General features: G+C 38.9%; 49 protein-coding genes and 7 tRNA genes. 29 read left to right on the top strand and 27 right to left on the bottom strand.

Annotated elements, in window-relative coordinates:
• Positions 1–107: 107 nt before the first annotated feature.
• Positions 108–1,583 carry a ribonuclease G gene (rng, locus tag BKK54_RS00280; protein ID WP_077494329.1) on the bottom strand — a complete coding sequence of 492 codons (1,476 nt, stop codon included), beginning with the start codon at positions 1,581–1,583 and terminating at the stop codon, positions 108–110.
• Between the two features lie 160 nt (positions 1,584–1,743).
• Between rng and cmoB the strand changes: the two genes are divergently transcribed.
• Complete coding sequence (gene cmoB, locus BKK54_RS00275; RefSeq protein ID WP_077540399.1) at positions 1,744–2,709, top strand: tRNA 5-methoxyuridine(34)/uridine 5-oxyacetic acid(34) synthase CmoB; 966 nt, start codon at positions 1,744–1,746, stop codon at positions 2,707–2,709.
• Between the two features lie 58 nt (positions 2,710–2,767).
• Here cmoB and BKK54_RS00270 read toward each other — a convergent pair whose 3' ends face one another.
• From BKK54_RS00270 to BKK54_RS00255, 4 genes are read right to left on the bottom strand one after another with little or no spacing between them, the layout of a single operon-like run.
• The gene (locus tag BKK54_RS00270; protein WP_077540397.1) at positions 2,768–3,421 is read right to left on the bottom strand and encodes an ABC transporter ATP-binding protein; all 654 of its coding nucleotides are present in this window, start codon (positions 3,419–3,421) and stop codon (positions 2,768–2,770) included.
• The gene (locus BKK54_RS00265) at positions 3,418–4,215 is read right to left on the bottom strand and encodes an ABC transporter permease (RefSeq protein ID WP_077540395.1); all 798 of its coding nucleotides are present in this window, start codon (positions 4,213–4,215) and stop codon (positions 3,418–3,420) included. The genes BKK54_RS00270 and BKK54_RS00265 overlap by 4 nt, the downstream gene beginning before the upstream one ends.
• Positions 4,215–5,345 carry a capsule biosynthesis protein gene (locus tag BKK54_RS00260; RefSeq protein WP_077540393.1) on the bottom strand — a complete coding sequence of 377 codons (1,131 nt, stop codon included), beginning with the start codon at positions 5,343–5,345 and terminating at the stop codon, positions 4,215–4,217. The genes BKK54_RS00265 and BKK54_RS00260 overlap by 1 nt, the downstream gene beginning before the upstream one ends.
• A gap of 11 nt (positions 5,346–5,356) precedes the next feature.
• Positions 5,357–6,547, bottom strand: coding sequence for a polysaccharide biosynthesis/export family protein (locus BKK54_RS00255; protein WP_077540391.1), 1,191 nt, complete (start codon positions 6,545–6,547; stop codon positions 5,357–5,359).
• Between the two features lie 413 nt (positions 6,548–6,960).
• On the opposite strand from BKK54_RS00255, the gene BKK54_RS00250 reads away from it, so the two are divergent.
• The 4 genes from BKK54_RS00250 to BKK54_RS00235 all read left to right on the top strand — a co-directional run bounded on the left by BKK54_RS00250 (position 6,961) and on the right by BKK54_RS00235 (position 14,019).
• Positions 6,961–8,073: a stealth conserved region 3 domain-containing protein gene (locus BKK54_RS00250; protein WP_077540390.1), complete on the top strand. Its 1,113-nt coding sequence runs from the start codon at positions 6,961–6,963 to the stop codon at positions 8,071–8,073.
• Positions 8,070–10,643, top strand: a complete 2,574-nt coding sequence (locus tag BKK54_RS00245) for a CDP-glycerol glycerophosphotransferase family protein (RefSeq protein WP_077540389.1) — start codon at positions 8,070–8,072, stop codon at positions 10,641–10,643. Before BKK54_RS00250 ends, BKK54_RS00245 begins: the two co-directional genes overlap by 4 nt.
• Positions 10,644–10,658: 15 nt before the next feature.
• Positions 10,659–12,725 carry a capsular polysaccharide biosynthesis protein gene (locus BKK54_RS00240; RefSeq protein ID WP_077540388.1) on the top strand — a complete coding sequence of 689 codons (2,067 nt, stop codon included), beginning with the start codon at positions 10,659–10,661 and terminating at the stop codon, positions 12,723–12,725.
• Positions 12,726–12,798: 73 nt separating this feature from the next.
• Positions 12,799–14,019, top strand: a complete 1,221-nt coding sequence (locus BKK54_RS00235) for a capsule biosynthesis protein (RefSeq protein WP_077540387.1) — start codon at positions 12,799–12,801, stop codon at positions 14,017–14,019.
• Positions 14,020–14,086: 67 nt separating this feature from the next.
• Here BKK54_RS00235 and BKK54_RS00230 read toward each other — a convergent pair whose 3' ends face one another.
• The gene (locus BKK54_RS00230; RefSeq protein WP_077540386.1) at positions 14,087–16,351 is read right to left on the bottom strand and encodes an NADP-dependent malic enzyme; all 2,265 of its coding nucleotides are present in this window, start codon (positions 16,349–16,351) and stop codon (positions 14,087–14,089) included.
• A gap of 189 nt (positions 16,352–16,540) precedes the next feature.
• Here BKK54_RS00230 and BKK54_RS00225 point away from each other — a divergent pair, with 189 nt between their 5' ends.
• From BKK54_RS00225 to BKK54_RS00215, 3 genes are all read left to right on the top strand, one after another.
• Positions 16,541–17,164 (top strand): DUF1919 domain-containing protein, encoded by a 624-nt coding sequence (locus BKK54_RS00225; RefSeq protein WP_143541387.1) that lies wholly within the window; start codon positions 16,541–16,543, stop codon positions 17,162–17,164.
• Between the two features lie 109 nt (positions 17,165–17,273).
• A complete protein-coding gene (gene rsuA / locus BKK54_RS00220) occupies positions 17,274–17,972 on the top strand; it encodes a 16S rRNA pseudouridine(516) synthase RsuA (RefSeq protein ID WP_077540385.1) in 699 nt (232 codons plus the stop codon).
• Position 17,973: 1 nt separating this feature from the next.
• Complete coding sequence (locus BKK54_RS00215; protein ID WP_077540384.1) at positions 17,974–19,167, top strand: Bcr/CflA family multidrug efflux MFS transporter; 1,194 nt, start codon at positions 17,974–17,976, stop codon at positions 19,165–19,167.
• 142 nt (positions 19,168–19,309) lie between these two features.
• Here the strand turns inward: BKK54_RS00215 and BKK54_RS00210 are convergent, their stop codons facing one another.
• The 3 genes from BKK54_RS00210 to BKK54_RS00200 all read right to left on the bottom strand — a co-directional run bounded on the left by BKK54_RS00210 (position 19,310) and on the right by BKK54_RS00200 (position 22,619).
• Entirely contained in the window at positions 19,310–20,743 is a 1,434-nt protein-coding gene (locus BKK54_RS00210; protein ID WP_077540383.1) for an alanine/glycine:cation symporter family protein, read from the bottom strand.
• A 177-nt stretch (positions 20,744–20,920) separates the two neighbouring features.
• Positions 20,921–21,835, bottom strand: a complete 915-nt coding sequence (gene nagK / locus BKK54_RS00205) for an N-acetylglucosamine kinase (protein WP_077540382.1) — start codon at positions 21,833–21,835, stop codon at positions 20,921–20,923.
• Between the two features lie 64 nt (positions 21,836–21,899).
• Complete coding sequence (locus BKK54_RS00200; RefSeq protein ID WP_077540380.1) at positions 21,900–22,619, bottom strand: phosphatase PAP2 family protein; 720 nt, start codon at positions 22,617–22,619, stop codon at positions 21,900–21,902.
• A gap of 70 nt (positions 22,620–22,689) precedes the next feature.
• Here BKK54_RS00200 and ribA point away from each other — a divergent pair, with 70 nt between their 5' ends.
• The gene (gene ribA / locus BKK54_RS00195; RefSeq protein WP_077540378.1) at positions 22,690–23,349 is read left to right on the top strand and encodes a GTP cyclohydrolase II; all 660 of its coding nucleotides are present in this window, start codon (positions 22,690–22,692) and stop codon (positions 23,347–23,349) included.
• A gap of 147 nt (positions 23,350–23,496) precedes the next feature.
• Here the strand turns inward: ribA and BKK54_RS00190 are convergent.
• From BKK54_RS00190 to gloB, 7 genes are all read right to left on the bottom strand, one after another.
• A tRNA-Gln gene (locus tag BKK54_RS00190) sits at positions 23,497–23,571 on the bottom strand.
• Between the two features lie 45 nt (positions 23,572–23,616).
• Positions 23,617–23,691 (bottom strand) — tRNA-Gln (locus BKK54_RS00185).
• Between the two features lie 29 nt (positions 23,692–23,720).
• Positions 23,721–23,805, bottom strand: a tRNA-Leu gene (locus tag BKK54_RS00180).
• Position 23,806: 1 nt separating this feature from the next.
• Positions 23,807–23,883, bottom strand: a tRNA-Met gene (locus BKK54_RS00175).
• A 132-nt stretch (positions 23,884–24,015) separates the two neighbouring features.
• The gene (locus BKK54_RS00170; protein ID WP_077540376.1) at positions 24,016–24,735 is read right to left on the bottom strand and encodes a phosphodiester glycosidase family protein; all 720 of its coding nucleotides are present in this window, start codon (positions 24,733–24,735) and stop codon (positions 24,016–24,018) included.
• A complete protein-coding gene (gene hemA, locus BKK54_RS00165) occupies positions 24,719–26,041 on the bottom strand; it encodes a glutamyl-tRNA reductase (RefSeq protein ID WP_077540374.1) in 1,323 nt (440 codons plus the stop codon). The genes BKK54_RS00170 and hemA overlap by 17 nt, the downstream gene beginning before the upstream one ends.
• Before the next feature lie 132 nt (positions 26,042–26,173).
• Positions 26,174–26,875, bottom strand: a complete 702-nt coding sequence (gene gloB, locus BKK54_RS00160) for a hydroxyacylglutathione hydrolase (RefSeq protein WP_077540372.1) — start codon at positions 26,873–26,875, stop codon at positions 26,174–26,176.
• Between the two features lie 26 nt (positions 26,876–26,901).
• Between gloB and BKK54_RS00155 the strand changes: the two genes are divergently transcribed.
• The gene (locus tag BKK54_RS00155; protein ID WP_077540370.1) at positions 26,902–27,630 is read left to right on the top strand and encodes a class I SAM-dependent methyltransferase; all 729 of its coding nucleotides are present in this window, start codon (positions 26,902–26,904) and stop codon (positions 27,628–27,630) included.
• Between the two features lie 85 nt (positions 27,631–27,715).
• The gene (gene ycaO, locus BKK54_RS00150; RefSeq protein ID WP_077540368.1) at positions 27,716–29,464 is read left to right on the top strand and encodes a 30S ribosomal protein S12 methylthiotransferase accessory factor YcaO; all 1,749 of its coding nucleotides are present in this window, start codon (positions 27,716–27,718) and stop codon (positions 29,462–29,464) included.
• Between the two features lie 96 nt (positions 29,465–29,560).
• On the opposite strand, the gene uxuA is transcribed toward ycaO, so the two are convergent.
• Genes uxuA through BKK54_RS00125 form a run of 5 tightly spaced genes read right to left on the bottom strand, consistent with a single transcriptional unit; the run spans position 29,561 to position 35,756 of the window.
• Positions 29,561–30,745 carry a mannonate dehydratase gene (uxuA, locus tag BKK54_RS00145; RefSeq protein WP_077540366.1) on the bottom strand — a complete coding sequence of 395 codons (1,185 nt, stop codon included), beginning with the start codon at positions 30,743–30,745 and terminating at the stop codon, positions 29,561–29,563.
• A gap of 21 nt (positions 30,746–30,766) precedes the next feature.
• Positions 30,767–31,522, bottom strand: coding sequence for an FCD domain-containing protein (locus BKK54_RS00140; RefSeq protein ID WP_077540364.1), 756 nt, complete (start codon positions 31,520–31,522; stop codon positions 30,767–30,769).
• A 15-nt stretch (positions 31,523–31,537) separates the two neighbouring features.
• Positions 31,538–33,913: a glycoside hydrolase family 31 protein gene (locus BKK54_RS00135; protein WP_077540362.1), complete on the bottom strand. Its 2,376-nt coding sequence runs from the start codon at positions 33,911–33,913 to the stop codon at positions 31,538–31,540.
• Positions 33,914–33,934: 21 nt separating this feature from the next.
• The gene (locus BKK54_RS00130; RefSeq protein WP_077540360.1) at positions 33,935–35,236 is read right to left on the bottom strand and encodes a TRAP transporter large permease; all 1,302 of its coding nucleotides are present in this window, start codon (positions 35,234–35,236) and stop codon (positions 33,935–33,937) included.
• 1 nt (position 35,237) lies between these two features.
• Complete coding sequence (locus BKK54_RS00125; RefSeq protein WP_077540358.1) at positions 35,238–35,756, bottom strand: TRAP transporter small permease; 519 nt, start codon at positions 35,754–35,756, stop codon at positions 35,238–35,240.
• Between the two features lie 212 nt (positions 35,757–35,968).
• On the opposite strand from BKK54_RS00125, the gene BKK54_RS00120 reads away from it, so the two are divergent.
• The 5 genes from BKK54_RS00120 to BKK54_RS00100 are packed head-to-tail and all read left to right on the top strand — an operon-like array spanning position 35,969 to position 40,874.
• The gene (locus tag BKK54_RS00120) at positions 35,969–36,961 is read left to right on the top strand and encodes a TRAP transporter substrate-binding protein (RefSeq protein ID WP_077540356.1); all 993 of its coding nucleotides are present in this window, start codon (positions 35,969–35,971) and stop codon (positions 36,959–36,961) included.
• A gap of 49 nt (positions 36,962–37,010) precedes the next feature.
• Positions 37,011–37,955: a sugar kinase gene (locus BKK54_RS00115; protein ID WP_077540354.1), complete on the top strand. Its 945-nt coding sequence runs from the start codon at positions 37,011–37,013 to the stop codon at positions 37,953–37,955.
• A gap of 12 nt (positions 37,956–37,967) precedes the next feature.
• The gene (locus BKK54_RS00110; RefSeq protein WP_077540352.1) at positions 37,968–38,813 is read left to right on the top strand and encodes an SDR family oxidoreductase; all 846 of its coding nucleotides are present in this window, start codon (positions 37,968–37,970) and stop codon (positions 38,811–38,813) included.
• Positions 38,814–38,822: 9 nt separating this feature from the next.
• Positions 38,823–40,226: a glucuronate isomerase gene (gene uxaC / locus BKK54_RS00105; RefSeq protein ID WP_077540350.1), complete on the top strand. Its 1,404-nt coding sequence runs from the start codon at positions 38,823–38,825 to the stop codon at positions 40,224–40,226.
• 9 nt (positions 40,227–40,235) lie between these two features.
• A complete protein-coding gene (locus tag BKK54_RS00100) occupies positions 40,236–40,874 on the top strand; it encodes a bifunctional 4-hydroxy-2-oxoglutarate aldolase/2-dehydro-3-deoxy-phosphogluconate aldolase (RefSeq protein WP_077540348.1) in 639 nt (212 codons plus the stop codon).
• A gap of 64 nt (positions 40,875–40,938) precedes the next feature.
• Here the strand turns inward: BKK54_RS00100 and BKK54_RS00095 are convergent, their stop codons facing one another.
• On the bottom strand, positions 40,939–41,265 hold the full coding sequence (locus tag BKK54_RS00095; RefSeq protein WP_077540346.1) for a zinc ribbon domain-containing protein YjdM: 327 nt from the start codon (positions 41,263–41,265) through the stop codon (positions 40,939–40,941).
• A gap of 106 nt (positions 41,266–41,371) precedes the next feature.
• Between BKK54_RS00095 and BKK54_RS00090 the strand changes: the two genes are divergently transcribed.
• Positions 41,372–41,929, top strand: coding sequence for a YtfJ family protein (locus BKK54_RS00090; protein WP_077540344.1), 558 nt, complete (start codon positions 41,372–41,374; stop codon positions 41,927–41,929).
• 16 nt (positions 41,930–41,945) lie between these two features.
• Here the strand turns inward: BKK54_RS00090 and BKK54_RS00085 are convergent, their stop codons facing one another.
• Positions 41,946–42,140, bottom strand: a complete 195-nt coding sequence (locus BKK54_RS00085) for a zf-HC2 domain-containing protein (RefSeq protein ID WP_077540341.1) — start codon at positions 42,138–42,140, stop codon at positions 41,946–41,948.
• A gap of 9 nt (positions 42,141–42,149) precedes the next feature.
• The gene (locus BKK54_RS00080) at positions 42,150–42,701 is read right to left on the bottom strand and encodes a sigma-70 family RNA polymerase sigma factor (RefSeq protein WP_077540339.1); all 552 of its coding nucleotides are present in this window, start codon (positions 42,699–42,701) and stop codon (positions 42,150–42,152) included.
• Positions 42,702–42,810: 109 nt separating this feature from the next.
• Between BKK54_RS00080 and BKK54_RS11860 the strand changes: the two genes are divergently transcribed.
• Entirely contained in the window at positions 42,811–43,044 is a 234-nt protein-coding gene (locus BKK54_RS11860; protein ID WP_077540337.1) for a hypothetical protein, read from the top strand.
• A 36-nt stretch (positions 43,045–43,080) separates the two neighbouring features.
• Here the strand turns inward: BKK54_RS11860 and prfC are convergent, their stop codons facing one another.
• Complete coding sequence (prfC, locus tag BKK54_RS00070) at positions 43,081–44,661, bottom strand: peptide chain release factor 3 (protein ID WP_077540335.1); 1,581 nt, start codon at positions 44,659–44,661, stop codon at positions 43,081–43,083.
• Between the two features lie 179 nt (positions 44,662–44,840).
• Between prfC and BKK54_RS00065 the strand changes: the two genes are divergently transcribed.
• Both BKK54_RS00065 and argG read left to right on the top strand, forming a co-directional pair.
• The gene (locus BKK54_RS00065; protein ID WP_077540333.1) at positions 44,841–45,707 is read left to right on the top strand and encodes a phosphoribosylaminoimidazolesuccinocarboxamide synthase; all 867 of its coding nucleotides are present in this window, start codon (positions 44,841–44,843) and stop codon (positions 45,705–45,707) included.
• A 176-nt stretch (positions 45,708–45,883) separates the two neighbouring features.
• A complete protein-coding gene (argG, locus tag BKK54_RS00060; protein ID WP_077540331.1) occupies positions 45,884–47,218 on the top strand; it encodes an argininosuccinate synthase in 1,335 nt (444 codons plus the stop codon).
• A 74-nt stretch (positions 47,219–47,292) separates the two neighbouring features.
• On the opposite strand, the gene BKK54_RS00055 is transcribed toward argG, so the two are convergent.
• The gene (locus BKK54_RS00055; RefSeq protein ID WP_077540329.1) at positions 47,293–47,997 is read right to left on the bottom strand and encodes a YggS family pyridoxal phosphate-dependent enzyme; all 705 of its coding nucleotides are present in this window, start codon (positions 47,995–47,997) and stop codon (positions 47,293–47,295) included.
• Between the two features lie 315 nt (positions 47,998–48,312).
• Between BKK54_RS00055 and thrA the strand changes: the two genes are divergently transcribed.
• From thrA to BKK54_RS00010, 9 genes are all read left to right on the top strand, one after another.
• Entirely contained in the window at positions 48,313–50,760 is a 2,448-nt protein-coding gene (gene thrA / locus BKK54_RS00050) for a bifunctional aspartate kinase/homoserine dehydrogenase I (protein ID WP_077540326.1), read from the top strand.
• A 12-nt stretch (positions 50,761–50,772) separates the two neighbouring features.
• Positions 50,773–51,717, top strand: coding sequence for a homoserine kinase (gene thrB, locus BKK54_RS00045; RefSeq protein ID WP_077540324.1), 945 nt, complete (start codon positions 50,773–50,775; stop codon positions 51,715–51,717).
• Positions 51,718–51,784: 67 nt separating this feature from the next.
• Positions 51,785–53,059 (top strand): threonine synthase, encoded by a 1,275-nt coding sequence (gene thrC / locus BKK54_RS00040; protein ID WP_077540322.1) that lies wholly within the window; start codon positions 51,785–51,787, stop codon positions 53,057–53,059.
• Between the two features lie 44 nt (positions 53,060–53,103).
• Positions 53,104–53,814 carry a 4'-phosphopantetheinyl transferase family protein gene (locus tag BKK54_RS00035; protein ID WP_077540320.1) on the top strand — a complete coding sequence of 237 codons (711 nt, stop codon included), beginning with the start codon at positions 53,104–53,106 and terminating at the stop codon, positions 53,812–53,814.
• A gap of 119 nt (positions 53,815–53,933) precedes the next feature.
• Entirely contained in the window at positions 53,934–55,157 is a 1,224-nt protein-coding gene (gene hflK, locus BKK54_RS00030) for an FtsH protease activity modulator HflK (RefSeq protein ID WP_077540318.1), read from the top strand.
• A complete protein-coding gene (hflC, locus tag BKK54_RS00025; protein ID WP_077540316.1) occupies positions 55,157–56,044 on the top strand; it encodes a protease modulator HflC in 888 nt (295 codons plus the stop codon). Before hflK ends, hflC begins: the two co-directional genes overlap by 1 nt.
• Positions 56,045–56,186: 142 nt before the next feature.
• A tRNA-Gly gene (locus BKK54_RS00020) sits at positions 56,187–56,262 on the top strand.
• A gap of 4 nt (positions 56,263–56,266) precedes the next feature.
• Positions 56,267–56,353: transfer RNA gene (locus BKK54_RS00015), tRNA-Leu, on the top strand.
• A 49-nt stretch (positions 56,354–56,402) separates the two neighbouring features.
• Positions 56,403–56,478 (top strand) — tRNA-Lys (locus BKK54_RS00010).
• Positions 56,479–56,504: 26 nt separating this feature from the next.
• Here the strand turns inward: BKK54_RS00010 and BKK54_RS00005 are convergent.
• A complete protein-coding gene (locus BKK54_RS00005) occupies positions 56,505–57,611 on the bottom strand; it encodes a tyrosine-type recombinase/integrase (protein ID WP_077540314.1) in 1,107 nt (368 codons plus the stop codon).
• Between the last annotated feature and the right edge of the window lie 60 nt (positions 57,612–57,671).

Genomic DNA, 57,671 nt, shown 5'->3' with positions numbered 1-57,671 from the left:
TCCCTACAAGCGAGCCCCAAAATAGCGTTGTGCAACAGATACATAATATCGAAAACATAAAAAATGCGGTCAAAATTGACCGCACTTTTATTTAACCCCCCACTTTGTTACATCACCACAACATCAAACTGCTCTTGGTTATAAAAGGGTTCGGTTTTTACTTGGACACGTTTGCCAATAAACATTTCCACTTCAGGTAAAAGCCCATGAGATTCTTCGTTAATTAAATATTCCGCCACTGCAGGGGAAGCATATACAACAAATTGCTCGCTACTAAATAAATGATACACGCGAATTACCTCACGCATAATTTCATAGCATACCGTTTCCACCGTTTTCACATGACCACGACCACGGCATACCGGACATTCATCACAAAGAATATGTTCAAGGCTTTCACGGGTTCGCTTACGTGTCATTTCAACTAAACCAAGTTGAGTGAAACCATTAACATTTGTTTTAACACGATCTTTGGAAAGAGCCTCTTGTAAAGATTCCAATACTCGATTACGGTGATCCTCCAAGTGCATATCAATAAAATCAATGATGATAATTCCACCAAGATTGCGTAACTGAAGTTGTTGGGCAATAGCTTTTGTTGCTTCAATATTGATGTTAAAAATCGTTTCTGCTAAATCACGATGCCCGACAAATGCGCCGGTGTTAATGTCAATAGTCGTCATCGCTTCTGTTTGTTCGATAATCAAATAACCACCGGATTTTAAATTCACCCGTCGATCTAAGGCCTGTTGAATGCTATTTTCTACACCATACACATCAAAGAGTGGCTGATTTCCGGAGTAAAGTACTAACTTATCGCTTAATTCCGGCATAAATTCATCGGTAAATTCTTTCACTTCGTTGAAACAAAGCTTTGAATCAATACGGATTCTTTCCAATCTCGTCCCAATAAAATCACGTAAAATTCGCTGTGGGAGTGCCGGTTCACCATAAATCTTTGATCGGGTAGGATATTTACTTTTACGTTCTAATACCTTTCGCCATAAACGTTTAAGAAATTCAGCATCTTGGCGAAGCTCTTCCTCAGTTGCCCCCTCTGTTGCCGTGCGAATAATAAATCCCCCTAATTCATCACAGAAAGGTTCTACCAATGCCTTCAAACGGGTACGTTCTTCTTCACTTTCAATACGTTGTGACACCCCTACATGGCTATTTTCCGGCATAAATACAAGATAGCGGGAAGGTAATGTAATATCAGTGGTTAAACGTGCACCTTTTGTACCTAGGGGATCTTTTACAACTTGTACAACAATATCCTGTCCCTCTCGAACCAGCTCAGAAATACTTTTTACTTTAAATTGCTTCTGCTCATTTTCATCAACACATTCTGTGTGAGACACAATATCGGAAGCGTGTAAAAATGCCGCTTTTTCCAAGCCTATATCCACAAAAGCGGACTGCATTCCGGGTAATACACGCATTACCCGCCCTTTATAAATATTTCCCACAATGCCACGTTTGGCTTGGCGTTCTACATGAACTTCTTTCAATCCGCCCATTTCCATCAATGCAATACGGGTTTCATTGGGCGTAACGTTCATCAATAATTCTACGGCATCCATTCTATCGTCTCTGAATCTTATTTTAAGAACTCGCATAATAGGGTAAAATGCGCCCTTTCTCAAATCTTCAATATACTTTAAGGCTATTTTAATAGTTTTAAAGTAAAACAAATTATTCTCTATAACGCCAATTAAGCAGAAAAGCTTATAAGGAAACCCAATGATCGATTTTCGCCCTTTTTATCAACAAATCGCCACAAGCCCTCTCTCTGATTGGCTTGAAACCCTCCCTCTCCAAATAAAAGAGTGGGAAAAACAAACTCATGGTGATTACGAGAAATGGTCAAAAATCATCGACTTTTTACCTGACTTAACGGCAGATACCATTGATTTAAAAAATGCGGTGAAATCTGACCGCACTTCTCCCCTTTCGGAAGGCGAAAAACAGCGCATTATTCATCATTTAAAACAGCTTATGCCATGGCGAAAAGGGCCTTATCATCTATTTGGTATTTATATAGATTGCGAATGGCGTTCTGATTTTAAATGGGATCGTGTGCTTCCTCATCTCGCCCCCCTAAAAGATCGCACTATTTTAGATGTAGGCTGCGGTAGCGGTTATCATATGTGGCGAATGCTGGGTGAAGGAGCAAAAATGGTGGTGGGGATTGATCCTACAGAACTTTTCCTTTGCCAATTTGAAGCGGTTCGTAAACTCCTCAATAATGATCGCCGTGTAAACCTCATTCCTCTTGGGATAGAGCAAATGCAACCACTCGCTGCCTTTGATACTGTGTTTTCAATGGGCGTGTTATACCACCGAAAATCCCCCCTCGATCATCTTATTCAACTTAAGAATCAATTGAAGAAAGGTGGAGAACTCGTACTAGAAACCCTTGTGGTAGATGGCGATGCCAATACTGTTCTCCTGCCAGCAGATCGCTATGCCAAAATGAAAAATGTCTATTTTATTCCCTCGGTTGCCACATTAATTAACTGGTTAGAAAAAGTAGGTTTCACTCACGCTCGCTGTGTCGATGTCGCCCCAACCACATTGGAAGAACAGCGTAAAACCGATTGGTTGGAAAACGAAAGCCTGATTGATTTTTTAGATCCGAATGATCAGAGTAAAACCATTGAAGGTTACCAAGCCCCAACAAGAGCCGTAATTTTAGCGAATAAATAACTGGCTAATTAAAAATAAAGTGCGGTCAATAAAACAGAAATTTAATTGACCGCACTTTTTACTTTTGTGACTCATTATAATACTGATAAGCCTTATCCATATCCTCAAAGTGATGCATTACCCCATTTTCCAATACAACCGCATTATTACAATAGGATTTGATTGCTGAAGGGCTGTGTGAAACAAGAATAATGGAGCGATCTTTACGTTTCTCAAACAATTCATACTTGCATTTTTCAGCAAAACGAGAGTCTCCAACTGCGATCACTTCATCAATCAAATAGCAATCAAATTCAACCGATAGAGATAATGCAAAGGCTAAGCGAGCTTTCATTCCCGAAGAGTATTTTTTCACCGGTTCATATAAATAATCGCCCAATTCTGAGAATTCTTCGGTGAATCTTTTTACATAATCAGGATCTACATCATACAAACGGCAGATAAAACGTAAATTATCCATTCCAGTTAGACTGCCTTGAAATGCACCACTAAAAGCCAAAGGCCAAGAAATCGACATTTCTCGTTCAATTATACCCATTGTTGGAGGTTCTACACCGCTCATTAAACGAATAAGAGTTGATTTTCCTGCACCATTTCGCCCTAAAATCCCGACTTTTTCACCTTTTTGCAGCTCAAGATTAATATCTTTTAGTACGGTTTTCCACCCACTATTGGTGTGATATTTTTTGCTAACGTTCTTGATTCGAATCATTGTGGTTCTACTCCTTTGCTAAAGTTTCTCACCATCACCAAACCAATCAACAATAAGATTAAATCGCTGACAATCAAAAATCCCACACTTTCATAAGTCACCACCGTTTCGCCAAAATAGCCGTGTCGGAACATCTCAGTACCGTGAATCATTGGCAACCAAAGAGCCATATTCTGCGCCTGGGTCGGTAGGTTATGAACAAAGAAAAATGCACCGGAAAGCGGTAACAATACAAAGCTTAGCGTCCCCCAAATTTTTCCAAAGAAGTCCACTTGTTGAGCAATAGCGCAGATGATTAACCCTAATCCGAGAGCAAAAACCGCTATCAAAAACCATGCAATCAACATATACAATACATCCTGTGGGACAGGAATCCAACCAATTGCCACTAATATTGCCATAAACAAGATTTGAGCAATGGAAGCTCCTGCCACTTCCAGTAATACACGAGTAAAAATGGTATCTAACACTCGCACATTACGGTGATAAAGTAAGCTTAAATTTGCCGAAATTGAGCCTATAGCTCGGTTTGAAGCATTTCTCCACATCATCGCCATAGGATAACCAGTCATCACAAACGCAATGATATTCAATGTGGAAACTTTATCCGCACGCAAGAATTTCCACATCATCACAATAAAAAATGTGAGCAACAGAGGCTCAACAAATAGCCATAAAAAGCCAAGATTCTTTCTCCCATAGCGTGTAATAATTTCACGCATTAGCAAGGCATTGATCACTCGTCCTTGAATGGCTAATGACTGTCTAAAGGAGGTTTGTTCGCCATATCCCATTAGTTTTTATGCTCTCTGATGCTAGCAATCAATAACCCCAACACGCCATACAAAATAAAGCCAATAATGAAAGTAGCGATAATATTGTAAATGCGGTTTGGTTCTAATGCCCAGTCCGGTTTGCTCGGTTGGCTAATCACTTCTAAATAAAGCTGTTGGCGGTCTGCTTCACCGCGAGTGTTTTGCAGGGAAGTCATTGCCGCCGTCAATTGTTGTTGCGCTAACTCATTAGCAAGCACTAAACGTTGATAATCTGCCGTTTGCGTAGCAGCAGAATTACCGTTACCTGAAAGCTGGCGGGATTGTTCATCAATCTCTTTTTTCAAACTTTTTTGACGCATTTGCAAGGCCGGTACTTGTGGATTATCCGGTGTGATAGAAATTAGCTGTGCAAGCTGAGTTTCCACACGAATCAACTCGCTCTTAAGGCTTGAAATCAAAGTCAACTGTACGCCTGATTGAGCCGGCAAATCGAAAATTTTATTCTTTATCCGATACTGGCTTAATGCTTTGGCTGTTTCATTGACATTTTTTTCAGCCTCCATCACCGCTTGTTCGGCAAACTCAACGGTATCTTTTCTAGCACGTTCATTTAAACGGTTAATTAATGACTCTCCCTCTTTCAACAAACGCTCGTTTATCCGGAAGCCTTCATCAGCATCAAAAGCTCGCACACGTAAGGTTGCAATGCCAGAAATAGAATCCACATCAACGCCTAATCTCTCTTTAAAGTAACGATAGAACGCTTCTTGCGTACCATTTAATCCAAAACCATTGAAACGGCTCAAAATATCACCCTTTTCCGAATAAAATTCACGAATTGGTAAGGCTTGTTCAAGGCGTTCTAATGCCGTTCGGGAACGCATATACTCCTGCACAGAATAGGTATCATCTTGAGAACGGGAAAAACCCGATCCTTGCAACAATGCCCCCACCCCCGAAAGCGAAGATTGATTGTGTGGAGAACGCACGACAAAGCTTGACTCTGAAACATAAATATCTGAGGCAAATAAACCAAAATAGACCGCTGAAAGTGCGGTCGGAATTAAGACTGTAATCCAAAATAACGGATTTAACTTTTTCCACAAGGATTTTTTCTTTTTCGGTTTTACCGAAGTATCGGTCGTCATATCTTTTACTCTTATAAATTATTGATCGAATTAGCCGTACTGGTTGCAGGCAAGGTAATCGAAAAAATCATTCTCAAGAATTTCTGAAACTCTGCAAGTGGGGCATTTGAAACATAAACAATATCCTTATCTTGGACTGGAAAGCGCTGTAACAAAAACATCGCTTGCGGTTCTAACAAATTCACCCGGTACACAGTTGGAATATCCATTCCAGTGCTGTAGCCTTTCGCAGCCCATTCTTGCTGAACCTGATAATCTAACTGAGTAAATGGCGTATAACGGAAGACAAACACACCACGGGGATCAGAACGGGTATCAATTAACCCCCCCATTTTACCAATTGCTTCAGCAAGAGTAATTCCGCTACTTGAAAAACGCACTTGTTGATTATTACCCAATGCCCCCAACCCCGTGAATTTATAGGGTGTATTTAAAAGTGAGACAACGTCGCCTGAACGCAACATAATATTCTGAGCGGGATCAGCAATTAAGGTTTCAAATGCTAAAGTTTTCACCTGATTACCACGAGTTAACTGAACCGTTACATCTTCAATATTTTCTGTAGTACCTCCGACCGCTGCAACCGCATCTAACACACGCTCACTATTTGCCGTGAGTGGCATACGTACGGTGCTACCTTGACGAATCACTGTCACATCGCTCGAAAAATTATTTGCCACTTTCACCACAGCTTGTGGCTGATTCGCCTTACGGCTTAGCGCAGCAACAATCTGAGATTGAATAATTTCTGGTGTTTTACCCGCTACACGAATATTCCCCACAAAAGGTACGGTTACCGTCCCATTTGAGTTCACCATCTGTGAAGGCAATTGCGTAACATGCCCACTGCCCTGCCCCTCACTACTAAATGTTGTACCAAACAACACTGCAGGCGGAGCTTCCCAAATAGAAATCTCTAGCACATCACCCACATTCACTGCACCAGCATAGCCCGAGTCAACACCCAAACCGGAAAAGCCTGAAAATTTCTGGTTTTGTTGGGCAAGATACATTCCCTGCACCAAGGTATCGTTCAGCTCAACCACATTTACTTGACCTGCGAACTTCGAAGTTTCACGATTTTGATTTGCTTTCAATACGGCAGAATGACTAGGGCCAGAGGTTGGCAACGTAGAACAAGCCGAAAAACCCAGAGTCAAAATTAAACTCATCGCAACCTGTTTTAATTGGTAATTTTTCATCAACAGTTCTCAATTAGTTAAGACGAATGGATAAAAGTATAACACTTAAATAGTAAATCAGAAAAATAATATTAAAGATGTCCATAAGTTTGGACAAAAAATATCATTGAATCCCCTGTTTTCTTGACTCAACTATTTGCTTGAATTTTATAAAGATTCTTGATTTTTTATGAATAATTTGGCAATGGCAATGGCAATGGCAATGGCAATGTAGCCTATCAAGGGGATTATTGTAAATAAAGTAAATTATTGAGAATTTACTTGAATAAATTACATTTTATAAATATAATTTCAGTATGTTTTACCATTATTTCAGCGAATTTTTCATTGCAGTACAAAATACAGGACTCTAATTTTAAGTTGTGTAAAATATTCTACTTATTGTAAAAGAATACTAAATACTTTCTAGTCGCATGAGTAAACTAAAGAAACTAATTTTTAAACCTCACATTTTCTTTCGTGATGCGTTGAATAAGAGATACCCAGAAATCAACAATGAACAGGGAATTAGAGAAAATGATGAAAGAGCGATTATTTCTCATCAAGATAGCTTGGAAATATTAGAAAGTTTATTACTCAATGCAAAAGATCCTATTGACGTGGTATTCACTTGGGTAAACAACAAAGAGCAAATATGGAAAGAGAAAAAACAGCACTATGCACAGCTCACTCAAGATACCGCCCTATATGCAAAAGATGATGCACGATTTGAAGAGCATAATGAGCTCTTTTTTGCCGTAAAAAGTGTGCAGAAATTTCTGCCTTGGGTTCGATATATCTTCATCGTTACTGATAACCAAACACCGGAATGGTTGGATGAAGAAAACCAACAGATTAAAATTATTGATCATAAAATATTGATTGATAAACAATATCTGCCAACCTTTAACTCTCATGTAATTGAAGCACATTTGCACAAAATACCTCATTTAAGTGAAAATTTTATCTATTTTAATGACGATGTTTTTGTCGCCAAACCATTACAAAGATCACATTTTTTCAAACCCAATGGATTGGCTTCTCTTTTCTTATCAGTTAAAAATTTAGACAAAATGTATGAAAAAGGAACGGAAACTCCAACACTGCTTGCGTCTATGAATTCTAGAAAGCTATTGAGAAAGCTGTATGGGCAAGAATTAAATGCACAAACTCCATTGATTCACTCTTATATACCATTAAAGAAAAGTTTTTTTGAAAAAGTATGGCAAACATTTCCTAATGAAATATCAGGTTTCTTATCAAACCGATTTAGAGGTAAAAACGATCTTAACCTCGCAACATTTTTTATCCCTTACGCAATGTATTTTGAAGGGGAAAGCGTAATCACTCCTGAGGTTTGTTATTATTTCAATATACGATCTGTCAATGCTGCTTCTCAATATAAAAAATTATTACGTAAAAAAAATACAGTAAATCAACCACATTCTTTTTGTGCAAACGATTTCCATAGTAACGTAAATATTCCTAATTATAAAGAATTACTTATTACAACATTAGAAAAATATTATAATGGAGATAAACAATGAATAATATAAAACGAAAATTAAGAAAATTAAAAAGAGATCCTAAATTATTTTTTAAGGATATGATAGATAAAAAAAAGAGTAAACTTAATAATCTCATTTATAGAAGAAACTACACCCCAAGAAATAAGTTCACCATTATCTCTGCTGTATATAATGTAGAAAAATATTTAGACGACTATTTCAAAAGTATCGTAAAACAATCAGTAAATTTTGTTGAGTTTATACAAATTGTTCTTGTTGATGATGGTTCTACAGATAACTCAAAGTCTATTATAGAAAAATGGCAAAAGAGATATCCTAAAAATATACATTATTACTATAAAGAGAATGGTGGGCAAGCATCTGCTAGAAACCATGGAATCCCGTATGCAAAAACAAAATGGATAACATTTATTGATCCAGACGACTTTATTTCTAGAAAATACTTTCAAAAAGTAGATAAGTTTATTTCAGATAATGAAAATGTTTCGTTAGTAAGTTGTCCATTCATTTTTTATTTTGAAGATAAAAAAATCTATAAAAACTCTCATCCGTTAAAATTTAGATTTGATGAAGGAGAACACAAATGTAAAATTAAAGAATTAGATCGTCACTTTCAAATGAGTGTAAATAATGCTTTCTTTAGAACTAATTTAATCAAACGATTCAACATTACATTTAGCGATATTAAACCAAATTTTGAAGATGCAAAATTTGTTGGTGATTATCTAACTCATGCAAGTCAAGAAAATACTATTGGATTCATTCAAGATGCTAATTATTTTTATAGAAAACGTTCTGACGGAACATCCACATTAGATGGTGCCTGGCAGAAAAATACTCTTTATACTAAAGTATTACATGAAGGATGCTTAAAACTATTTGAGAATTGCCAATCAAATCTAGGATTTGTTCCTGTTTACATTCAAAGAACTGTTTTATATCACCTATCTTGGTATTTCAAATATCTTGTGAATAATGAATCCGCATTAAATATCCTATCTAAAGAAGAAAAAACAGAATTTATATCTCTTCTATATAAGATCTTTAAGTTTATTGATGTAAAAACCATTATGGATTTTGAGCTAGTGGGGACATGGTTTTTTCAACGGGTTTTATATATCTGTCATTTTAAGAAGATGAAAATACCTTTTCATATAGTCTATATAGACAGTATAGATAGAGAAAAAGAACAATTCAACTTGTATTCTTTCTCAAATGAAGATACTCCAAATGAAGAGATTTCTTGGAATGGTTCACTAATTAAACCGCAATATGAAAAATCAAGGATATATACTTTGGCTGGTGAAACCATATTATATGAGCATAGGTTTTGGATCTCATATAAAGACAGAAAACCCAAAGATATGTTTAGACTTAAAATTGATGGTAAAGATGCTAGAATATCCTTGACAGGGAAACAACATCTAAATGGTTTACCACTTAGAGTAATTTTTAGAGATTTAGAGCCTCAGATCTATACTCAAACAGATCACAGTTGGATTATTATGGATAGGGATACCCAAGCTGATGATAATGGTGAACACTTTTATCGTTACATGCAAAAAAATCACCCTGAAAAAAGGATTTATTTTGCTTTAAATAAAGATTCTCATGATTGGAAAAGACTAGAAAAAGATAATTTTAACTTAATAAATTTTAAAAGTGAGCAATACAGATCACAATTAAAATTATCTAGCCATTTAATTAGTAGTCATCTTGATGAATATATTATTAATCCATTTAAAGATAATTTTGAATTTACTAAAAAATTTATATTTCTACAACATGGTATAACACATAATGATCTATCATCATGGATAAACTCAAAGAGAAATCTTAGTTTAATTATTTCAGCAACTCCATATGAACATGAAGCTTTTATAGCAAACAATACAAAATATAAATTAACCCAAAAAGAAGTTTCTCTGGTTGGTTTTCCAAGGCATGATGCTCTAGTTAAAGGAAATAATACAAAATCAAAATCTATTCTTATCATGCCAACTTGGAGAAAAAGTATCTTAGGAAATACAACAAATGGAAATAAACGAGAATTAAATAATTCATTTATGGAAACAGAATATGCCAAACATTGGCGTAGTTTCCTTTGCAGTAATGAATTAAGAAGTTTGTCAAAAAAGTATGGTTATCAAGTTATATTTGCACCTCATGCGAATATAGAACCTTATTTAACCAAACTTAACCTTCCAGATTATATAAAATTATGGCGAGCAAAAGATGGTAGCATCCAAACACTATTTCAAAATTCCACATTTATGATTACAGATTATTCATCTGTTGCATTCGAAATGGGCGTTTTGGGTAAAACTGTCTTGTATTATCAATTTGACCAAGAAGATTTCTTCACAAATGCTCATGTATTTCAAAGAGGATATTTCAGTTATGAAAAACATGGCTTTGGTCCAGTTGTTTACCAAGAAAAAGATCTTGTCCTTTCACTTAAAAGAATTTTGAAAAATAAAGGTAAACCATTCTATCCCTATAATAAACGAATAAAAAGAACATTCCCTTTCATAGATGGGGAATGCTGTGCTAGAACATATGAAGCAATAAAAAAATTAGAGGAATAAAATTCTATATTAGTCATGCTAACCGCTCTTATTTTCTCCTTCGGAATAAAAAAAATTCCACACTTGGTCTCATTCCTACCGAATGAAACTCTTACTTTTTATCGCCCTTGGTTAAACCTAAAAGGAGATAAAGTGCTAGGGTGGGGACTACGTCCCTCCACGAAAAAAGCAAGAACTTATGCCAAACAACATAATCTTCCTTTTGTCGCATTAGAAGATGGCTTTCTTCGTTCTATTGGCTTGGGTGTAAATGGATATCCACCGATGTCAATAGTGGTTGATTCACTCGGGATTTATTACGATACCAGTACGCCTTCAGAGCTTGAGCAATTGGTATTGGCACAGCCTGATGAAGCGCCACCGGAAGCACAGCAGGCACTAGATTTGATCTTGAAAGTTCGTTTGTCAAAGTATAATCACGCAGTCGATTTTTCAGGTAGTTTTACAAAACCTGCCGTATTGGTGGTAGATCAAACCTTTGGTGATATGGCGGTGAAATATGGTCAGGCTGATGAGTCGCATTTTCATTCGATGTTGCAAGCTGCAATTGCGGAAAATCCGCACGCCATCATTGTAGTGAAAACGCATCCAGATGTACTTTCCGGTAAGAAAAAAGGCTATCTCACTTTGCAGGAAGATTTGCCCGAAAACGTGCAAATTTTGACAGAAGATGTAAATCCGCTCTCGCTAATTGCTGTGGTGGAAAAAGTTTATTGCGTAACGTCACAAATGGGTTTTGAGGCATTGTTAGCCAAGAAGAAAGTCATCACTTTTGGTGTTCCTTGGTTTGCCGGTTGGGGCATAACGGAAGATCGCCATCCACAAGCTCAAGCCCTTGCTCAAAGTGAACGACGAAAAGTGCGGTCAGTTTTACAACTATTTTATGCCGCATACTTTCAATATAGCCGTTATATAAACCCAAACACGGGGCAAACAGGGACGATTTTTGATGTAATTGATTATCTCACAAAAATGAAGTCATTAAATAATCGTCTGCGAGGCAATCTCTATTGTGTGGGAATGTCTCTTTGGAAACGTGCGGTAATTCGCCCGTTTTTCCATTTACCGAGTTGTAAGCTTCATTTTGTTTCTAAGGTAACGAAACTCAACCATAAAAAATGGAAAAAATCTGATCGTTTACTGCTTTGGGGTGTGGGAAAAGAAACCGTATTAGAATACGCAAACCGCAACGGTATTTCTGTTCTAAGGATAGAAGATGGCTTTATTCGTTCTGTGGGATTAGGTTCTAATTTGGTCGCACCGCTTTCCTTAGTATGTGATGATTTAGGTATTTATTTCAACGCACAAAAGCCTTCTCGCCTAGAGCAGATTTTGCAAACACAAGTATTTAGTGAAGCAGATTTACAACAAGCTTCTGAATTGCAGAAAGAACTGATTGTTCAACATATTAACAAATATAATGTGGGCGAGCACAAGTTTTCCTTGCCACAAACCTCAAAAACTAAAATTTTAGTCGTTGGGCAAGTGGAAGATGATGCCTCTATTCGAACCGGTTCACCGAAAATCTTTACGAATCTTGGCTTATTGCAGGCTGTAAGAAAGGCCAACCCACAAGCATATATCGTCTATAAACCCCACCCTGATGTCATCAGCGGTAATCGAGTGGGGGAAATTCCTCTTGAACAAGCAGTCAAATTTGCAGATCAATTTGCCGATAATGAGAATGTGCTAGACTGTATTCAAGCAGTGGATGAGTTACATACCATGACATCACTCGCAGGATTTGAGGCATTATTACGCGGTAAAAAAGTCTATTGCTATGGTCTACCATTTTATGCTGGCTGGGGACTAACCATAGATAAGCTACCAATTACACGCCGTACCAGAAAATTAACTTTATTGGAACTCATTGCAGGTTCGTTGGTCTATTACCCACAATATATCAACCCATATACAGGTGAAATGACAAATGCATTATCAGCTATTTATTTACTCAAACAGCAAAGAGAAAACCTAGAACACAGCGGCATTCATCGTAACTGGTTTTCCAAACAATGGGGGAAATTGAGGCATTTGCTTATAACCCTGAAAAATGAGTTTATACTAAAAAATGAAATATAATTAATTTCAAATAAAACTCGTATCTATAATCATTTTTAAATAAAACAATAAGTTATAATCTCTAACGTTTACTATGATTTCACATAATTTAGATAAATTAGTTCAAAAATATCAAAAGGTATTACTACTACAAGGTCCCGTTGGTACTTTTTTTACCGATTTATCCCTCTGGCTACAATCACATGGAAAAACGGTCTATAAAATCAATTTCAACGGTGGAGATTCACATTTTTATCCACCCACTATTGAAAATACGATTGCTTATACCGACTCTGTAAGTAAATTTTATCCATCATTACGTCTCTTCTGTGAGAAAAATAAGATTGATTCAATTATTTGCTTTGGCGATAACCGAAAATACCACAAAATTGGCAAAAAAGTAGCCTATTCCCTTGATTTAGATTTCTGGGTATTTGAAGAGGGTTATTTCCGTCCTGACTATATCACCCTTGAAAAGACAGGTGTAAATGCTTTTTCGACACTGCCAAAAGAGGCAGAGTTTTTCCTAAAACAAGCAAAAAACTTACCTGAACCAACAAAGCCACTAAAATTAGCAAAAGGCTTTCTCCCCATGGCAAAACAGGCAATTATTTATTATGTTCAGGCATACCTAGGCCGATCTAATTTTCCAAAATATCAACATCATCGTATTTTAAATCTTAGGTATTATATTAAATTATGGGGGAAATCTGCGGTTAAACGCACTTGTTACTATTTACGTGATCACAATTTTGCCAAAAAAGTCAGAGCAGGAAAGCTAGGGGAATTTTTTATCGTGCCATTACAAGTGTACGATGATAGTCAAGTAAAAGTACATTGTGATTATGGTAACGTAGCAAAATTTCTTCAAACAGTATTACAATCCTTTGCCGAAAACGCGCCCCATAATTTGAATTTAATCGTGAAACATCATCCAATGGATAGAGGGCTTATTGATTATTGCGGCATAATTGAAACCTTTGAACAGCGTTATGCACACCTAAGAGGAAGAATTTACTATATTCACGATGTACCACTGCCAGTATTACTACAGCATGGAAAAGGAATGGTAACAATCAATAGTACAAGTGGGATTTCAGCCCTACATCACAATATGTCCGTTATGACTCTTGGGAGAGCAAATTATGATTTTGAGGGATTAACACATCAAGGTACCTTAACTGATTTTTGGATAAATCCAACTCCACCAAATCCAATAGTATTTAAATCTTATCGGAAATATCATCTACACAAAACTATGGTTAATGGTAGTTTTTATAATAAAGTGATGTTGAAATATCCATATAATCAGTAAAAAAACAAAGTACGGTCAATAAAACAGAAATTTAATTGACCGCACTTTTTACTCAAACAAATTAGTCTTATTGTGCTTTTACTGCTGCATAAGCAATCATATTAATGATCCGGCGAACAGAAGCGCTTGGGTTTAATATATGGGCTGATTTATTCATTCCCATTAAGATTGGTCCTACTGTGACGGCCGTGGTAGTACCACGCAATAAGCTGTAACTAATACGTGCCGCACTTAAATTAGGAAACACAAGTAAGTTCGCCGAACCTTTTAACGGGCTATCCGGCATAACCTCTGTACGTTGTGCTGCACAAAGTGCAATGTCACCTCTCATTTCGCCATCAATCATTAACTGTGGGTTATGTTCTTGTACAATTTTCAAAGCATCACGTACTTTTGGTGCGCCTAGCGTGTTTGATGAACCAAAATTGGAGTGAGAAAGCAAGGCAACCGCCGGCTCAATACCAAAACGATGAACTTCATCAGCCGCCATTAAGGTTATTTCTGCTAATTCTTCTGCACTTGGATCATCATTGACATGCGTATCCGTTAAGAAAACATTACCGCTTGGCAATACAAGGCTATTTAAAGCTGCGGCGGTTTTTACCCCATCTTTTAAGCCAATAATATCTCTAATAGAATCTAAATGTTTGCCATAAGAACCAAACAAACCGCATACTAATCCGTCTGCATAGCCTAAATTGACTAAGACGGAGGCAAGTACAGTTGTGTTTGAACGCACAACACGTTTAGCGATTGCTGGTGTGACGCCCTTGCGTTTTGTCAGTTCATAATAATATTTCCAACATTCTTCATAACGTGGATTATTTTCATTATCTACTACTTCTACGTTTACCCCCACTTCCAAACGTAACCCCAGTTTTTTGATTTTTTCTTCAATCACGTCTTTACGGCCAATTAAAATTGGCAAGGCAAGTTCCATGGAAACCACTTCTTGTACCGCATGTAAGGCTTTTGCCTCTTCCCCCTCCGCAAGGATAATACGCTGTTTTGCAGATTTGGCTTGATTAAAAATCGGTCGCATAAACAAGCTGGTTTTGTAAACGAATTGAGTCAATTTTTCAATGTATCCATTCCAATCCAAGATGGGGCGTGTAGCGACACCTGAATCCATTGCGGCTTTTGCCACAGCAGGAGCGATACGTACAATTAAACGAGGGTCAAACGGACGTGGAATCACATAATCTGCACCAAAGGTTGCGCCTTCTCCGCCATAGGCTGAAGTCACTACGTCATTTTGTTCTTCAAGTGCCAAATCGGCAATGGCATAAACCGCTGCACGCTTCATTTCTTCATTAATCGTGGTTGCCCCCACATCTAATGCCCCACGGAAAATAAATGGGAAGCAAAGGACATTGTTAACTTGATTCGGATAGTCTGAACGACCGGTACAAACTATCGCATCAGGACGAACGGCTTTGGCTTCCGGCGGGGTAATTTCAGGATTCGGATTAGCCAAGGCAAGAATTATTGGGTGCGCCGCCATAGTTTTAACCATATCTTGTGTCAATGCCCCTGCGGCAGAACAACCGAGGAAAATATCCGCATTCGGGATAGCATCAGCTAATGTGCGCCAACCGTTGTCTTCAATTGCATAATCTTCTTTCGTTTTATCCATACGATCACCACGATTTTTATAGACCACGCCTTTTGAATCGCAAATTGTGATATTTTCACGTTTCATCCCAAGGGAAAGCAATAAATTCAAACAAGCAATGGAAGCTGCCCCTGCTCCGGAGGCAACGAGACGTACCTCTTCAATTTTTTTACCAATAATGCGAAGTGAATTAATAATTGCTGCCGCACTAATAATTGCCGTACCGTGCTGATCGTCATGAAACACAGGAATATTCATACGCTCACGTAATTTTTGCTCAATATAGAAACATTCCGGTGCTTTAATATCTTCAAGGTTTACACCGCCAAAAGTAGGCTCAAGCGAGGCGATAATATCCACTAACTTGTCCGGATCATGTTCATTTACTTCAATATCAAATACATTAATACCGGCAAACTTTTTAAATAAGACACCTTTTCCTTCCATCACAGGCTTACCGGCAAGCGCACCGATATTGCCTAATCCTAGAACTGCGGTACCGTTTGAAATCACAGCTACCAAGTTCCCGCGTGCAGTGTATTTATAAGATGCTAAAGGATCTTTTTCAATTTCTAAACAAGGCTCTGCCACACCCGGAGAATAAGCGAGGGCTAAATCGCGTTGGGTTGCCAATGATTTAGTAGGGGTAACTTCAATTTTTCCCGGGATAGGGAACTCGTGGAAATCCAATGCGGCTTGACGTAGTTGTTCGCTCATATAAATACTCCATTGTGGTGATACGGAACTTGGTTCGCATAGAACCAAATTAAAAAACGGCCTGATTATACGCCCTTTTTTCGCCTAAATTTGTGATGAACCGCAAATTTTTACAAATTTGTTACAAAAATTATCGGTTGAATTCATAGATTAAAGAGAGTAGCATACAACCATTCAGGAGAGGCGCTATTGCTATCAAAAATCAACACAGCAGTGAATCAACTGCAAAGAAAATTCATTAATCATCAACTCAAATCACGTTTAAAAAAACATGGTATGACGGTTATCTCCGCCAACTGTGTCGGTGCGTTTATTTTGCATGATCTTGGTGAACCTTTTAACTCACCTTTTGTAAATCTCTATTTAAGCCCAAGAGACTTTATTCGTTATTTGCAAAATATTGATTTTTATCAACAGCAATCCCTTGAGTTTATCGCCTCTGAGAAAACCTATCCGGTCGGAAAACTGTCAGATATTGAAATCCATTTTATGCACTATCATAGTGAGCAAGAAGCAAGAGAAAAATGGCAAATCCGATCTGCTCGGATCAATCCTGATAATTTATTTATCATCATGACGGATAAAGACGGTGCACAAGGTATCACTTATGAAAATCTTGTCGCCTTTGATCAACTTCCATTCAAAAATAAAGTGGTATTTACCCATAAACCTTATCCGGAGTTACGCTCTGCGTTTTATATCCAAGGTTTTGAACGACAAAATCAGGTGGGTGATTTATTTGCTTTTTCCGGTTGGAATGGAATGAAGTATTATGATCAATTTGATTATGTATCTTGGTTTAACCAAACTTAATTTATCACTACCCCAATAATCCCATAGGGTGTTTTTTTATTTTTCCTTTCTCGTCGGCAGATTCAAGTCTGCAGAAAAACGCCCTAATAAATAAAAAAGAGAAAATCTTATGCGATTAGATAAATTCATAGCCGAAAATACCGGCTTAACCCGTTCTCAAGCCAGCAAAGCCATTCGCCAAAGTGCGGTCAAAATTAACGGTGAAATTGAAAAAAATAGTGCCCGTAAAATTTCACCGGAAGATGGGATTTATTTTGAAGAAACCCGACTGACTTGGTTAGAAGGTGGACAATACTTGATGTTGAACAAACCACAAGGTTGTGTATGTTCAAATGATGATGGTGACTATCCGACTATTTATCAATTTTTTGATTACCCTCTCGCCGGAAAGTTACACAGTGCCGGGCGTTTAGATGTGGATACCACAGGGCTGGTGTTGCTCACTGATGATGGACAATGGTCGCACCGCATTACTTCGCCGAAACATCATTGTGAAAAAACCTATCTTGTCACCTTGGCTGATCCGGTTGAACCTCATTATGAGCGAACTTTTGAAGAAGGGATTTTATTACGTGGAGAAAAAACGCCGACCAAACCCGCAAAACTTGAAATTTTAGACGATTACAATGTCAATCTGACCATCTCGGAAGGACGCTATCACCAAGTTAAACGAATGTTTGCCGCACTTGGTAATAAAGTCGTCGAATTGCACCGTTGGAAAATCGGTGAAGTCGTATTGGATGAAACCCTAGAAGAAGGTGAATACCGCCCCCTTACACAAGCAGAAATCGCAAGTTTAGGAAAATAATATGAACAAAACGACCCAACCTACCTTTATCTTTATTATGACATTGGGCATTTTATCCATGTTGCCACCTTTCGGTGTCGATATGTATTTGCCCTCTTTTTTAGAAATTGCCAAAGATCTTCAAATCAGCCCAGAGCAAGTTCAACACACCCTCACCGCCTTTGCCTATGGTATGGCATTCGGGCAGTTGTTTTGGGGACCTTTCGGCGATAGTTTCGGACGTAAACCGATCATTTTACTTGGCGTGGTTATCGGTGCGATCACCGCATTGGTTCTAACCGAAATCAATTCCATCGGAAATTTCACCGCACTTCGTTTTGTACAAGGTTTCTTTGGTGCCGCACCTGTGGTGCTTTCCGGTGCATTATTGCGAGATTTATTCAGTAAAAATGAACTCTCAAAAGTGATGTCCACCATCACGCTCGTATTTATGGTTGCGCCATTGGTTGCACCAATTATCGGTGGTTATATCGTAAAATATTTCCACTGGCACGCCATTTTTTATGTTATTTCGTTAATGGGAGCATTATCTGCATTTTTAGTATTTTTTATCATTCCTGAAACCCACAAAAAAGAAAATCGTATCCCACTTCGTTTGAATATTATTGCTCGAAACTTTATGAGCCTGTGGAAACAAAAAGAAGTGTTGGGTTATATGTTCGCTGCCTCTTTCGGTTTTGGTGGTTTATTTGCCTTTGTGACTGCAGGCTCTATTGTGTATATCGGTATTTACGGCATTCCCGTAGATCAATTCGGTTATTTCTTTATGCTGAATATTGCAATTATGACTTTCGCCTCTTTTCTTAACGGACGATTTGTCACAAAAGTTGGTGCGGAAACCATGTTACGTACTGGTCTTACCGTTCAATTTTTATCGGGAATGTGGCTCATTTTAACCGCACTTTTTGATTTCGGTTTTTGGTCAATGGCGCTAGGCGTGGCGTTTTTTGTCGGGCAAAATCCGCTGATTTCTTCTAATGCGATGGCATCCATTTTAGAGAAATTCCCAACAATGTCCGGCACGGCTAATTCCTTGGTGGGTAGTGTGCGTTTTGCCACCGGTGCGATTATGGGCAGCTTAGTCGCCACCATGAAAATGGACACGGCAGCGCCCATGCTGTTCACAATGGGGGCTTGTGTCGTAATCGGGGTTCTCGCTTATTATTTTTTAACTTATCGAAATTTGAAGGGATAAAAAAAGTGCGGTCAATTTTGACCGCACTTTACTATTTCTCAACATTATATGTTGTACAAATCTCATTTAGGGTTTATTTGAAAGGTGTGTGTTCCTACCTCTCGGTAAAATTCCTACCCTATATATTTGCGACATCATACCGTTATTTCCAAGTTTGCTGTTCAAACACCCGTTTTTTCAATTCCGGATAATCTTCAATTTTAAATTCCGGTGTTTTTCCGGCTTTAAGTTGACGTTGATAATCTTTCAGTAATTTCCACACAATTGGTGAAAGTAGCACGATTGCCACCAAATTCAGAATTGCCATCACAGCCATCACCGTATCGGCAAAATTCCATACTACATTGCCTGAACGCACTGCACCGAAATAAACGAAAAACAGAACCGTTAAACGGAATAACAATACAAACCAAGGTTTATTTTTAATAAAACGGATATTACTTTCTGCGTAAGCGTAGTTTCCAATAATTGAAGAATAAGCAAAAAGCAACAAAATAAAGGCAAGGAAATGCAAGCCAAATTCACCCACATGATATTGCAAAGCGTTTTGCGTGAGAGAAATACTTTTAAGCTCCTCACCTCCATAGTTGTTTGAAAGTAAAATCACGATAGCCGTACAAGTGCACACCATCATCGTGTCCACAAACACACCAAGCATTTGGACTAAACCTTGGCTAACAGGATGCTTCACATGAGCAGCCGCTGCGGCATTAGGGGCTGAGCCCATCCCTGCTTCATTAGAAAACAACCCCCGCTTAATTCCCATCATCATAGCTTTGGAAACCATTGCGCCGAAAAAGCCACCTGCTGCTGCATCAAAGGTAAACGCACTTTTGATAATGTTATTGATCACCGTTGGTACCAATTCAATATTCATCCCCAGAATAATCACCGCCATAATTAAATAGAACAATGCCATTATTGGCACGAGACTACTAGAAATGACAGCAATGCGTTTGATACCGCCAAAAATAATCGCAGCAGTTAAAACCACCAATGCAATACCAACATATTCACCTTGCCAGTTCCAAGCATTACGGGTCGCTTCTACAATGGAATTTGACTGCACGGAATTGAAAGCGAAGCCAAAGGTAAAAATGAGTGCTATGGCAAACGCCACCGCCATAGTACGTGATTTCAATCCTTGTACCATATAGTAAGCCGGGCCACCACGAAATGAGCCATCTTTATCTTGAATTTTAAATAATTGTGCTAACGTGGATTCGGCAAAGGCACTCGACATTCCGATAAAAGCGGTGATCCACATCCAAAATACCGCCCCTTCGCCACCAAGGGCTATCGCCGTAGCAACACCACCAATATTCCCTACCCCGACTCGGCTGGCAAGCCCTGTAGCAAAGGCTTGGAAAGGGGTTAAAGAGCTACCTTCGGCGGCCCGCCCAAACCACATTTCTCGAATACTCATCGGAAATAATCGTAACTGCACAAAACCCGTTGTGATGGTAAAAAATAAACCGACACCAAGTAAAATGACAATAGTCAAATTCCATAGTGGCCCATCAAGATGATCAACAATCCAAACTAATAATTGTTCTAAATAGTGAATCAATTCCATAAAGCTCCTCCCAAATGAAAATAAAGAGAAGGAATTGTAGAGAAAAAGAGGAAAAAAAACGATATTTATCAAAAAATATTGAAAAGAAATGAGATTTGAGAAGATTTTATTTAATAAAATGGACAATTATTAGATAAAAACAAAAAGCGTATGAAAAATTCATACGCCTTAAAAAAATCATTTAGTTAAAAATAACGCCGCCGCACCGCGCACACCACCGGAATCACCATGTTTGGCTTTTTTAATTGGCGGAACTTTTGCCGTACGCATTAAATGAGCCGGTAACGCTTTTGGTAAGGCTTCATATAAATAATCAAAATTTGATAATCCCCCACCCAGCACAATCATGTGCGGATCAAACGCCGTTATAATGTTTCCAATAGAAATCGCCGCTAATTCCACAAAAAGGTTCACAAAATCGACCGCACTTTCTTTCCCACGATAAAAGGCATCAATAATTTCACGGGCAGATAGCTTTTCACCTTTAAGATCATGATACAACATTTCAAACCCACGACCGGAGAGATAGGTGTCTAAGCAAGCTTTATTACCACAACCGCAATCATAAATCGGGGCATTACCCCAACCAAGCAATTTCAGGGCGTGATAATTTAACTGCAAATGTCCAAGCTCACCGGCCATCCCAACTTGCCCGGAATGTACTTTCCCATTTAACACAAAACCGCCACCAAATCCTGTGCCAAGAATTAACCCGAGTACGCTAGGATATTGTTGATTTTCTTCATCCCAGGCTTCAGATAAGGCAAAACAATTCGCATCATTTTCCGCTCTCACTTCACGCCCTAAACGTTCGGAAAGATCACGTAGAATAGGCTTGTTATCCGCCACACGAATATTGGTAATTTCCGCCAGCCCCGTTTGTTGATTCACAAATCCCGGTACGCCTAATCCAACCGTGCCACGCTCGCCAAATTGTTCATCCGCACGATTGACTAAATCCACAATCACGTTGAGCCACTCATCGTAATCTGTTTTAGGAGTAGGAACACGTTCAGAATATAATTTTTCTAACTTTTCATTAAATACCGCAAGCTCAATTTTTGTGCCACCGATATCCAAACCATAGTACATAATCGAATCCTCTTATAAAAAATGGAAAACTAAGCGAAATTTTAACCGCACTTTTATTTTGATTTTATGACGAAGATCGTTTTTTCTGTAAAAAACCGAAAATAGCGAGGTTGATTATCCAAGCAAAAACCGTTGAAACAAAAAGATCGATAGGATAATGCATCCCCAAACGGACGCGACTGACTAACATCAACAAACTCCATAATGCTATAGCTCCAACCAGCCATTTAGCTTGCCACGAACGATTACCTAATAATTGCGTAAACCCTACGGCAAGCATTAACCAAGTCGCAGCAAAAATGGTGTGTCCTGATGGGAAAGAATAACCCGTTTCATTTTCGTAGTGGTTTACAAGCCAAACTGGCGTGTCTGGCTGTGTAGAATAAAAGTTTTTTGCAATCGCAGCCCGCTGAGTGCGGTCATTTCTATAAAAGTTTTCTGTAGTTTGATTGGTTTGTTCCGCTAGATATACCGTGAACGGGCGTGGTTCTTTAAAAACTGCTTTTAACCCTGTTTTCACTGCTTGAGTTGCGACCACAGAAAATGCCATTACAGCCACACCTAGCATCCACTGTTTACGACTTTTAAACAAAAAGCCAAAAATAACAGCAAACACACCACAGGTAATCAACGCATAGGGCACACTGCCTGTTTCGGTGAGCAAATAAAGCCAATAATCAGCTTCCGTGAGTTGAGCATTACCGTTCCATTGATAGGAAAAACCCCACATAAAAAACGGTACAAGACAAAGTAATAACGTATATAATGACAGCCTTTTAAACATGCTCGCCCCTTGATAATAAAAAAACAAAGTGTGCATTTTAGCAGAAATGAAAAGGAATAAGGATAACTTTATGGCAAAAATTCAACTGGTCACTCAAGCTAATTTACCGACTGAATATGGTATTTTTAAAATGGTCGGGTTTGAATTTCCCGATACGAAAAAAGAACATGTTGCATTAGTAATGGGCGATATTTCAAATAGTGATGAACCTGTTTTAGCCCGCATTCATTCCGAATGTTTAACCGGTGATGCCCTGCATAGTTTAAAATGCGACTGCGGTTTCCAACTTGCTACCGCACTTCGTCAAATTAAGGAAGAAGGCCGTGGCGTCTTAATTTATCACCGTGAAGAAGGGCGTGGTATCGGTCTAATCAATAAAATTCGTGCTTATTCTTTACAGGATCAGGGGATGGATACGATTGAAGCCAATCTTGCCCTCGGTTTTAAAGCGGATGAACGCAATTTTGAAGTCTGTGCCGATATGTTTGAGTTACTTGGCGTAAAAAAAGTCCGTCTAATGACAAATAATCCGGAAAAAGTAGAAACAATGAAAAAAGCAGGTATTAACGTGGTGGAACGGGTGCCTCTAAATGTGGGGGAAAATCGCTATAATACGAAATATTTAGATACAAAAGCCAAAAAAATGGGACACTATATTGTGCATAACCATGAAGAACACCTCATAAATTGCCCTCATTGTCAGGAAGAAGTGATACCTAATAAAAAATAAAAAATTTGTGGTTAACCCTTTGAATCAGGGTTTTATTTTGATAAGAACTCTTAAAGTGCGGTCAATTTTGATCGCATTTTTACATTGGAAATGAGAAATTTCAAAACAAGGCGAAACGAAACAATAAAACAAATAGAAAAATTGATATGGCTGGGGTACTAGGATTCGAACCTAGGGATGCCGAGATCAAAACCCGGTGCCTTACCGCTTGGCGATACCCCAATAGAAATTCTTTTAACTAAGAATATAGGAGAAACTAGGATAGTATGGCTGGGGTACTAGGATTCGAACCTAGGGATGCCGAGATCAAAACCCGGTGCCTTACCGCTTGGCGATACCCCAACTACTATTTTGACTTACAAAGCGATAAATGGTGCGGGACGAGGGACTTGAACCCACACACCTCTCGGCGCCAGAACCTAAATCTGGTGCGTCTACCAATTTCGCCAGTCCCGCATGGTGGCTACAGCGAGATTCGAACTTGCGACCCCAACATTATGAGTGTTGTGCTCTAACCAACTGAGCTATGTAGCCATCTTGCTAACCATATCGGCTTTGCGGGGCGTATTATGCTGATTTGTCCCAATCTAGTCAATCACTTTTTATAAAAAATCCTATTTTTGGATTTAGTTGCTTATAAAAAAAACGCTTTTATTATTTTTTACCCTACTCCGCAACAGAAATCATCCCAACAAAATGGTGCCAGTGAAAACTATTAAACATGCTAGGAATATACCAATTAGAAATTGTACCATCTAGATATAAGGCATTATGGCAACCAATTTTCTGCAATCCCTGACTGAATGTATAAAGATTTGGTTTCCCTGATGTCGTCAGAATAAATAAAAGTTCATTTTGCTTATTCAAACATACTGCATTACGTTTATGATAACTTTCTAACGTTGGGCTGAATTGATGATTGATTTTCCCTTCAATTAACAGCATTGGACCGGATTGCAGTGCAAATATGGGGTTCAATTTTTTCTGTTGATATGCTTTCGTGGTAAGAATGTAAGCCTGTTTTCCCACCAATGCCAATACCCCATTGGGTTGAATATGAAAATTTCCACGGCCTCGTTTTATATTTAATGGATTCAATTCTTTACCATTTTCAATCCATAGACCGGCAGGGACATCGTTTTTACTGTAAATACCGGCATTCATAATCATTTTTACCTGATAATTTTTTTCCAACTCGCGTTTTAAATTCGTCAGAGAGCGATAATTTTTGCCTTCACTATCACGCCAGTGTAACCTTACGTCTTCCGGTTTCGCTTGGAAAATACCATAAGTAATATTCGATTCTGTAAAAGTGCGATATGACGCTTGTAGAGAAAAGACCAAAAAGCCACAAAGTGCGGTCAAAAATTTAATTATTTTTTTCATCGAGGGGATGGGAAAGATTGAGAGTATTAGAAAACAAATGCAACCCTTCGGCATTGCCTGCTTTCATCATGGATTGCATTGTCTGTGTCGGCGCATGAATGAGTTTGTTCATTAACTTATAACTAAATTCTTGCAGTACACTTTCCACATTATCGCCTTGAGCCAAATGTTGTAATGCTTTCCCCAACAAATCTTGGCGAATATGTTCTGCGTCAGCACGATAATGCTTAATAAGATTGGAAAATTGACGTACTTTTAACCATTCAAAAAAATCGGCACATTCTTGTGCAATAATTCCCTCGGCTTGTTTAGAGGCTTGCTCACGTTGATTTAAGTTACGTTGAATAATACCTTGTAAATCATCAACGGTGTAATGATAAACGCTGTCTAATTTTTCCACATTTTCATCAATATCTCTTGGCACCGCAATATCCACTAACAGCATTGGCGAATAATGCCGTTTTTTCTGTGCAAGCTTCACCATCTCTTGATGAATTAATACATTAGGGCTACCAGTAGAACTAATGACAATATCAGCCTGATTCAAAGCGTTTTGCAAATTTTCTAAGGAAAAGACCTCAATTTTAGTTTCTGTAACCAAGGTATCGACCAACTGTTCAGCCCTTGCTAATGTCCTGTTCGCTATCATTAATTTTTTTACACCATGGCGTAATAAATGACGGCTCACTAATTCAATGGTTTCTCCTGCGCCGACAAGCAAAATGGTCAAATCCTGTAGTGATTCAAAAATCTGACGCGCCAAACTGCAAGCCGCATAGGCAACAGAGACCGCACTCTCTCCAATATTAGTTTCCGTACGTACACGTTTTGCCGTAGAAAATGTTTTTTGGAACAAGCGGGAAAGCTCTGTGGAAAAAGGTGAATTTTCCGTTTGATAATAGTCTTCGCTCACCTGAAAAGCTTGTTTAACCTGTCCTAAAATTTGTGGTTCACCTAAAATTAAAGAATCTAAACCACAAGCTACTCTCATTAAATGATTTGCCGCTTGTTGATTTTGATGGACATAAATACAGGAAACAAGTTCGTCTAAAGGGATTTGATGAATATTTGCAAACCATTTTTCTGCACTTCTCTGCCATTCATCACATTCTTGTGGTGAAATTTGGCGATGATGCAAATAGACCTCTGTTCGATTACAAGTAGAAAGAATCACTGCACCTTGGGCAAGGTTCTGCTGTTTAATTTGTTGCAAGGCAATACGCCGCTTTTCATCAGAAAAAGCGACTTTTTCACGTACAGAAACTGAAGCCGTTTTATGATTAATACCAAGAACAAGAAGGGTCATAATACATTTAAAAATAACCGCACTTTTAACGTGCGGTGAAAAATTAGAGAGAAACTTATGGGCTATTTTAATGAATTGCCGTCGTTTGAGCAAATCAACTCTCTGTCATCCTCTCAGAATAACGCAAAATAGTTAGAATTGATCTTTCGCTTTTCGTAATGCAGTAAATACCTCCGGCGTTTTTGCCTGTAAAAAAGGATTAATTAATTTTTCCAATTCTAGCGTTGTTGGTAAACTCGGCTTGCCTTCCGCACGTAAACGCGCCACCAAAGTGCGGTGATTTTTAACCGCACTTTTATCTGTTATCACAGTTTCCGCAAAAGCTAAATTACCCAACGTATATTCATGAGCAGGGCAAACAATGGTGTCATCAGGTAATGTTTTTAGGCGTGATAGCCCCTCAAACATTTGCTCATAATCACCGGTAAATACACGCCCACAACCGGCAGAAAATAACGCATCGCCACAAAATAAATGATTATCGACAACAAAACTGATATGTTGTGCAGTATGCCCGCCGGTGGGAATCACTTGGATATGATAATTTGGCGTAATAATCTCTCCCTCATTAACAATCTGGGTTGCCCCCTTTGACGCACATTCTTGTGAGCCATAAATGGGCACATTTGGATAACGTAGCTTGAATGCCTCAACACCTTGAGTGTGATCATCATGTTCATGGGTTAATAATAGCGCTTCAATAGGTGAATGATTCACGTCAAGCCAAGTAAAAAGCTTGTCAGTTTCCGGTAAATCAACAATAATAAGCGGTAAATTTTCACGTTGATAAAGCCAAATATAATTGTCATTCAAGGCGGGTAAGGCAAATAACATAATTCCTCTCTAAATTTGGATATCTGATGATCATCAACTGGCAAGCAAAGGCAAAACACCCTCTTTCTTCCCCAATAAGTTGGCAGCAACTCCCACAGGGCGAGGCATATTGTAACGCATTACAAAAAGCATTGTCGCCTTGGCTATCAAAAATTTTAGGTTACCAAATATTAAAACTCGGTGCGTTAAGTGCAGAAGTCATCACCGAGTTGCCTATGCGCCATCAAATATTGGTCAGCGAAAAAATCTCGCCAAATTTAACCGCACTTTTAACCGCAAATGATACGTTGCTCCAAGCAAAATCAACGGCATTGCCGCTTGTTCAAAAGGAAATTAGCGCCTGCTTTCTGATCAATACACTTAACTTTGCACAAGATCCTCACCAAATCTTACGTGAAATACACCGTGTATTAGAGGATGACGGTTGGCTATTTCTTTCCTTATTTAATCCACTCAGCCCACTTATTTTTAAGCGTAAACTTGGGAATTTTCCTTTCCGCCAATACCCGACTTGGCGTATTATTGACTGGCTAGCGTTGCTCCATTTTGATATTGTGGAACGCAAAAATATTGCTATCAAACATCAACACGCCACGATGTTTTCCCCTTTAACGCTGATAATCGCACAAAAACGTCACACTCCCTTAACGCTCAATACTGAGAAAGAGCGGTCAAAAACACCAACGTTTTTACAACCGGCGGAAGCTTTCCAAGAGGAAATGCCCGATTACCACCGATCACCTCACGCTAAGTAATGCGCTATGCTTAAAATCAATTCTTGCTCCCTTGCCCAAACTCCCCTATTATTCACCGCACTTTTCTTTTTATTTAGGAACAAAAATGACTGAACAAACCTTTATTCCGGGCAAAGATGCCGCCTTAGAAGATAGCATCGAAAAATTTCAACAAAAATTAACCGCACTTGGTTTTAATATTGAGGAAGCCTCATGGCTTAATCCTGTACCGAATGTTTGGTCGGTTCATATTCGTGATAGAGATTGTCCTCAATGTTTCTCAAACGGCAAAGGAGCAAGCAAAAAAGCGGCACTCGCATCAGCATTGGGAGAATATTTTGAACGTCTTTCCACTAACTACTTTTTTGCAGATTTCTATTTAGGGCAAGAAATTGCAAATGGCAGTTTTGTTCACTATCCAAGTGAAAAATGGTTTCCAATTGAAGATGAATCAAGGCTACCGAAAGGTATTTTAGATGATGACCTACTTGCCTATTTTGATCCCAATGGTGAACTCACACCGGAATTGTTAGTCGATTTACAATCAGGTAATTACGATCGTGGTATTGTCGCAATGCCTTATGTTCGCCAATCCGATGAAAAAACGCTATATGTTCCACAAAGTATTATCGCTAATCTTTATGTATCAAATGGTATGTCGGCAGGTAACTCCAAATTTGAAGCCCGTGTACAAGGTCTATCGGAAGTGTTTGAACGCTATGTCAAAAACAAAATTATCGCTGAAGCGATAAGCTTACCGGAAATTCCAACCACAGTGATGGCTCGCTATCCATCTATCCAAGCTTCTATCAATAAATTAGAAGAAGAAGGCTTTCCAATCTACGCTTTTGATGCTTCCTTAGGTGGTCAATATCCGGTGATTTGCGTAGTGTTATTCAACCCCAATAACGGCACTTGCTTTGCCTCTTTCGGCGCTCATCCTAATTTCCAAGTAGCATTAGAACGTACCGTGACAGAACTTCTTCAAGGTCGTAGTTTAAAGGATTTAGACGTATTTTCACCACCTTCCTTTAGTAATGAAGATGTCGCCGAGCATGCCAATCTTGAAACCCATTTCATTGATTCCAGCGGTTTAATTTCGTGGGATTTATTCAAACAAACGCCTGATTATACATTTGTCGATTGGGATTTTTCCGGCACAACCCAAGAAGAATACAACAACCTCATGGCGATTTTTCGTCAAGAAAATAAAGAGGTGTACATTATGGATTACAACCATTTGGGCGTATATGCTTGCCGTATCATCGTACCGGGCATGTCAGATATTTACCCGGCAGACGACTTGATCTATGCCAATAACAATATGGGAATGGATTGGAGAGAAATTCTATTAGATTTACCAAACTGGCATCACGCCCCTGAAACTTACGCAGAATTGTTAGAAGAATTGGACAGTCAAAATATTGATGATGCGACCCGCGTGCGAGAGTTTATCGGCATCGTTGCTCCTAAAACTAGCGGCTGGACAACCTTACGGGTAGGCGAATTGAAATCCATGTTACACCTCGCATTAGGCGAATTAGAACAAGCATTGGATTGGGCTAACTGGACGTTAAATATGAATAGTTCTGTGTTCACACCGGAACGTACCAATTATTATCGTGCGCTCATTAGCGTACTTGAACTTTGTTTAGATAAAAATCGTGTTCCTGAACAATATCGCAGTGCATTTGAAAAAATGTATGGCAAGGAAACCACTGAACAGGCCTGGACTGCCGTCATAGAGAATGGAAATCCTTTCTACAATCTTCCGGCAAGTGATGAGAAATTAGAGAATTTCAAAGAACATCAGGCGTTGTTAAACGCCTATGCTAAGCTACAAAAAGCAAAATGAAAATATTTAACAAGTAAATAACCTTAATATATTTTCTACTAAATAAAATCAGCACGGATTCACGTGCTGATTTTATTCAATTTACAAGAAATCATTTTATTTATTAAAATAAACTTTCTTTAACGCCATTTCTAACCCACGAAATTCGGCTAAACCTTTTAATCGGCCAATCGCAGAATAACCCGGGTTGGTTTTTTTATGTAAATCATCTAACATCTGATGACCGTGATCCGGACGCATTGGGATTAAACGGGTTTCGCCATGATTTAAGCGACGATATTCTTCGCTTAATAACGCTTTCACTACATTAAACATATCTACATCGCCTTCTAAGTGCGCCGCTTCATGGAAACTAAAAGGATTATCCTCACGTTGGGTGGAGCGTAAATGAGCAAAATAAATTCTGTCGGCAAATTGCTCCGTCATTTTCACTAAATCATTATCAGAACGCACACCATAAGAGCCGGTACACATTGTGAAACCATTAGCAGGTAAAGGCTGGGTTTCTACAAACCATTGCATATCTTCAATAGTTGATACGATTCGTGGTAAACCTAAAATCGGGCGGGGTGGATCATCCGGATGAATCGCCATTTTAATCCCAACTTCTTGTGCAACAGGCACAATCTCATTTAAAAAATAAGCTAAGTGTGTACGGAATTTTTCAGGAGAAATCTCTTTATAGCGGTCTAACTGGCTTTGAAATTCATCTAACGTATAGCCTTCTTCAGCCCCCGGAAGCCCAGCGATAATATTTCGGGTAAGCTGCTGAATTTCATCTTCCGTCATTTGATCGTAGTAGGTTTTTGCTGCAGTGATTTCTTCTTGGTTATAAATGCTTTCAGCCCCTGGACGTTTTAGAATATGAAGTTCAAAGGCGGCAAAACCAATATGATCAAACCGCAATGCTTTAGAACCGTCTGGCAATTCATAGGCTAAATCGGTGCGGGTCCAATCTAAAACAGGCATAAAGTTGTAGCACACAGTGTCAATGCCGCATTGGGCCAAGTTACGTAGCGTTTGTTTGTAGTGATCAATCCATTTTTGATAATCACCGGTTTGTGTTTTAATTTCTTCATGAACCGGTACACTCTCCACAACAGACCAAGTTAAGCCTGCATGTTCTATTTCAGCCTTACGTTTTTCAATTTCTTCAATACACCACACTTCTCCATTTGGAATATGGTGAAGTGCGGTCACAATACCGGTTGCACCGGCCTGACGAATATCAGATAAAGAAACCGGATCTTTGGGGCCATACCAACGCCATGTTTGTTCCATTTTTAAACTCCTCTTATATTTTTAACGATCGACAACAATCGGACTCATATTAAATAAATAACCATCAAAATTCGGGTCATCAACATCTGATAACTCAAAAAGTTTTTGTTTGACGTTTTCTAAATGTTGCCACATTGCTTTTTTTGCCATTGCAGGATCTTTTCTCTGCAAAGCGGTAATAATATTTTCGTGATCTTGCAACCACAAATAACGATAACTTTGATTTGGAATATGAAGATGTAATCCCTTCCACATTTGGCTATCAACACGAAGATCCCATAAAGCTTTCTGCATTTGTATGATCACTTCATTTTGCGTAATTTCCGCAATAGTGCGATGGAAATCTTCATCAGCAATATAATCTTCATCACCATGTTCCAAGGTTGCACGTTCTGTTGCTAAAATTTCTTTTAGCTTTGTTATATCAGCTCTTGTGACTTGCAAGGCGGCAAATTCGGCGATACTACTTTCTAATAACTGACGGGCTTGCAACAACTCGAAAGGGCCTACATCAACTTTATCTAAAAAGTCATCATTGCTTGCAATATGATGAGGCAATGCAATCACATATATACCGGAACCTTTACGCACCTCAATGAGGTTCTCAATCTCAAGCATGATTAACGCTTCCCGAATAACAGTACGACTTACGTTAAACTGTTCAGCTAAATCTCGCTCGGCAGGCAATTTATCACCCACTTGATACTGACGATTAATCAGTTGCTCTTTTAATTCATTCCCTATTTTTTTATAGGATCGTAAGTCATCAAAATTCATAAGCTTTTCCTAGTTTCAATTTAATAAACTCATTTTATAGTTGCGATCGGCTAATTTACCATTAATAACGAATTCTCTTTTCTCATTTTTAGGGAAACAGAAATGAATTTCAGTATATTGAGGGACATAATGGCCTGATTTTTCCAACATGAGTTCTATGGTGTGAGCAGTGCATTTTAAATGAATATCAAGTTTCAAATATTGACCTTGTAGATAATCGAAACTTTCACCATCATCATCAAAAATGGTGATATTTCTCTCTCCTTGATTAATAAAGGGTACAATTAATAATTCTCGATAATCATCAGATAGTGTATTTTTGTGACCTTTTCTTGCCATTGGAATAATGCTTCCCGCTCTTAAAAAGAGTGGGATTTTTTCTAATGGTGCATCAACCGTGATTTTTTCGCCGCCATTAAACCATTTGTATGTATAAAAGTCATACCAGCCGGCAAAATTTTGTGGAAGATAAACATCACGTTTTCTTTGGTTCGGTTCAACCACGGACGCAACGAATAAATCTTCACCAAACAGATAATCATCATTTTCTTCAAAGGTATTTATATCATGCTCATGGTCAAGAAATGTTGGGCGTAACATGGGTTCATTATCGTGATGAGCTTTCCAAAGTAGGTTATATAGGTAAGGCATTAGGGTGTAACGTAACTGAATTGCATCACGAATAATATTAGTAACCTGTGGATACATCCAAGGTTCATTCACTGTCTTGTCATCATTCCAAGAGTGAATTGTAAAACGGGGATGCATAACGCCATTTTGAACCCAACGAACAAACAATTCTGGATCCGGTTTATTACCGGAGAAACCGCCCACATCATGTCCTACGTTATAAAGACCGGAAAGGGTCATTCCCAGTCCCATTTTTATGTTATAACGCAGAGTATTCCAATTTGTGCGGTTATCACCTGACCATGTTTGAACATAACGGTTCATCCCCGGTGAGCCGGAACGTGATATTAAATAAGGGCGCTTATTTGGCGCATGTTCTAATTGAGCTTCATAAGATGATTTCATCATCAAGAGTGGTTGTAACGGGCGTAACAATTTTATTGGCATACCTTTACCAAAATAATGACATTTAGCGTAGTTATCCCACACTTCAAATTCATTATTATCATTCCACGTAGAATCAATGCCGTAATCCAATAATTGTTGTTTTACATTCGTTTTCCACCAATTTACGGTATCCATATTTGTAAAATCAAGATGAGAACCTTCATCATCCCAAAACATCGATCTTTCAGGGGTATCTGATTCAGAATCTTTAATGAATAAGCCAAGTTTTTCAACTTCTTGATAATGCGGATGATCTTGTAGTAAACAAGGTTTAATATTGGCTGCTAATTTCATTCCCGCATCATGGAAATGTTTTGTCATGTCTTTTGGGGTTGGAACTTTGTCATAATTCCAGTTGAAAACATAACGTTTTCCATTAATGGATGTGTAGCCCGAAGATAACTGGAATGAGTCGCATGGAATATCATGTTCATCACATAAATCCACGAATTTTTTCAGTTGTTCTTGAGCATCCGACGCATCAGTATAATGCATCGTTGAACCACTATAGCCTAAGCTCCATTTAGGCCCGAAAATTGTTCCTCCCGTTAATCGGCAATATTTTTTGGTCACATCTAAAATTTTAGGCCCCAAAATGACATAATAATCGAGATTTCCATCTTCTGATTTATAGCTACGGTAATATGCGTGATAATTGTCTATTTCGTTACCTAAATCAAACCAACAGGAAGCTAAATTATCATAATATAATCCATAACTTACATCTGAGCTATGTGTGATATAGAAAGGAATATGTTTATAAAGTGGATCGGTATATTCTGCATTATATCCCATCGCATCAAGATTACGCATTTCAAAGCGACGACCATGACGATTTAAATTCCCTGTTTTCTCCCCTAAACCGTAATAATGCTCTTTTATATCTCTCTGTAAATAATGTGAGACTTCTGTATTTGAAATTCCCATTAAATAAGCACCGGTTTTTCTATCGGTAAATAATGGCTTCCACTCACCATCTTGCTTATATTCCCATTCTAAATAAAGAGGTTGATGAAGAGTAACTTTCAAAAGTGCGGTCGATATTTCAAGTGTTTTTTCTGTCTGCTTAATATTGTAATCGGGACAGGAGAATCCTTCTAACGACCATTTATCACGACCTTGCCAATCTACATCTGATTGATTAGGGGTAATCGCCCAGGAATGAGGCACTTTAAACTCATTATCTTGAGTAAAAGCGACACGGAATATATCACTTTCTAATACGAAAATATGAAGTTGGAAACCATATTCACAAACAACATCAATACGATGATTATGATCTTTTATAAATTGCCAATTTTTAATCGTTTTCATATTATTTTCCTAATGCCTGCTTTAATAACCTAATAAGATTTGTGGTAAGGCCAAACTTAATGAAGGTACATAAGTCACCAATAGTAACGTTAAAATAAGCATAAAATAGAACGGAAGTAGCGGTTTAATGACTTGATTAATTTTAACCCCACCAACAGAGCAGCCAATAAAGAGCGCACTACCAACAGGAGGAGTGCAAATACCGATAGAAAGGTTGAATGCCATTAATATACCAAAATGCACAGGATCCATGCCCAATTCCGTTACGATAGGAAAAAATATTGGGGTAAAAATAAGTAAAGCCGGTGTCATATCCATAAATACCCCTACCACGAGTAAAATCATATTAATGATTAAAAGAATAATAATCGGGTTATCAGAAATATTTAATAATGCATCGCTAATGGTATAAGGGATATCGGCATTAGCCATCGCCCAAGACATCCCCATAGATGTGCCAATTAAAAGTAAAACAATCGCAGTAGTAACAACAGAATCTAAAATAATTTTTGGGAGCTCTCTAATTTTCACTTCACGATAGAAAACAGCAGCCAGAATAAGAGTATAGACGACAGCAAATGCAGATGCTTCCGTTGCAGTGAAAATCCCTCCAATAATCCCGCCCATAATCACAATGATTAGACCAAGACTTGGTAATGCATCAAGCGTTTTTTTCACGGCCTCAGATCGGGTTGGTTTTGGTGAAACGGGATATTTTCTCTTTTTCGCAATAATGGAGACAATAATCATAATAGAAAGCCCCATTAAAATACCGGGAATGTAACCTGCAAGGAATAATGCACCAATAGATGTACCGCCTGAAATTAAGGAATAAACGATAAACGTATTGCTTGGTGGAATAAGTAATCCGGTAGGACAAGAGGCAATATTGACCGCTGCGGAAAAGGTGGGGTCATAACCTTCTTTCTTTTGTAACGGAGACATAATTCCGCCCATTGCTGCACCGGAGGCAACGGCAGAACCGGAAATAGAACCGAACATCATATTAGCTAGCACGTTTACATGTGCTAAAGATCCCGGTAAACGCCCGCCAATAACTTTAGCAAATTCAATCAAACGCATGGCGATACCACCACGGTTCATAATATTACCGGCCAAAATAAAGAAAGGGATAGCAAGTAAAGAGAAACTGTCTAATCCCGATGCCATTTTTTGTGAAATGACTGCAATAGCTGCATCAAACGGAATTGATAGCATGATAGTAAGGAGTGAGGCTATACCAATAGAAAATGAAATTGGTACACCAATAAAGAGCAGTACAAAGAAACTTGAGCAAAGTACAATAATATTTGACCATTCCATTTTATTCTCCTTTGTGATCTAAAATCGATAATGAAGTTGCGTTTATATTATGAATATTGTCGATAATATCTCTGATTAAATAAATCAACATAAAGCATCCACTTAAAGGGATTGCAAGATAAACAAGCCCCATTTGAATCCCAATCACAGGTGAAATTTGACCGTGACTTATGGTATCCACAACAAGTTTGAATCCGCCATAACACATAATGATTGCGGCAAATACGATACTGATAAAATTAATGAGAAGTTGTAAACGGTTCTGATTAATAGGGGAATTTTCTAATTTGCAGACCAAGAGATCTATCGCTAGATGTTTCTTTTGCCCTAATGCGTAAGCCGCGCCCATCAATCCCACCCAAATAAAGAGAAAACGAGCAATTTCATCAGTATAAGTACTAGGGGAGTTAAGGATATAGCGAGATAACACTTGCCAGACAACACAGCATACTAAAAATGAGCTCAAAACAATGCAAAGTGTCGATAAAGCCCAATTCATCGCTGATATGAATTTATTCATTAGTGACTCCTTAATTTATCTTAATATTAAATTGGTAAGACCAATTATGCGTTAAAATCACTTTCCTGCAAGTTTTTTTATTTAAAATTGTGATCAGGATCACCAATTTAAAATAATTGGATTGACCAAATAATTTTTTTTGGTCTATTATCTTTTCAACATCCTAGCGGTTAGAGGATGCTCTTCAATTTATTATCTATGGGAGATCCATTATGCGAATCAAAAAAAGTATTCTTTCTTGTGCATTAGTTTTGGCATTGTCCGCCGGAATGTCGTTTTCAGCATCAGCAAAAACGGTATTGAAACTAAGTCATAACAATGACAAAACTCACCCGGTACATATCTCAATGCAATATATGGCGGATGAGGTAAAGAAATTGACTAACGGTGAGGTTGTCGTCCGTATTTATCCGAATAGTCAGCTTGGAACACAGCGTGAATCAATGGAGCTATTACAATCCGGTTCACTTGATATGGCAAAATCGAATGCAAGTGAATTAGAAGCCTTTGAAGGCTCTTACGGTGCCTATAACATTCCCTATCTTTTCCATAATGTAGATCACTACTATCGAGCTCTACTTGATCCGGAAGTCGGACAAAAAATTCTTGATTCATCAAAAGGTAAAGGATTTATTGGCTTAACCTATTATGATGGTGGTGCACGTAGTTTTTATGCGGACAAGCCTATCAAATCTCCTGCCGATCTTAAGGGAATGAAAGTTCGTGTTCAACCTAGCCCAACCGCAGTTGAAATGATGAAATTGATGGGCGCTTCACCAACACCTTTAGCCTATGGTGAACTCTATACCGCTTTACAACAAAAAGTCGTAGATGGGGCTGAAAATAATCAAACCGCTTTAACGTTAGCTCGTCATGGTGAAGTGGCAAAATTCTTTAGTGAAGATGAACATACCATGATTCCGGATGTGCTTGTTATCGGTCAAAAATCTTGGGATAAATTAACACCGGAACAGCAACAGGCACTCAAAAAAGCAGCGGATGATTCTATGATGTATCACAAAGACTTATGGCAAAAAATGATTGCTGAAACGACTCAAGAAGCGAAAGATAAATTGGGGGTAGAATTTGTAAAAGTGGATAAACAGCCATTTATTGATGCAACGAAAAGTATGCATGATGCAGCCAAAGCCAATCCTTTACTTAAAGATTACATAGAACGTATTGATAGCTTAATCAACAAATAATTAAGATGAAAAGGATACGTCCTATCGTATCCTTCCTTTTGGGATCACTATGAAAAAAATTGCATTTATCGGCGAATGTATGATTGAACTGAATGGTAAGCCATTTGGTGAAATGTGGCAAAGTTATGGTGGTGATACACTAAATTCCGCTACTTATCTGGGTCGAATGAGTTCTCCAAATGATATTCAAGTTCATTATGTGTCAGCATTAGGTACGGATAACTTAAGTTCACAAATGTGTCGTTGTTGGCAAGCAGATAATATCCATACGAATTGGGTATTAAAAGATGAAACACATCAACCGGGGCTATATCTTATCCAACTTGATGAGCAAGGCGAGCGTACCTTTCTTTATTGGCGTAACCAATCCGCTGCGCACTATATGATACAACATCCTGATTTTCATCAAGTTTTAACCGAGCTTCAACAAGTGGATATGATTTATTTAAGCGGTATTTCACTTGCAATCTTGCCTAAAAATGACCGCTCTTTTTTAATTGAACAGTTAATATCATTAACTAAATTAGGTATAGAAATTGCATTTGATAGCAATTTTCGCCCTAAATTATGGAATTCATGGAAAGAGGCTCAAGACTGTTATTTGCAGTTATTACCTCATGTAAGCTTGGCATTAGTCACCTTTGATGATGAACAATTACTATGGGGAGATGATAACGAACAAGCCACACAAACACGTTTACATCAAATTGGCATACCAACAGTGATTGTAAAGTGCGGTCAAAATGGTGCTTGTTTTTCAGATTCTCAATCACACCAATATGGGCAGGTTATACCTGAAAAGATACAAAATGTTGTTGATACAACATCGGCGGGAGATTCCTTCAACGCAGGATTTTTAAACGGTTACTTACGCAATAAACCGCTCAATATTTGTTGCTATCAAGGCAATCGTGTTGCCGGCATCGTGATTCAACACAAAGGTGCAATTATTGATAAGCACGCCACATCCCATCTTCCATCTGAATTTAATTAACGGAGTATTAATATGAATATTGCAGCTAACCATCATCTGGAAAATAAAGTTATTGTTATCACCGGTGCCGGAGGCATATTGTGTGCCTTTCTAGCAAAGCAACTGGCTTACACTAAAGCGAGCATTGCCCTACTTGATATTAATTTTGAAGCTGCTGATAAAGTCGCACAAGAAATTAACCAAGCGGGAGGCAATGCCAAAGCCTATAAAACAAACGTATTGGAATTTGAAAGTATTAAAGAAGTACGGAATCAAATTGTGGCTGATTTTGGTACTTGTGACATTTTAATTAACGGTGCAGGCGGCAATAATCCAAAAGCGACAACAGATAATGAATTTCATCAGTTTCATTTAAATGAAAGCACAAAAACTTTCTTTGATTTGGATAAATCCGGTATTGAGTTTGTTTTTAATCTCAATTATTTGGGAACCTTATTGCCAACTCAAGTTTTTGCCAAAGATATGCTGGGTAAAAAAGGCGCAAATATTATCAATATTTCCAGTATGAATGCCTTTACACCGCTCACAAAAATCCCTGCATATTCAGGCGCCAAAGCGGCAATTAGTAATTTCACTCAATGGCTTGCGGTATATTTTTCAAAAGTCGGCATTCGTTGTAATGCTATCGCACCGGGCTTTTTAATCAGCAATCAAAATCGTGCTTTATTATTTGACGCAGAAGGAAAACCTACCGCACGTGCAAATAAAATTCTGACGAATACCCCAATGGAACGTTTTGGCGAACCGGAAGAATTGCTCGGTGCCTTATTATTCTTGATTGATGACAATTATTCCAGCTTTGTGAATGGTGTTGTTGTCCCTGTTGACGGTGGGTTCTCGGCTTATAGTGGTGTATAGGAGAACCAAATGAAACAATTTATGGACGAAGATTTTTTGCTTTCAACGAATACAGCAAAAACACTCTATCATGACTATGCCAAACATCAGCCTATTTTTGATTATCACTGTCATCTAAACCCAAAAGAAGTCGCTGAGAATCGCCAATTTAAAGACTTAGCTGAAATTTGGTTAGAGGGGGATCATTATAAATGGCGGGCATTGCGTACCGCCGGTGTCCCTGAAGAATTGATTACAGGAAAAGCAGATAATTATCAAAAATATTTGGCTTGGGCAAAAACCGTTCCACTTTGTATTGGTAATCCTATTTACCATTGGACGCATTTAGAATTACGCCGCCCCTTTGGTATAACTAATACTTTATTCAATCCGCAAAATGCAGATAAAATTTGGTATCAATGTAACGAAATGTTACAGCAACCGGAATTTTCCGCACGTGGTATCATGCAACAAATGAATGTAAAACTGGCCGGTACAACAGATGATCCCATTGATTCGTTAGAATATCATCAAGCGGTTAAAAACGATGAAAGTTTTGATATTGATATGGTACCAAGCTGGCGACCGGATAAAGTGTTCAAAATTGAGTTGCCACAATTTAACGACTATATCGCTCAATTAAGCGAGGTTTCAGATGTGGAAATTCGTACCTTTGCAGATTTACAAAAAGCATTGTTAAAACGTCTTGAACATTTTGATGTGCATGGCTGTAAATCAGCGGATCATGGTATGGAAATTGTACGCTTTGCCCCTATTCCTGATGAATCCGTCCTTAACGCTATTCTTCAAAAACGCTTGCAAAATCAACCGCTCTTAGAAGAAGAAATTGCCCAGTTTAGTACTGCTATTTTAGTATGGTTAGCCGCTGAATATTGTAAACGTCAGTGGGTAATGCAAATGCATATTGGCGCAATCCGTAATAATAACAGCAGAATGTTTTCTTTACTTGGTGCAGATAGCGGATTTGATTCTATTGGTGACCGCACTTATGCAGAGCCGCTTTCCCGTTTATTGGATGCAATGGATCGCCAAAATCAGTTACCTAAAACTATTTTATATTGTTTAAATCCACGTGATAACGAAATGATTGCCAGCATGATTGGTAATTTTCAAACCGATGGCATTGCAGGAAAAATCCAATTTGGTTCAGGTTGGTGGTTCAATGATCAAAAAGATGGGATGGAACGTCAGTTACAACAGCTCTCACAATTAGGCTTATTAAGCCAATTCGTTGGAATGTTAACGGATTCTCGGAGTTTCTTATCCTATACCCGTCACGAGTATTTCCGACGTATTCTATGTGAAATGATTGGGAAATGGGTCGAGAACGGTGAAGCACCAAATGATATGCCTCTGTTAAGCAAAATGATTGAAAATATCTGCTTTAACAATGCTAAACATTATTTTAAATAGGGAAAAGCTATGTCATACACAACCAATCAAATCATTGAAAAACTCCGTCAGTTTAAAGTGGTGCCGGTGATCGCATTAGATAATGCGGAGGATATTTTACCCTTAGCCGATACCTTAGCTAAAAATGGTTTACCGGTGGCGGAAATTACATTCCGTTCTGATGCAGCGGAAGAGGCAATTCGTTTATTACGTGCGAATAAACCGGATTTTTTAATTGCTGCAGGAACGATTTTAACGGCGGATCAAGTGGTTTTAGCCAAAAATAGTGGGGCGGATTTTGTCGTTACACCGGGTTTTAACCCAAAAATTGTGAAATTATGTCAAGACCTCGATTTCCTAATTACACCGGGGGTGAATAATCCGATGTCAATTGAGGCTGCGCTAGAATTGGGAATTTCTGCAGTGAAGTTTTTTCCGGCAGAAGCTTCGGGCGGTATTAAAATGATCAAAGCCTTACTTGGACCTTATGGACAATTACAAATTATGCCGACCGGCGGTATTGGATTACATAATATTAAAGATTATCTTGCTATTCCTAATGTGGTGGCTTGTGGTGGTTCTTGGTTTGTGGAGAAAAAACTGATTCAGGAAAAAAACTGGGGCGAGATTGGACGTTTAGTCAAAGAAGTGATTGATTTGACAAGATAAAATGAGATATCAAAGGAAAAGTGCGGTCATAAAAATTATTGTTTTTTAACCGCACTTTTTATCATTATGCTTTTTTCAAAAACTCGGATTTCAACATAATCTTGCCACAATCGACATTATGATCGCCTTTAGCTAAGCGGATATTTTTGAATTTTGTGCCTTTTTTCAAAACTTCAGACGAACCTTTCAATTTTAGATCTTTAATTAAAAGTACATCATCACCATCTACAAGTAAGTTGCCATTACTGTCTTTCACAATAAGTTGATCATCATCTGTTTCAACGGGCTCAGTGCCATTCCATTCATAGCTGCAGTCCGGACAAACAAAATTGACAGAATCATGATAGACATATTCACTATGGCACTTGGGGCAAGCCGGCATTTGTTCCATTGGGTTTTCCTTCTTTCTTCAATTATAATAGGTGCGCGAGTATAGCAAAAAATGCAAAATTCGCCAAAAGTGCGGTTGTTTTTAAATGATTTTTAAAGGAAAACAAATGAAGAAACAAATGTTAATTTTTGTATTAGGTTCAGTGATGCTAAGCCGTTTTGCATTTGCACACAATATACAACTTGAGCAATCATTACCGGTAGCAAAAGTTGCAGAATATGGTGAAATCATACTTTCCGGAAAAGAAACTAAGTTCCAAATTTGGGCATCTTCCTCATTAACGGGAAAAGTACGGGTGGTTCATCATCTCGCAGGAAGAAGTGCTGCAAAAGAAAAAAATCAAGCGATGATAGATGCCATCAAAGCAGCCCATTTTTCGCCAGCCAACTATCAAACAACGACAATTATCAATGCTGATGACGCCATCGTTGGCACCGGTATGTTTGTGAAAAGTAGTGCGGAAAAGGGAAAAATAGAAAATCCACATAGCCAAGTGGTACTCGATGATAAAAGTACCGTAAAAAACGCTTGGAATTTGAATGCTAAAGACAGTGCGATTATTGTGTTGGATAAAAAAGGTAAAGTGAAATTTGTGAAAGAAGGCAAGTTATCTCATACCGATATTCAAACCGTGATTTCTTTAGTCACCGAATTAACGAAGTAACGTTCACGCGGAAGCTTCAAACTTCCGCTTTTTTATTTTTTGAACTTTTTGCGAATGCCTTCATTAATTGACTTAGTTCACCACAATTTTGCTTAAAATTACGGCAATGAGGGCAGGTCACTAAATGAAGACGTAAGCCGACTTTTTCTTGTAAAGTTAACGAACGTTCATGAGAATCTGAAATGATTCTTGTCGCTTGACGACAACGCATAGAGGCTCCTTATAATTTTTGAGAAAGACAATGTTGCAGCTGTAAGCGTGCACGATAAAGTGTGGTATGTAAATTAGAGGTACTTAACTGAGTTTCTTCGCAAATCTCATCTGATGATAGTTCTAAAAATTCACGCATCATAAAAATTCGGGCTTGCTGAGACGGCAGGCAAGTTAGGCAAGTTTCAAAAATCAACCAGAATTCTTCGGCATAAACCTTTTCTTCATATTCCTGTAAATTACTCGGTGTGAAAGCTAGATTCCAATGACCCGCTTCATCAAAAAATGTATTTGGCGAATCGTCCTCTTCTATCATTTCACTTTCTAAAACAAATCGTCCCTTCTGACGAAAATAATCAATAATTTTATTTTTTAAAATCGCAAATATCCAAGTTTTAAATGCTGCCTCACGCTTAAAACGATCGATATGTTTAAATGCGCTTAAAAAGGATTCTTGCACAAGATCTTCTGCAAGTTCATGGTTGTGTAATTGCAATTCGGCAAATTTCAGCATCTGCTGCCGAATAACTGTTAATTCCTTTTCGGAAATGTGATTAACCATTGTGCTCCCTTTAAAAAATATTGTAAGAAACGAAACCTTTCTTCGTCTAATAGCAATGAATGATGTTTATTCATAAAAATAATGTATCACTTATAGAAGGAAACTAAAAATGAAAAATAGCACATTTAAAAATGCCATCATCAGTATAACCATGTTATTTGGGGCAACAAGCGTTTATGCCTCATCAATGCAAACCGAGTGTTCAAAAGACAAAATAGGTTGTGAAAAATCCGTGCAAATGGAATCCGAAAGTATGATGAAAGATGACAAGATGATGAAGGATGAGATGAAAATGAAATCCAGCAGTATGGAAAAGGACGGTATGAAAAAAGACAAGATGTAATAAAAAAGAGCGGTCAAATTGACCGCTCTTTTCACACTAATGTTCTCGAGTTTTAAAGAATTCCACGTCAGGATAACGCTCCTGCGCTAAATTCAAATTCACCATGGTTGGGGCAATATAAGTCAGGTTATCCCCACCGTCTAGGGCTAAATTTTGCTCGTTCTTACGTTTAAATTCTTCAAGTTTTTTCCCATCGTTACATTCAACCCAGCGGGCGGTTGCTACGTTTACATTTTCGTAAATGGCTTCTACGTTGTATTCGGTTTTCAAGCGGGAAACCACCACATCAAACTGTAACACCCCCACAGCACCTACGATCAAATCGTTATTGATTAACGGACGAAAAACTTGTACCGCCCCTTCTTCGGAAAGTTGAACTAAACCTTTTAACAACTGCTTTTGTTTGAGGGGATCTTTCAAACGAATGCGACGGAATAATTCAGGGGCGAAATTTGGAATGCCTGTGAATTTTAAATTTTCGCCTTGAGTGAAAGTATCGCCAATTTGGATTGTGCCGTGATTATGCAAGCCGATAATATCGCCGGCATAGGCTTCTTCAGCATGTGAACGATCCCCCGCCATAAAGGTTAAGGCATCAGAAATTACCACATCTTTACCAATACGCACATGCTTAAGCTTCATGCCTTTTTCATATTTACCGGAAACCACACGCATAAAGGCGACACGATCTCGGTGTTTTGGATCCATATTCGCTTGGATTTTGAACACGAAACCGCTAAATTTTTCTTCAGAGCTTTCCACTGTGCGGGTATCTGCTTGGCGAGCCTGTGGTTTTGGCGCCCATTCGGTTAAACCGTCCAGGAAATGATCCACACCGAAATTACCCAGTGCGGTGCCAAAAAATACAGGGGTTAATTCACCTTTGATAAAGGCATCATACTCAAATTCATTACTCGCCCCTTGCACCAATTCCAATTCATCACGTAATTGTTGGGCTAAATCATCGCCCACCGCCTCATCTAATTCAGGGTTATTCAATCCTTTTACAATACGTACTTCTTGAATGGTTGAACCTTGCCCTGATTGGTATAAATAAGTTTCGTCTTTGCTAAGATGATAAACGCCTTTGAACAATTTACCGCAGCCGATCGGCCAAGTGATTGGTGCACAACGAATGTGCAGGACATTTTCCACTTCGTCTAGCAATTCCATTGGGTCACGAATATCACGGTCAAGTTTGTTCATAAAGGTGATAATGGGCGTATCACGCAAACGGGTGACTTCCATTAATTTAATCGTCCGTTCCTCAACCCCTTTTGCGGAATCAATCACCATTAGGCAACTGTCCACCGCGGTTAAAGTGCGGTAGGTATCTTCCGAGAAATCCTCGTGTCCTGGGGTGTCAAGCAGATTGACCAAACAATCATTATAAGGAAATTGCATCACAGAGGTGGTAATGGAAATACCACGTTGTTTTTCCATTTCCATCCAGTCGGATTTGGCATGTGCCGCTGATCCTTTGCCTTTAACCGAACCGGCGGTCTGGATGGCGTTACCGTATAAAAGCACTTTTTCGGTAATAGTGGTTTTACCTGCATCAGGGTGGGAAATAATCGCAAAGGTTCTGCGTTTATTCACTTCTTGAGGATAAGTCATGATCTTCTCTTGTTCGTTAAAAAATGTCCGCTATTCTCGCTGATTTTGGCATTTTGCTCAAATTAAATTGGAAAAATTCAACGAATTTGATTATTTTTTCAAAAATAGCAAACGTTTGCTTAAAAAGTGCGGTACAATATGCGCCGATTTTTTTACCGCAAATAAAAAAGGTGTAAACCATGACACAACAAAATCTAAGTCTGAAAAAAATCTACTCAGGCAAAGTGCGTGATCTTTATGAAATTGATGATAAGCGAATGTTGATGGTCGCCACAGATCGTCTCTCGGCATTCGATGTGATTTTAGACGATCCCATTCCAAGAAAAGGCGAGATTCTAACGCAAATTTCTAATTTTTGGTTTAACAAATTGGCACATATTATGCCAAATCATTTTACCGGTGACTCTGTTTACGATGTGCTACCAAAAGAGGAAGCGGATTTAGTTAAAGATCGTGCGGTAGTTTGCAAACGTTTGAATCCGATTAAAATTGAATCTATTGTGCGTGGCTATTTAACCGGAAGCGGGTTAAAAGATTATCAACAAACCGGAACAATTTGCGGTTTGAAATTAGCGGAAGGTTTGGTGGAAGCCAGTAAATTGCCTGAACCTATTTTTACCCCTTCAAGCAAAGAGGAAGTGGGAAGCCACGATATTAATATTAGCTATGAAGAATGTGAAAAATTAATTGGTGCAGACTTAGCATCACAAGTAAAAGAAAAAGCGATCGCGCTTTACACCGCCGCAGCAGAATATGCACTCACTAAGGGTATCATTATTTGCGATACGAAGTTTGAATTTGGTTTAGATGAAAATGGTACACTAACCCTAATGGATGAGGTATTAACGCCGGATTCTAGCCGTTTTTGGTCTGTTGAAACTTATAAAGAGGGGATAAATCCGCCTTCTTTTGACAAGCAATTTGTGCGTGACTGGCTAGAAAGTAGCGGTTGGAACAAGCAAGCACCGGCACCAAAAGTGCCAACTGATGTGATTGAAAAAACCGTGGCTAAATATCAAGAAGCCTTAAATCTTTTGATCCAATAATACTAAAAACCCTGCTAAAAGAAGGCAGGGATTTTTATGGGTAAAAGTTACCGTAAAGTTATTGGTTAACCGTGAAAATCACTAGACAAATGATGAAAGTGCGGTTATATTCTTGCGAGTTTTTATTCACTAAAAATGATTAAATATTCAAAATAACGTTAAGTTAAGGAAAAAATATGTCAAATACGATTTTACAAAATCTACCAACAGGGCAAAAAGTAGGTATCGCTTTCTCTGGCGGTTTGGATACTAGCGCTGCATTACTTTGGATGCGTCAAAAAGGTGCAGTGCCTTACGCTTACACGGCTAATTTGGGTCAGCCTGATGAAGATGATTACAATGCTATCCCTAAAAAAGCGATGGCTTATGGCGCAGAAAATGCCCGTCTAATTGATTGTCGTGCGCAGCTTGTTCACGAAGGAATTGCAGCAATTCAATGTGGCGCATTTCATATTTCAACAGGCGGAATTCCTTATTTCAATACCACCCCTCTTGGTCGTGCCGTGACCGGTACTATGCTTGTTGCAGCCATGAAAGAAGATGATGTTAATATTTGGGGTGATGGTTCGACTTTTAAAGGTAACGACATTGAGCGTTTCTACCGTTACGGATTATTAACCAACCCTCAATTAAAAATTTATAAACCTTGGTTGGACGATCAGTTTATTCATGAACTTGGCGGTCGTTTTGAAATGTCACAATTCTTAATTGAAAATGGCTTTGACTACAAAATGTCTGTTGAGAAAGCCTATTCAACCGATTCTAATATGCTGGGTGCGACTCACGAAGCGAAAGACTTAGAAGAATTAAGCACCGGTATGAAGATCGTTAAACCGATTATGGGGGTTGCTTTTTGGGACGAAAGCGTTGAAATCAAACCGGAAACCGTTACGGTCACGTTTGAAGAAGGCGTACCGGTCGCATTAAACGGTAAATGTTTTGATGATGCCGTCGAAATGATGCAAGAAGCCAATCGTATCGGTGGTCGCCATGGTCTAGGGATGTCCGATCAAATTGAAAACCGTATCATTGAAGCAAAATCCCGCGGTATTTATGAAGCACCGGGAATGGCATTATTGCACATTGCCTACGAACGTTTAATCACAGGTATCCATAATGAAGATACCATTGAACAATATCGTATCAATGGTTTACGTTTAGGGCGTTTATTATACCAAGGTCGTTGGTTTGATCCGCAAGCATTAATGTTGCGTGAAACAGCACAACGTTGGGTTGCGAAGGCGATTACAGGTACGGTGACGTTAGAATTACGTCGTGGAAACGATTTCACAATCTTGAATACAGAATCGCCGAATTTAACTTATGAGGCAGAGCGTTTGAGTATGGAAAAAGTGGAAGATGCCCCATTCGATCCAATCGATCGTATTGGTCAATTAACCATGCGCAATCTTGATGTTGCCGATACCCGTGGTAAATTGGGGATCTATGCAGAAACCGGCTTACTTGTGTCCAATAAAAATTCTGTTTTGCCACAGTTAGGCAAGAAATAATCTTCAATGGATCTGAATAACCGCACAAAAGTGCGGTTATTTTTTTGAGTAATTTTTATCAACCACTTAGGTTTCTACTTCTCTGAATAATCCCTTTCACCAAAAATTGCTGTGCCGATACGCACCATTGTTGACCCATATTTAATTGCACTTGCCATATCATTGCTCATTCCCATTGAAAGCGTGTCAATTTCTTGTGTCGGCAATGCTTGCTTGAGCTGTTCAAATAAATCGACCATTTTTTTGAAGGTATTTTCTTGTTCAGTCATATCGACTGTTGGTGCAGGAATCGCCATTAACCCACGTAAACGTAAGTGCGGTAGATTTTCAATGTGTTTTGCAAGATCCAACATCGCTTCGGGCTGAATACCGGATTTACTTTCTTCATCGCTGATATTAATTTGAATCAACACGTTTAGTGGTGCTTTATTTACAGGGCGTTGCTCATTTAATCGTTCCGCAATTTTCACCCGATCAAGGGTTTGCATCCAATCAAAATGTTCAGCAACTAATCGACTCTTATTTGATTGCAATGGGCCAATAAAATGCCACTCTAGCTTAATTCCCTGCGCATCAAAATATTGAATTTTTTCCACACCTTCTTGTACATAATTTTCCCCGAAAGCGATTTGTCCCGCCTGATAAGCCTCGAGAATATCTGAAACAGGTTTAGTTTTGGAAACAGCCAGTAATGTTACCGCACTTGAAGACCTATGAACTTGCTCACATAGACGATGAATCGCTTGCTGAATGCCTTTTAAATTATGTTGAATATCCATCAAATTCTCCTTATTCAAAGTGCGGTTAGTTTACACGAAATTTAGTCAGACGAGAAAATTTCTAGAGAATCATCATTTTCTGTTTGACAAGTTACATAAATTTCAGTATTTCTTAACGCACTCGTTTTGAAAAATAAAAACACCATGAAAAATAACCGCACTTTTAACACCATTACCATTATTATGATGACTATTACGATGCTTAATGGTGCGGGTTGTTAGTACATAGAAAACAGGATACCGAAAACCCGCGATTCAACCGAATGCGGGTTTTTTTATAAATTTTAAAAATACAACATCTTTAGGAGAATGAATATGCGCGTACTCAAATTTGGTGGCACTTCGCTTGCAAATCCCGAACGTTTTTCTCAGGCAGCAAAACTGATTGAACAGGCTCACTTAGAAGAGCAAGCCGCAGGCGTCTTGTCCGCACCGGCAAAAATTACCAATCACCTTGTTGCCCTCTCAGAAAAAGCTGCACTAAACCAACCCACCGATACTCATTTCAACGAAGCTCTTGATATTTTCTACAACATTATTAATGGGTTACATGCAGAAAATAATCAGTTTGACTTAAATGGTACAAAAGCACTCATTGATGCGGAGTTTTCTCAAATTAAAGGGCTATTGGAAGAAATACGTCAAGCAGGTAAAGTTGAAGATTCGGTGAAAGCAACGATTGATTGTCGTGGTGAAAAGCTTTCCATCGCAATGATGAAAGCTTGGTTTGAAGCCCGTGGTTATCACGTCCATATTGTTGATCCGGTAAAACAATTATTAGCAACGGGAGGATATTTAGAATCCTCCGTTGAAATTGCCGAATCCACCAAACGAGTCAGTGCTGAAAATATTGCAAAAGATAAAGTGGTATTAATGGCAGGTTTCACTGCCGGCAATGAAAAAGGGGAACTCGTACTATTAGGTCGCAACGGTTCGGATTATTCTGCGGCTTGTCTGGCCGCTTGTTTAAATGCCCGTGTATGTGAAATTTGGACAGATGTGGACGGGGTTTACACTTGTGATCCCCGTTTAGTACCGGATGCGAGATTATTACCTACCCTTTCTTATCGTGAAGCAATGGAACTTTCCTATTTCGGGGCAAAAGTGATTCATCCTCGTACTATCGGTCCATTATTACCACAAAATATTCCTTGTGTGATTAAAAATACCGGTAATCCCTCCGCACCGGGATCGATTATTGATGGCAATGTAAAATCCGAAGGTTTACAAGTAAAAGGCATTACCAATTTAGATAATGTGGCAATGTTCAATATTTCAGGCCCTGGTATGCAAGGTATGGTAGGAATGGCAGCCCGTGTATTTTCAGCAATGTCGAGCGCTGGTATTTCAGTGATTTTAATTACTCAGTCCTCATCCGAATACAGTATCAGTTTCTGTGTTCCGGTGAAATCTTCAGAAACCGCTAAAGTTGTGCTTGAAACTGAATTTTCGAACGAACTTAATGCAAATCAATTAGAGCCGATTGAGGTGATTAAAGATTTATCCATTATCTCAGTAGTAGGCGATGGAATGAAACAAGCGAAAGGTATTGCCGCCCGTTTCTTCTCCGCATTAGCACAGGCGAATATCAGCATTGTGGCAATCGCACAGGGTTCTAGCGAACGTTCTATCTCTGCTGTTGTGCCACAAAATAAAGCAATTGAAGCGGTGAAAGCCACACATCAAGCCCTTTTTAACAATAAAAAGGTCGTAGATATGTTTCTTGTGGGCGTCGGTGGTGTCGGTGGTGAATTAATTGAGCAGGTAAAGCGCCAAAAGGAGTATTTGGCGAAGAAAGAGGTGGAAATTCGCGTCTGTGCCATTGCAAACTCCAACAAAATGCTCCTCAATGAAAATGGCTTAGATTTAGAAAATTGGAAAACCGATCTTGAAAATGCAACCCAGCCTTCTGATTTTGATGTCTTACTTTCGTTCATTAAATTACATCATGTGGTTAATCCGGTATTCGTTGATTGCACCTCGGCTGAATCTGTCGCTGGTCTTTATGCTCGAGCATTAAAAGAGGGGTTTCATGTCGTCACACCAAATAAAAAAGCCAACACACGCGATCTGTCCTATTATCATGAGTTACGCCAAAATGCGCAGGCAAGTCAGCATAAGTTTTTATATGAGACCAATGTCGGTGCAGGCTTACCCGTGATTGAAAACTTGCAAAATCTCCTTGCGGCCGGTGATGAGCTAGAACGTTTTGAAGGCATTTTATCCGGCTCGCTATCCTTTATTTTTGGTAAATTGGAAGAAGGCTTTTCTCTCTCAGAAGTGACCGCACTTGCTCGTGAAAAAGGATTTACCGAACCGGATCCCCGAGATGACCTATCAGGTCAAGATGTGGCACGTAAACTCTTAATTCTCGCACGTGAAGCAGGCCTAGAATTAGAGCTTTCTAATGTCGAAGTGGAGGGGGTATTACCACAAGGTTTCTCTGAAGGTAAATCAGCCGATGAGTTTATGGCGATGTTGCCACAGCTTGATGATGACTTCAAAGCACGGGTAGAAGCAGCCAAGGCCGAAGGAAAAGTATTACGTTATGTCGGACAAATTATTGAGGGGAAATGCAAAGTTTCGATTGTTGCCGTTGATCAAAATAACCCACTTTACAAAGTAAAAGACGGAGAAAACGCCCTCGCTTTCTACACTCGCTATTATCAGCCTATTCCATTATTATTACGTGGTTATGGTGCAGGTAATGCAGTCACGGCTGCTGGCATCTTCGCTGATATTTTAAGAACATTACAACATTAATGAGGACTTCCGATGTTACGAATTTATGCACCGGCATCAAGTGCAAACATCAGCGTGGGCTTCGATACATTGGGGGCGGCAATCTCCCCCATTGACGGTTCATTATTAGGCGATGTGATTCAAATTGAATCAATCACAAGTGGTTTTGAACTAGAAAGTGCGGGCTATTTTGTCCGTAAATTACCAAAAGAACCACAAAAAAATATCGTCTATCAAGCCTATGTATTATTCAGTGAACAATTAAAATTACGCGGTGGTCATATCAAACCACTTCGATTAACCCTTGAAAAAAATATGCCCATTGGTTCCGGCTTAGGTTCAAGTGCTTGCTCGATTGTGGCTGCATTAGTGGCACTAAATCAATTCCATAATGAACCATTCTCAAAAATGGAATTACTCGAAATGATGGGGGAATTAGAGGGTAGAATCTCAGGGTCTATTCACTACGATAATGTCGCACCTTGTTATCTTGGTGGGGTACAATTTATGGTACAGTCCCTTGGTAATATTTGTCAAAAACTACCATTCTTTGATAATTGGTATTGGGTTTTAGCTTATCCGGGCATTGAAGTTTCTACCGCTGAGGCTAGGGCGATTTTACCGAAAAGCTACACAAGACAGGATGTGATCACCCACGGTCGTCACTTGGGTGGTTTTGTTCATGCTTGTCACACCCGCCAAGAAAATTTAGCCTCAATGATGATGAAAGACGTCATTGCAGAGCCGTATCGTGAGTCATTATTACCGAATTTTTCAGAAGTGAAACAGGCAACCCGTGATTTAGGCGCGCTTTCTACCGGCATTTCAGGCTCAGGTCCAACGATTTTTTCCATTGCCTCAGATTTACAAACGGCCACTAAACTTGCGACTTATCTTGAAAATCATTACTTGCAAAATAACGAAGGTTTTGTGCATATTTGCAAGGTGGATAATGAGGGTGCACGAGTACTTGGCTAATGCGCATCTCGTTAAACAAGCAATATCATTAAAATTAAGAGATTAAAATATTAACATAGGATCAAGAATGAACCTTTATAACATCAAACATCCAGAACAACAGGTGAATTTCGCCCAAGCTGTCCGCCAAGGGCTAGGAAAAGAGCAAGGCTTATTTTTTCCACAAATCATTCCCCAACTTTCTCATATTAACGAACTACTCAATCTCCCACTTGTGGAACGTAGTCAAAAAATTCTCTCTGCCATCATTGGCGATGAAATCCCCTCTGAAACGCTCAATGTGATGGTGAAAAATGCCTTTACTTTCCAAGCGCCTTTAGAAAAAGTTGAAGAAGATATTTATGCCCTTGAACTTTTCCACGGACCAACATTGGCATTTAAAGACTTTGGCGGTCGTTTTATGGCACAAGCACTCGCGGCTGTGCGTGGAGACGGAAAAATTACAATTCTAACAGCAACATCCGGTGATACCGGTGCAGCGGTGGCGCACGCATTTTATGGTTTGGAAAATATCAATGTCGTGATTCTATATCCAAAAGGTAAAATCAGCCCGTTACAAGAAAAATTGTTCTGCACACTAGGGGGAAATATCCGCACCGTTGCCATTAATGGTGATTTTGATGCCTGTCAAGCGCTGGTAAAACAAGCCTTTGACGATGCAACGTTGCGTGAAGCGATCGGCTTAAACTCTGCCAACTCCATTAATATTAGCCGTTTATTAGCGCAAATTTGCTATTATTTTGAGGCTGTCGCCCAATTACCAAAAGAAAAACGTGATAATGTGGTTATTTCTGTACCAAGTGGGAATTTTGGTAATTTAACCGCGGGATTAATTGCAAAAACCTTAGGTTTACCAATTAAGCGTTTTATCGCTTCAACCAACGCGAATGATACCGTACCACGGTATTTACAATCTGGTGAATGGGCACCGAAAGCCACCGTTGCCACACTTTCTAATGCGATGGATGTCAGTCGTCCAAATAACTGGCCACGCGTAGAAGAATTATTTAAACGTAATGGCTGGAATTTAGCAGAATTAGGTGCGGGTATGCTCACTGATACACAAACAGAAGAAACCCTCAAAGCGATGCACAAGATAGGATATGTTTGCGAACCCCATGGTGCTATCGCTTACCAAGTGCTAAAAGATCAGCTTAATGCGGGCGAGACCGGTATTTTCCTTTGTACTGCACACCCGGCAAAATTTAAAGAATCTGTTGAGCGGATTCTCAACCTTGAATTACCCTTGCCTGAAACATTAGATAAACACAATAAGCTCACACTGCTTTCTGATGAAATGGACAATGATTTTGCACAATTACGTGCATATTTGTTGAAATAACAAAAAGTGCGGTTAATTTTGACCGCACTTTTTCACACTTTCTTATGACAACGATTATCGCTTACGCCAATATTCAGCAACCTTTCCCATTCCACGAAATACCAAATGAACTGGTTCCTGAAAAATTAATTATCACACCTAACCATCAATATCACCGTGTTCAACAACGCCATCAGTGTCGGAGATTAGCTCACTTCCTATTATGGAAATTATTAAGAATAACGGGGAAAAATACCTCACTTTTAGGAAACATTGAACGCACCAAAAGTGGGCGTCCTTATTTCCCCAATGAAACTATTGATTTTAATATTAGCCATTCAGCTGATTGGGTGACCGTGGTATTAGATATTAACCAGAGAGAACAAAGTACGGTCGGCATTGACATTGAATGTCCCAGACCACGTGATTTTCTTGCCCTAATGAAACATTTTGCATCTCAAGATGAATTGGCGTGGTTTGAGCAACAATCTTGTTCCAAGCTGGCATTTTATCGTTGTTGGTGCCTACGTGAAGCGATATTGAAATCACAAGGCGTTGGAATTGCAAAATTATCGGAAGTCCATCATTTTCCCCATGCGCAAAAAATCTTTTCTGAGCATTGCCCTCAAGGTAGGATCTTTTTTACAGGTGAACTCCCCTTTTATTTAGCGGCATTTGTCAATCAACGTCAAAATCAACCGCACTTTTTCCATTGGGAAGGGAATACTTTGGTTCCTCAAAAACATCTCCCACTTATGTATTATGACGTTAACTAAAGCTAGAAATCCTGGAGAATATTCAAGGATTTTTATTGTGGGAATCTCTTGTATTTTAATAGACGTATCCCCATTATTCCGATAAACTCGTAACAATTTTTTGACAAATGGAGAACGACATGTCGCAGAATGGTTCAAGCCAAGATCCTTGGGGCAAGCCGGGGCAACGCAATGAGCAAAAGCCCGAAAACTCATCAAATAACGGATGGGATTCAAATCAAAATCGCGGTAATCAAGAACAATCACCGCCAGATATTGAAGAGATTTTTAATAATCTATTAAAAAAATTAGGTGGGGGCAACGGCAAAAAGCGCGGTCAAAATCATGGCGGTTCTAATTCGCCCCCATCTCTCCCATTAAATTTTGGTAAAACCTTACCTGTTGTAGCCGTATTAGGCGCTATTATTTGGGGCGCAAGTGGTTTCTATACCATCAAAGAAGCTGAACGTGGTGTGGTATTACGTTTTGGAGAACTACATTCCATTGTTCAACCGGGCTTAAATTGGAAACCTACTTTTGTAGATAAAGTGCTACCGGTCAATGTAGAACAGGTAAAAGAGCTGAAAACCCAAGGTTCAATGCTTACCCAAGATGAAAACATGGTAAAAGTCGAAATGACCGTGCAGTATCGTGTGCAAGATCCGGCAAAATATCGTTTTAACGTAACCAACGCTGACGATAGTTTAAATCAAGCAACGGATAGTGCTTTACGTTACGTCGTCGGGCATATGACAATGGATGATATTCTCACAACCGGTCGCGCTGTGGTACGTGAAAATACTTGGAAAGCTTTGAATGATATTATCAAACCTTACGATATGGGTCTTGAAGTAATTGATGTAAACTTCCAATCCGCACGTCCTCCGGAAGAAGTCAAAGATGCCTTTGATGATGCTATTAAAGCACAAGAAGATGAACAACGCTTTATTCGTGAGGCAGAAGCCTATGCGCGTGAGAAGGAACCGATTGCACGTGGTGATGCGCAGCGAATCGTAGAGGAAGCAACTGCTTATAAAGATCGAATTGTATTAGATGCACAGGGGGAAGTAGAACGTTTCCAACGTTTATTACCGGAATTTAAAGCCGCACCGGATCTATTGCGTGAACGTTTATACATTCAAACAATGGAAAAAGTAATGGCAAATACGCCGAAAGTGATGTTAGATGGCAATAACAGTAACAATTTAACCGTGCTACCACTTGAACAGATTATGGCTAAAAAAGTAGTACAGAAAGGGCAAAATGTGGTTAATCCTACACCGAATTTAATCTCATCTGAAAATCAATCAAATAGTGCTCAACCAAGCAAATCCGAACCTGTTCGCCAAGGGAGATTTAACTAATGCGTAAACTTTTATTACCCGTTATTTTCGTCATCGTGGCGGTAATTTACTCAAGTATTGTTGTCGTTACTGAAGGCACTAGAGGGATTATGTTGCGTTTTAACAAAGTTCAGCGTGATGCCGATAATAAGGTGGTGGTATATGAGCCTGGGTTACATTTTAAAATCCCCCTTATTGATAGTATTAAACTACTTGATGCACGCATTCGCACTTTAGATGGTTCAGCAACACGTTTTGTCACCGTTGAGAAAAAAGACTTATTGGTAGATTCCTATGTAAAATGGAAAATTAGCGATTTTGGTCGTTTCTATACTTCAACCGGTGGTGGTGATTACAACCAAGCTGCAAGTTTATTAAGCCGCAAAGTCAATGACCGTTTACGTTCCGAAATTGGTACGAGAACAATTAAAGACATTGTTTCCGGTACTCGTGGTGAGCTCATGGAAGGTGCCAAAAAAGCCTTAAATTCAGGTCAAGACAGCACTGCAGAGCTAGGTATTGAAGTCATTGATGTCCGTGTAAAACAAATTAACCTACCGGATGAAGTTTCATCTTCAATTTATCAACGTATGCGTGCAGAGCGTGATGCTGTGGCTCGTGAACATCGTTCACAAGGTAAGGAAAAGGCTGCGTTTATTCAAGCCGATGTTGATCGTAAAGTCACCTTAATCCTCGCAAATGCAAATAAAACTGCGCAAGAATTGCGGGGTTCAGGTGATGCTAGCGCAGCAAAACTTTATTCTGAGGCATTCTCACAAAATCCACAATTCTTCAGTTTTGTCCGCAGTCTAAAAGCTTATGAAGCAAGTTTTTCCAATTCGGAAAATATGATGCTTTTAAAACCTGATAGTGATTTCTTTCGCTTTATGCAAGCACCAAATAAATAGCCAAAATCATATAAAAGTGCGGTTAATACCAACCGCACTTTTTTTTGAGTTATTTTTAAGCAATCAATTTATTTTTTACTATTTTTATTTGACAGCATGTCATAAATCAGTAGAATACGCCTCGCTGTTTAGCAATAGCGATGCGGGAATAGCTCAGTTGGTAGAGCACGACCTTGCCAAGGTCGGGGTCGCGAGTTCGAGCCTCGTTTCCCGCTCCAATTTGCCCGAGTGGTGGAATCGGTAGACACAAGGGATTTAAAATCCCTCGCCTTTCGAGGCGTGCCAGTTCAAGTCTGGCTTCGGGCACCATTTTACAAAATCTCAATTTTGTAAAAAACTCTTTCAAAATCCTATATTTGGGTCGTTAGCTCAGTCGGTAGAGCAGCGGACTTTTAATCCGTTGGTCGAAGGTTCGAATCCTTCACGACCCACCAAATATCGAATTTCTAATAGCTGTAAGTTATACCTTTAAATTCAATAGCTTACGGCTTTTTTTCTTGCCTGAAATATCCTCCTGTTCGTCATTTTTTGCCACTTGATTTGAACAAACTAAAAGCGAGTTTGACGTAAGTTTGACGTGATTGGCATAATCCAATAGATGACCGGCATTCAAATGTGCGTATTTTTGAACCATCTCTATTGTTTCCCAACCGCCCAATTCTTTCAGCACCATCAGGGGTGTTCCCTCTTGAGTGTGCCAACTCGCCCAAGTATGCCTGAGATCGTGGAATCGAAAATCCTTAATGTTGGCTCGTTCTAAAGCCCGTCTGAAGTCATTTCTGGAAATATCTCGAAGTTTCAAGCCTTGTCCGCTATGAAAAACATAATCTGAACAGCGCTTGAATATGCGTTGCTGTAAGAAATTTATTGCTTCTTCGCTCAATGGGAGCGATCTTGCACGACCTGATTTAGCAATATCACTTGTAACGATGGCAATCTGTCGCTCAAAATCAATTTTATTCCACGTAAGCGTGAGAATCTCGCCCATTCTTGCACCGGTGAGTAAAGCAAATTTACATATATCACGCATCCAATCTAAGTTAAGATTTTTTAATAGATGATTAGCCTCATCTTTCGTTAGCCACCGAACCCGCTTTTTGGCCTCATTATTTTTTTGAATATAAGGGACGCTGTCGCTCCAGCCTGCTTGTTTGGCGAGATTGAGCGCACGCATAATTGATGAGCGGTAACGGTTTTGAGTGGCAGGAGAGAGTTTTTTCCCGGTGCGGGTTACGTGAGTTGGCAAATATGCCTGAATATCATCACTTGTTAAAGAGCTGATGAGCTTATGCCCGAGTACATCACGCCAATATTGTGCGTGGCGTATTTTGGTTGCCACATCCTTTTTATGTTCAGCTTCTTTGAGCATTAAGATCAAGGCTTGTTCTACGGTTTTTTCAGGTTTCTTATCGAGCTTTTCAACCTGCCAAGCCTCGTGTTTCATCTTATCGTGGAGCTGTTGGGCTAATTTTTTTTCAGTCGTTTGACTACTGCATCGAATTCGCTCGCCGTTTGGCGTGGTGAAATCGATTTGCCATACGCCGAATTTATTTTTTCTGATCGACATTTTCTTTTCTCCGAATCGCCGACCTGCGTACATAGACGGCGCATATTATTTTCCTTTCTG

Origin of the sequence: Rodentibacter genomosp. 1 (assembly GCF_001999285.1) — a bacterium.
Classification (GTDB): Bacteria; Pseudomonadota; Gammaproteobacteria; order Enterobacterales; family Pasteurellaceae; genus Rodentibacter.
The sequence above is the reverse complement of the archived record's forward strand: the minus strand, read 5'-3'. Positions and strand labels throughout refer to the sequence as shown.

Excerpts from the sequence above, each read along its gene's own strand:
- rng (WP_077494329.1), bottom strand. The coding sequence starts at position 1,583 with ATGGATGCCGTAGAATTATTGATGAACGTTACGCCCAATGAAACCCGT.
- cmoB (WP_077540399.1), top strand. The coding sequence starts at position 1,744 with ATGATCGATTTTCGCCCTTTTTATCAACAAATCGCCACAAGCCCTCTC.
- BKK54_RS00270 (WP_077540397.1), bottom strand. The coding sequence starts at position 3,421 with ATGATTCGAATCAAGAACGTTAGCAAAAAATATCACACCAATAGTGGG.
- BKK54_RS00265 (WP_077540395.1), bottom strand. The coding sequence starts at position 4,215 with ATGGGATATGGCGAACAAACCTCCTTTAGACAGTCATTAGCCATTCAA.
- BKK54_RS00260 (WP_077540393.1), bottom strand. The coding sequence starts at position 5,345 with ATGACGACCGATACTTCGGTAAAACCGAAAAAGAAAAAATCCTTGTGG.
- BKK54_RS00255 (WP_077540391.1), bottom strand. The coding sequence starts at position 6,547 with ATGAAAAATTACCAATTAAAACAGGTTGCGATGAGTTTAATTTTGACT.
- BKK54_RS00250 (WP_077540390.1), top strand. The coding sequence starts at position 6,961 with ATGAGTAAACTAAAGAAACTAATTTTTAAACCTCACATTTTCTTTCGT.
- BKK54_RS00245 (WP_077540389.1), top strand. The coding sequence starts at position 8,070 with ATGAATAATATAAAACGAAAATTAAGAAAATTAAAAAGAGATCCTAAA.
- BKK54_RS00240 (WP_077540388.1), top strand. The coding sequence starts at position 10,659 with ATGCTAACCGCTCTTATTTTCTCCTTCGGAATAAAAAAAATTCCACAC.
- BKK54_RS00235 (WP_077540387.1), top strand. The coding sequence starts at position 12,799 with ATGATTTCACATAATTTAGATAAATTAGTTCAAAAATATCAAAAGGTA.
- BKK54_RS00230 (WP_077540386.1), bottom strand. The coding sequence starts at position 16,351 with ATGAGCGAACAACTACGTCAAGCCGCATTGGATTTCCACGAGTTCCCT.
- rsuA (WP_077540385.1), top strand. The coding sequence starts at position 17,274 with ATGCGATTAGATAAATTCATAGCCGAAAATACCGGCTTAACCCGTTCT.
- BKK54_RS00215 (WP_077540384.1), top strand. The coding sequence starts at position 17,974 with ATGAACAAAACGACCCAACCTACCTTTATCTTTATTATGACATTGGGC.
- BKK54_RS00210 (WP_077540383.1), bottom strand. The coding sequence starts at position 20,743 with ATGGAATTGATTCACTATTTAGAACAATTATTAGTTTGGATTGTTGAT.
- nagK (WP_077540382.1), bottom strand. The coding sequence starts at position 21,835 with ATGTACTATGGTTTGGATATCGGTGGCACAAAAATTGAGCTTGCGGTA.
- BKK54_RS00200 (WP_077540380.1), bottom strand. The coding sequence starts at position 22,619 with ATGTTTAAAAGGCTGTCATTATATACGTTATTACTTTGTCTTGTACCG.
- ribA (WP_077540378.1), top strand. The coding sequence starts at position 22,690 with ATGGCAAAAATTCAACTGGTCACTCAAGCTAATTTACCGACTGAATAT.
- BKK54_RS00170 (WP_077540376.1), bottom strand. The coding sequence starts at position 24,735 with ATGAAAAAAATAATTAAATTTTTGACCGCACTTTGTGGCTTTTTGGTC.
- hemA (WP_077540374.1), bottom strand. The coding sequence starts at position 26,041 with ATGACCCTTCTTGTTCTTGGTATTAATCATAAAACGGCTTCAGTTTCT.
- gloB (WP_077540372.1), bottom strand. The coding sequence starts at position 26,875 with ATGTTATTTGCCTTACCCGCCTTGAATGACAATTATATTTGGCTTTAT.
- BKK54_RS00155 (WP_077540370.1), top strand. The coding sequence starts at position 26,902 with ATGATCATCAACTGGCAAGCAAAGGCAAAACACCCTCTTTCTTCCCCA.
- ycaO (WP_077540368.1), top strand. The coding sequence starts at position 27,716 with ATGACTGAACAAACCTTTATTCCGGGCAAAGATGCCGCCTTAGAAGAT.
- uxuA (WP_077540366.1), bottom strand. The coding sequence starts at position 30,745 with ATGGAACAAACATGGCGTTGGTATGGCCCCAAAGATCCGGTTTCTTTA.
- BKK54_RS00140 (WP_077540364.1), bottom strand. The coding sequence starts at position 31,522 with ATGAATTTTGATGACTTACGATCCTATAAAAAAATAGGGAATGAATTA.
- BKK54_RS00135 (WP_077540362.1), bottom strand. The coding sequence starts at position 33,913 with ATGAAAACGATTAAAAATTGGCAATTTATAAAAGATCATAATCATCGT.
- BKK54_RS00130 (WP_077540360.1), bottom strand. The coding sequence starts at position 35,236 with ATGGAATGGTCAAATATTATTGTACTTTGCTCAAGTTTCTTTGTACTG.
- BKK54_RS00125 (WP_077540358.1), bottom strand. The coding sequence starts at position 35,756 with ATGAATAAATTCATATCAGCGATGAATTGGGCTTTATCGACACTTTGC.
- BKK54_RS00120 (WP_077540356.1), top strand. The coding sequence starts at position 35,969 with ATGCGAATCAAAAAAAGTATTCTTTCTTGTGCATTAGTTTTGGCATTG.
- BKK54_RS00115 (WP_077540354.1), top strand. The coding sequence starts at position 37,011 with ATGAAAAAAATTGCATTTATCGGCGAATGTATGATTGAACTGAATGGT.
- BKK54_RS00110 (WP_077540352.1), top strand. The coding sequence starts at position 37,968 with ATGAATATTGCAGCTAACCATCATCTGGAAAATAAAGTTATTGTTATC.
- uxaC (WP_077540350.1), top strand. The coding sequence starts at position 38,823 with ATGAAACAATTTATGGACGAAGATTTTTTGCTTTCAACGAATACAGCA.
- BKK54_RS00100 (WP_077540348.1), top strand. The coding sequence starts at position 40,236 with ATGTCATACACAACCAATCAAATCATTGAAAAACTCCGTCAGTTTAAA.
- BKK54_RS00095 (WP_077540346.1), bottom strand. The coding sequence starts at position 41,265 with ATGGAACAAATGCCGGCTTGCCCCAAGTGCCATAGTGAATATGTCTAT.
- BKK54_RS00090 (WP_077540344.1), top strand. The coding sequence starts at position 41,372 with ATGAAGAAACAAATGTTAATTTTTGTATTAGGTTCAGTGATGCTAAGC.
- BKK54_RS00085 (WP_077540341.1), bottom strand. The coding sequence starts at position 42,140 with ATGCGTTGTCGTCAAGCGACAAGAATCATTTCAGATTCTCATGAACGT.
- BKK54_RS00080 (WP_077540339.1), bottom strand. The coding sequence starts at position 42,701 with ATGGTTAATCACATTTCCGAAAAGGAATTAACAGTTATTCGGCAGCAG.
- BKK54_RS11860 (WP_077540337.1), top strand. The coding sequence starts at position 42,811 with ATGAAAAATAGCACATTTAAAAATGCCATCATCAGTATAACCATGTTA.
- prfC (WP_077540335.1), bottom strand. The coding sequence starts at position 44,661 with ATGACTTATCCTCAAGAAGTGAATAAACGCAGAACCTTTGCGATTATT.
- BKK54_RS00065 (WP_077540333.1), top strand. The coding sequence starts at position 44,841 with ATGACACAACAAAATCTAAGTCTGAAAAAAATCTACTCAGGCAAAGTG.
- argG (WP_077540331.1), top strand. The coding sequence starts at position 45,884 with ATGTCAAATACGATTTTACAAAATCTACCAACAGGGCAAAAAGTAGGT.
- BKK54_RS00055 (WP_077540329.1), bottom strand. The coding sequence starts at position 47,997 with ATGGATATTCAACATAATTTAAAAGGCATTCAGCAAGCGATTCATCGT.
- thrA (WP_077540326.1), top strand. The coding sequence starts at position 48,313 with ATGCGCGTACTCAAATTTGGTGGCACTTCGCTTGCAAATCCCGAACGT.
- thrB (WP_077540324.1), top strand. The coding sequence starts at position 50,773 with ATGTTACGAATTTATGCACCGGCATCAAGTGCAAACATCAGCGTGGGC.
- thrC (WP_077540322.1), top strand. The coding sequence starts at position 51,785 with ATGAACCTTTATAACATCAAACATCCAGAACAACAGGTGAATTTCGCC.
- BKK54_RS00035 (WP_077540320.1), top strand. The coding sequence starts at position 53,104 with ATGACAACGATTATCGCTTACGCCAATATTCAGCAACCTTTCCCATTC.
- hflK (WP_077540318.1), top strand. The coding sequence starts at position 53,934 with ATGTCGCAGAATGGTTCAAGCCAAGATCCTTGGGGCAAGCCGGGGCAA.
- hflC (WP_077540316.1), top strand. The coding sequence starts at position 55,157 with ATGCGTAAACTTTTATTACCCGTTATTTTCGTCATCGTGGCGGTAATT.
- BKK54_RS00005 (WP_077540314.1), bottom strand. The coding sequence starts at position 57,611 with ATGTCGATCAGAAAAAATAAATTCGGCGTATGGCAAATCGATTTCACC.